At 46.8% G+C, this 56,528-nt stretch carries 64 protein-coding genes (2 of these 64 running past the window's edge); 25 read left to right on the top strand and 39 right to left on the bottom strand.

From position 1 onward, the window contains the following. The 8 genes from fliS to KIT90_RS03075 all read left to right on the top strand — a co-directional run. On the top strand, positions 1–205 hold the 3' portion of the coding sequence (gene fliS / locus KIT90_RS03110) for a flagellar export chaperone FliS (protein ID WP_009705005.1). 182 nt of this gene lie to the left of the window's left edge; the window shows 205 of its 387 coding nt (coding positions 183–387); its start codon lies off the left edge, out of view; it ends in the stop codon at positions 203–205. Then, positions 189–509, top strand: coding sequence for a hypothetical protein (locus tag KIT90_RS03105; protein WP_009705006.1), 321 nt, complete (start codon positions 189–191; stop codon positions 507–509). Before fliS ends, KIT90_RS03105 begins: the two co-directional genes overlap by 17 nt. Beyond that, positions 506–1,567 carry a flagellar hook-length control protein FliK gene (locus KIT90_RS03100; RefSeq protein WP_285375176.1) on the top strand — a complete coding sequence of 354 codons (1,062 nt, stop codon included), beginning with the start codon at positions 506–508 and terminating at the stop codon, positions 1,565–1,567. The genes KIT90_RS03105 and KIT90_RS03100 overlap by 4 nt, the downstream gene beginning before the upstream one ends. Positions 1,568–1,589: 22 nt before the next feature. Continuing rightward, a complete protein-coding gene (gene fliL / locus KIT90_RS03095) occupies positions 1,590–2,099 on the top strand; it encodes a flagellar basal body-associated protein FliL (protein ID WP_005435954.1) in 510 nt (169 codons plus the stop codon). Positions 2,100–2,111: 12 nt separating this feature from the next. Beyond that, positions 2,112–2,840 carry a FliA/WhiG family RNA polymerase sigma factor gene (locus tag KIT90_RS03090; protein WP_054824263.1) on the top strand — a complete coding sequence of 243 codons (729 nt, stop codon included), beginning with the start codon at positions 2,112–2,114 and terminating at the stop codon, positions 2,838–2,840. 10 nt (positions 2,841–2,850) lie between these two features. Beyond that, on the top strand, positions 2,851–3,708 hold the full coding sequence (gene motA / locus KIT90_RS03085) for a flagellar motor stator protein MotA (RefSeq protein ID WP_005435952.1): 858 nt from the start codon (positions 2,851–2,853) through the stop codon (positions 3,706–3,708). Then, positions 3,708–4,700: a flagellar motor protein MotB gene (locus KIT90_RS03080; RefSeq protein WP_005435951.1), complete on the top strand. Its 993-nt coding sequence runs from the start codon at positions 3,708–3,710 to the stop codon at positions 4,698–4,700. Before motA ends, KIT90_RS03080 begins: the two co-directional genes overlap by 1 nt. 88 nt (positions 4,701–4,788) lie before the next feature. After that, a complete protein-coding gene (locus KIT90_RS03075; protein WP_005435947.1) occupies positions 4,789–5,076 on the top strand; it encodes a hypothetical protein in 288 nt (95 codons plus the stop codon). A 10-nt stretch (positions 5,077–5,086) separates the two neighbouring features. On the opposite strand, the gene KIT90_RS03070 is transcribed toward KIT90_RS03075, so the two are convergent. The 3 genes from KIT90_RS03070 to KIT90_RS03060 form a co-directional block, all read right to left on the bottom strand. Continuing rightward, the gene (locus KIT90_RS03070; RefSeq protein WP_078610217.1) at positions 5,087–5,365 is read right to left on the bottom strand and encodes a hypothetical protein; all 279 of its coding nucleotides are present in this window, start codon (positions 5,363–5,365) and stop codon (positions 5,087–5,089) included. 265 nt (positions 5,366–5,630) lie between these two features. Then, a complete protein-coding gene (locus tag KIT90_RS03065; RefSeq protein ID WP_285375160.1) occupies positions 5,631–6,008 on the bottom strand; it encodes a PH domain-containing protein in 378 nt (125 codons plus the stop codon). A gap of 119 nt (positions 6,009–6,127) precedes the next feature. Next, complete coding sequence (locus KIT90_RS03060; RefSeq protein WP_005435943.1) at positions 6,128–6,343, bottom strand: TIGR02450 family Trp-rich protein; 216 nt, start codon at positions 6,341–6,343, stop codon at positions 6,128–6,130. 183 nt (positions 6,344–6,526) lie between these two features. Between KIT90_RS03060 and KIT90_RS03055 the strand changes: the two genes are divergently transcribed. Then, positions 6,527–7,291, top strand: coding sequence for a transporter substrate-binding domain-containing protein (locus tag KIT90_RS03055; RefSeq protein WP_009705012.1), 765 nt, complete (start codon positions 6,527–6,529; stop codon positions 7,289–7,291). A gap of 149 nt (positions 7,292–7,440) precedes the next feature. Continuing rightward, a complete protein-coding gene (locus KIT90_RS03050) occupies positions 7,441–8,238 on the top strand; it encodes an aminoglycoside 6-adenylyltransferase (RefSeq protein WP_285375155.1) in 798 nt (265 codons plus the stop codon). Between the two features lie 106 nt (positions 8,239–8,344). On the opposite strand, the gene KIT90_RS03045 is transcribed toward KIT90_RS03050, so the two are convergent. The 6 genes from KIT90_RS03045 to KIT90_RS03020 all read right to left on the bottom strand — a co-directional run bounded on the left by KIT90_RS03045 (position 8,345) and on the right by KIT90_RS03020 (position 12,014). Continuing rightward, positions 8,345–8,767, bottom strand: coding sequence for a hypothetical protein (locus KIT90_RS03045; protein ID WP_285375153.1), 423 nt, complete (start codon positions 8,765–8,767; stop codon positions 8,345–8,347). A 187-nt stretch (positions 8,768–8,954) separates the two neighbouring features. Next, positions 8,955–9,407: a hypothetical protein gene (locus tag KIT90_RS03040; protein ID WP_009705016.1), complete on the bottom strand. Its 453-nt coding sequence runs from the start codon at positions 9,405–9,407 to the stop codon at positions 8,955–8,957. Between the two features lie 140 nt (positions 9,408–9,547). Continuing rightward, positions 9,548–9,793, bottom strand: coding sequence for a hypothetical protein (locus KIT90_RS03035; RefSeq protein WP_005435933.1), 246 nt, complete (start codon positions 9,791–9,793; stop codon positions 9,548–9,550). A gap of 302 nt (positions 9,794–10,095) precedes the next feature. Beyond that, complete coding sequence (locus KIT90_RS03030) at positions 10,096–10,809, bottom strand: class I SAM-dependent methyltransferase (protein ID WP_285375149.1); 714 nt, start codon at positions 10,807–10,809, stop codon at positions 10,096–10,098. A gap of 156 nt (positions 10,810–10,965) precedes the next feature. Further along, entirely contained in the window at positions 10,966–11,367 is a 402-nt protein-coding gene (locus KIT90_RS03025) for a GFA family protein (RefSeq protein ID WP_005435931.1), read from the bottom strand. 167 nt (positions 11,368–11,534) lie between these two features. Beyond that, positions 11,535–12,014, bottom strand: a complete 480-nt coding sequence (locus tag KIT90_RS03020; RefSeq protein WP_009705020.1) for a porin — start codon at positions 12,012–12,014, stop codon at positions 11,535–11,537. Between the two features lie 499 nt (positions 12,015–12,513). On the opposite strand from KIT90_RS03020, the gene KIT90_RS03015 reads away from it, so the two are divergent. Further along, positions 12,514–13,998, top strand: a complete 1,485-nt coding sequence (locus KIT90_RS03015) for a winged helix-turn-helix domain-containing protein (protein WP_264407192.1) — start codon at positions 12,514–12,516, stop codon at positions 13,996–13,998. 21 nt (positions 13,999–14,019) lie between these two features. On the opposite strand, the gene KIT90_RS03010 is transcribed toward KIT90_RS03015, so the two are convergent. Continuing rightward, positions 14,020–14,742, bottom strand: coding sequence for a TerC family protein (locus KIT90_RS03010; RefSeq protein ID WP_009705022.1), 723 nt, complete (start codon positions 14,740–14,742; stop codon positions 14,020–14,022). A 511-nt stretch (positions 14,743–15,253) separates the two neighbouring features. Between KIT90_RS03010 and KIT90_RS03005 the strand changes: the two genes are divergently transcribed. Beyond that, entirely contained in the window at positions 15,254–15,868 is a 615-nt protein-coding gene (locus tag KIT90_RS03005; RefSeq protein ID WP_009705023.1) for a mechanosensitive ion channel family protein, read from the top strand. 31 nt (positions 15,869–15,899) lie between these two features. Here the strand turns inward: KIT90_RS03005 and KIT90_RS03000 are convergent, their stop codons facing one another. Together KIT90_RS03000 and KIT90_RS02995 are read right to left on the bottom strand one after the other, a co-directional pair. After that, the gene (locus KIT90_RS03000; protein WP_005435930.1) at positions 15,900–16,163 is read right to left on the bottom strand and encodes a DUF3012 domain-containing protein; all 264 of its coding nucleotides are present in this window, start codon (positions 16,161–16,163) and stop codon (positions 15,900–15,902) included. 117 nt (positions 16,164–16,280) lie between these two features. Continuing rightward, the gene (locus KIT90_RS02995; protein ID WP_005435929.1) at positions 16,281–16,718 is read right to left on the bottom strand and encodes a PACE efflux transporter; all 438 of its coding nucleotides are present in this window, start codon (positions 16,716–16,718) and stop codon (positions 16,281–16,283) included. 151 nt (positions 16,719–16,869) lie between these two features. Between KIT90_RS02995 and KIT90_RS02990 the strand changes: the two genes are divergently transcribed. Next, positions 16,870–17,757, top strand: coding sequence for a LysR family transcriptional regulator (locus KIT90_RS02990; protein WP_285375140.1), 888 nt, complete (start codon positions 16,870–16,872; stop codon positions 17,755–17,757). A gap of 72 nt (positions 17,758–17,829) precedes the next feature. Here KIT90_RS02990 and fni read toward each other — a convergent pair whose 3' ends face one another. Then, on the bottom strand, positions 17,830–18,849 hold the full coding sequence (gene fni / locus KIT90_RS02985; RefSeq protein WP_285375137.1) for a type 2 isopentenyl-diphosphate Delta-isomerase: 1,020 nt from the start codon (positions 18,847–18,849) through the stop codon (positions 17,830–17,832). 249 nt (positions 18,850–19,098) lie between these two features. Further along, on the bottom strand, positions 19,099–20,892 hold the full coding sequence (locus KIT90_RS02980) for a sodium:proton antiporter (RefSeq protein ID WP_009705027.1): 1,794 nt from the start codon (positions 20,890–20,892) through the stop codon (positions 19,099–19,101). Between the two features lie 224 nt (positions 20,893–21,116). Between KIT90_RS02980 and KIT90_RS02975 the strand changes: the two genes are divergently transcribed. After that, entirely contained in the window at positions 21,117–23,843 is a 2,727-nt protein-coding gene (locus tag KIT90_RS02975) for a DUF2339 domain-containing protein (protein WP_285375133.1), read from the top strand. Positions 23,844–23,967: 124 nt separating this feature from the next. Here the strand turns inward: KIT90_RS02975 and KIT90_RS02970 are convergent, their stop codons facing one another. From KIT90_RS02970 to flgB, 12 genes are read right to left on the bottom strand one after another with little or no spacing between them, the layout of a single operon-like run. Continuing rightward, positions 23,968–25,008 (bottom strand): flagellin, encoded by a 1,041-nt coding sequence (locus KIT90_RS02970; protein WP_038895884.1) that lies wholly within the window; start codon positions 25,006–25,008, stop codon positions 23,968–23,970. An 11-nt stretch (positions 25,009–25,019) separates the two neighbouring features. Next, complete coding sequence (flgL, locus tag KIT90_RS02965; protein ID WP_020195736.1) at positions 25,020–25,919, bottom strand: flagellar hook-associated protein FlgL; 900 nt, start codon at positions 25,917–25,919, stop codon at positions 25,020–25,022. A 12-nt stretch (positions 25,920–25,931) separates the two neighbouring features. Beyond that, positions 25,932–27,305 carry a flagellar hook-associated protein FlgK gene (gene flgK / locus KIT90_RS02960; RefSeq protein ID WP_285375132.1) on the bottom strand — a complete coding sequence of 458 codons (1,374 nt, stop codon included), beginning with the start codon at positions 27,303–27,305 and terminating at the stop codon, positions 25,932–25,934. Continuing rightward, a complete protein-coding gene (locus KIT90_RS02955) occupies positions 27,306–27,854 on the bottom strand; it encodes a rod-binding protein (protein ID WP_285375130.1) in 549 nt (182 codons plus the stop codon). A 10-nt stretch (positions 27,855–27,864) separates the two neighbouring features. Further along, entirely contained in the window at positions 27,865–28,986 is a 1,122-nt protein-coding gene (locus tag KIT90_RS02950; protein WP_038895878.1) for a flagellar basal body P-ring protein FlgI, read from the bottom strand. Continuing rightward, entirely contained in the window at positions 28,986–29,657 is a 672-nt protein-coding gene (flgH, locus tag KIT90_RS02945; protein ID WP_005435900.1) for a flagellar basal body L-ring protein FlgH, read from the bottom strand. Before flgH ends, KIT90_RS02950 begins: the two co-directional genes overlap by 1 nt. 32 nt (positions 29,658–29,689) lie before the next feature. Beyond that, on the bottom strand, positions 29,690–30,475 hold the full coding sequence (gene flgG, locus KIT90_RS02940) for a flagellar basal-body rod protein FlgG (RefSeq protein WP_005432423.1): 786 nt from the start codon (positions 30,473–30,475) through the stop codon (positions 29,690–29,692). Positions 30,476–30,514: 39 nt separating this feature from the next. Next, entirely contained in the window at positions 30,515–31,246 is a 732-nt protein-coding gene (gene flgF, locus KIT90_RS02935; RefSeq protein ID WP_005435899.1) for a flagellar basal-body rod protein FlgF, read from the bottom strand. Between the two features lie 12 nt (positions 31,247–31,258). Then, on the bottom strand, positions 31,259–32,458 hold the full coding sequence (gene flgE / locus KIT90_RS02930; RefSeq protein WP_005535960.1) for a flagellar hook protein FlgE: 1,200 nt from the start codon (positions 32,456–32,458) through the stop codon (positions 31,259–31,261). 26 nt (positions 32,459–32,484) lie between these two features. Further along, positions 32,485–33,171, bottom strand: a complete 687-nt coding sequence (flgD, locus tag KIT90_RS02925) for a flagellar hook assembly protein FlgD (protein ID WP_005535962.1) — start codon at positions 33,169–33,171, stop codon at positions 32,485–32,487. Beyond that, the gene (gene flgC, locus KIT90_RS02920; protein ID WP_005432431.1) at positions 33,171–33,605 is read right to left on the bottom strand and encodes a flagellar basal body rod protein FlgC; all 435 of its coding nucleotides are present in this window, start codon (positions 33,603–33,605) and stop codon (positions 33,171–33,173) included. The genes flgD and flgC overlap by 1 nt, the downstream gene beginning before the upstream one ends. A gap of 2 nt (positions 33,606–33,607) precedes the next feature. Next, positions 33,608–33,970 (bottom strand): flagellar basal body rod protein FlgB, encoded by a 363-nt coding sequence (gene flgB / locus KIT90_RS02915; protein ID WP_285375127.1) that lies wholly within the window; start codon positions 33,968–33,970, stop codon positions 33,608–33,610. Between the two features lie 78 nt (positions 33,971–34,048). Here flgB and flgA point away from each other — a divergent pair, with 78 nt between their 5' ends. From flgA to KIT90_RS02895, 4 genes are all read left to right on the top strand, one after another. Continuing rightward, a complete protein-coding gene (gene flgA, locus KIT90_RS02910; protein ID WP_122069414.1) occupies positions 34,049–34,846 on the top strand; it encodes a flagellar basal body P-ring formation chaperone FlgA in 798 nt (265 codons plus the stop codon). A gap of 138 nt (positions 34,847–34,984) precedes the next feature. Next, complete coding sequence (gene flgM, locus KIT90_RS02905; RefSeq protein WP_270051233.1) at positions 34,985–35,266, top strand: flagellar biosynthesis anti-sigma factor FlgM; 282 nt, start codon at positions 34,985–34,987, stop codon at positions 35,264–35,266. A gap of 22 nt (positions 35,267–35,288) precedes the next feature. Next, complete coding sequence (flgN, locus tag KIT90_RS02900; protein ID WP_009705036.1) at positions 35,289–35,726, top strand: flagellar export chaperone FlgN; 438 nt, start codon at positions 35,289–35,291, stop codon at positions 35,724–35,726. Positions 35,727–35,772: 46 nt separating this feature from the next. Beyond that, positions 35,773–36,450, top strand: a complete 678-nt coding sequence (locus tag KIT90_RS02895; protein WP_285375335.1) for a lytic transglycosylase domain-containing protein — start codon at positions 35,773–35,775, stop codon at positions 36,448–36,450. A gap of 404 nt (positions 36,451–36,854) precedes the next feature. Here the strand turns inward: KIT90_RS02895 and KIT90_RS02890 are convergent, their stop codons facing one another. Then, positions 36,855–37,373 (bottom strand): NUDIX hydrolase, encoded by a 519-nt coding sequence (locus tag KIT90_RS02890; protein ID WP_005443683.1) that lies wholly within the window; start codon positions 37,371–37,373, stop codon positions 36,855–36,857. Positions 37,374–37,601: 228 nt separating this feature from the next. Here KIT90_RS02890 and KIT90_RS02885 point away from each other — a divergent pair, with 228 nt between their 5' ends. Both KIT90_RS02885 and KIT90_RS02880 read left to right on the top strand, forming a co-directional pair. Next, on the top strand, positions 37,602–37,862 hold the full coding sequence (locus KIT90_RS02885) for a DUF333 domain-containing protein (protein ID WP_005443680.1): 261 nt from the start codon (positions 37,602–37,604) through the stop codon (positions 37,860–37,862). Between the two features lie 263 nt (positions 37,863–38,125). Further along, positions 38,126–38,785 carry a hypothetical protein gene (locus tag KIT90_RS02880; protein WP_039987106.1) on the top strand — a complete coding sequence of 220 codons (660 nt, stop codon included), beginning with the start codon at positions 38,126–38,128 and terminating at the stop codon, positions 38,783–38,785. 15 nt (positions 38,786–38,800) lie between these two features. On the opposite strand, the gene KIT90_RS02875 is transcribed toward KIT90_RS02880, so the two are convergent. Further along, the gene (locus tag KIT90_RS02875; RefSeq protein ID WP_285375119.1) at positions 38,801–39,637 is read right to left on the bottom strand and encodes a YdcF family protein; all 837 of its coding nucleotides are present in this window, start codon (positions 39,635–39,637) and stop codon (positions 38,801–38,803) included. 144 nt (positions 39,638–39,781) lie between these two features. Between KIT90_RS02875 and KIT90_RS02870 the strand changes: the two genes are divergently transcribed. Both KIT90_RS02870 and KIT90_RS02865 read left to right on the top strand, forming a co-directional pair. Continuing rightward, the gene (locus KIT90_RS02870; RefSeq protein ID WP_005443674.1) at positions 39,782–41,152 is read left to right on the top strand and encodes an L-serine ammonia-lyase; all 1,371 of its coding nucleotides are present in this window, start codon (positions 39,782–39,784) and stop codon (positions 41,150–41,152) included. Between the two features lie 374 nt (positions 41,153–41,526). Continuing rightward, on the top strand, positions 41,527–43,002 hold the full coding sequence (locus tag KIT90_RS02865; RefSeq protein WP_005443672.1) for a peptide MFS transporter: 1,476 nt from the start codon (positions 41,527–41,529) through the stop codon (positions 43,000–43,002). An 80-nt stretch (positions 43,003–43,082) separates the two neighbouring features. Here KIT90_RS02865 and KIT90_RS02860 read toward each other — a convergent pair whose 3' ends face one another. Further along, positions 43,083–44,354 (bottom strand): Nramp family divalent metal transporter, encoded by a 1,272-nt coding sequence (locus KIT90_RS02860; protein WP_005443670.1) that lies wholly within the window; start codon positions 44,352–44,354, stop codon positions 43,083–43,085. Between the two features lie 223 nt (positions 44,355–44,577). Further along, positions 44,578–44,817 (bottom strand): hypothetical protein, encoded by a 240-nt coding sequence (locus KIT90_RS02855; RefSeq protein WP_009705043.1) that lies wholly within the window; start codon positions 44,815–44,817, stop codon positions 44,578–44,580. A gap of 209 nt (positions 44,818–45,026) precedes the next feature. On the opposite strand from KIT90_RS02855, the gene KIT90_RS02850 reads away from it, so the two are divergent. Further along, the gene (locus KIT90_RS02850; RefSeq protein WP_285375117.1) at positions 45,027–45,917 is read left to right on the top strand and encodes a LysR family transcriptional regulator; all 891 of its coding nucleotides are present in this window, start codon (positions 45,027–45,029) and stop codon (positions 45,915–45,917) included. Here KIT90_RS02850 and KIT90_RS02845 read toward each other — a convergent pair. The 6 genes from KIT90_RS02845 to KIT90_RS02820 form a co-directional block, all read right to left on the bottom strand. Beyond that, a complete protein-coding gene (locus tag KIT90_RS02845; RefSeq protein ID WP_373417656.1) occupies positions 45,914–46,699 on the bottom strand; it encodes a phosphotransferase enzyme family protein in 786 nt (261 codons plus the stop codon). The two genes, KIT90_RS02850 and KIT90_RS02845, sit on opposite strands and share 4 nt — an antisense overlap. A 159-nt stretch (positions 46,700–46,858) precedes the next feature. Beyond that, complete coding sequence (locus KIT90_RS02840; protein WP_285375112.1) at positions 46,859–47,734, bottom strand: LysR substrate-binding domain-containing protein; 876 nt, start codon at positions 47,732–47,734, stop codon at positions 46,859–46,861. A 120-nt stretch (positions 47,735–47,854) separates the two neighbouring features. Then, on the bottom strand, positions 47,855–48,820 hold the full coding sequence (locus tag KIT90_RS02835) for an OmpA family protein (protein ID WP_045413387.1): 966 nt from the start codon (positions 48,818–48,820) through the stop codon (positions 47,855–47,857). 615 nt (positions 48,821–49,435) lie between these two features. Beyond that, positions 49,436–50,560, bottom strand: coding sequence for a M14-type cytosolic carboxypeptidase (locus KIT90_RS02830; RefSeq protein ID WP_009705048.1), 1,125 nt, complete (start codon positions 50,558–50,560; stop codon positions 49,436–49,438). 113 nt (positions 50,561–50,673) lie between these two features. Next, on the bottom strand, positions 50,674–52,074 hold the full coding sequence (locus tag KIT90_RS02825) for an FAD-dependent oxidoreductase (RefSeq protein WP_285375109.1): 1,401 nt from the start codon (positions 52,072–52,074) through the stop codon (positions 50,674–50,676). Positions 52,075–52,333: 259 nt separating this feature from the next. After that, the gene (locus KIT90_RS02820; RefSeq protein ID WP_005442378.1) at positions 52,334–52,693 is read right to left on the bottom strand and encodes a DUF3316 domain-containing protein; all 360 of its coding nucleotides are present in this window, start codon (positions 52,691–52,693) and stop codon (positions 52,334–52,336) included. Positions 52,694–53,218: 525 nt separating this feature from the next. Here KIT90_RS02820 and KIT90_RS02815 point away from each other — a divergent pair. Then, positions 53,219–54,124: a VirK/YbjX family protein gene (locus tag KIT90_RS02815; protein ID WP_285375108.1), complete on the top strand. Its 906-nt coding sequence runs from the start codon at positions 53,219–53,221 to the stop codon at positions 54,122–54,124. Between the two features lie 28 nt (positions 54,125–54,152). Next, positions 54,153–54,704 (top strand): outer membrane beta-barrel protein, encoded by a 552-nt coding sequence (locus KIT90_RS02810; RefSeq protein WP_285375107.1) that lies wholly within the window; start codon positions 54,153–54,155, stop codon positions 54,702–54,704. A gap of 92 nt (positions 54,705–54,796) precedes the next feature. Here KIT90_RS02810 and KIT90_RS02805 read toward each other — a convergent pair whose 3' ends face one another. The 3 genes from KIT90_RS02805 to KIT90_RS02795 form a co-directional block, all read right to left on the bottom strand. Beyond that, positions 54,797–55,702, bottom strand: coding sequence for an EamA family transporter (locus tag KIT90_RS02805; RefSeq protein ID WP_061009714.1), 906 nt, complete (start codon positions 55,700–55,702; stop codon positions 54,797–54,799). Positions 55,703–55,768: 66 nt separating this feature from the next. Next, on the bottom strand, positions 55,769–56,473 hold the full coding sequence (gene phnR, locus KIT90_RS02800) for a phosphonate utilization transcriptional regulator PhnR (protein WP_005442366.1): 705 nt from the start codon (positions 56,471–56,473) through the stop codon (positions 55,769–55,771). Between the two features lie 9 nt (positions 56,474–56,482). Further along, positions 56,483–56,528: the 3' end of a putative 2-aminoethylphosphonate ABC transporter permease subunit gene (locus KIT90_RS02795; RefSeq protein WP_285375102.1), read on the bottom strand. It continues 1,679 nt past the right edge of the window; only the last 46 of its 1,725 coding nucleotides appear in the window; its start codon lies off the right edge, out of view; the stop codon is at positions 56,483–56,485.

Genomic DNA, 56,528 nt, shown 5'->3' with positions numbered 1-56,528 from the left:
CATGAACATCCTTATCGGCTTAAGCAGTGCGTTAGATGACGAAAACGGCGGCGAAATCGCGGAAAACTTACGTCAGCTCTATGACTTCTGCCAAATCGAGTTGTATTACGCCAGCACACAGAACGACGCAGCACGTTTAGACAACGTAGAGCGCGTGATGGGTAACGTACGAGAAGGATGGATGAATTTTGGACAGCAAGCATAAAGTGTCGCCAGAGCGATTTCGCCACTTGTCAAAACTGATCCAAATCGCGACTAAAACGGCCGATTGGCAAGCGCTTAAACGCTACGACTTGCAGTTACGTGAACTGCTGATCAGCCATAAGCCATTTTTGAAAGATCCGAAACTCGCACCGGAAATTCAGCGAGCAAAAGCCGTGCATGCGTGCGCGTTCACGGCATTGGAAAAAGCCACCAGCGAGCTAAAACAAGAGATGAATATGGTGAACGATCAACAAGAACGTGCCATGGCTTATCAGCTCGCGATGACGATGGAGCTAACGCAATGATGGTAACCAATTCTGTGCCTGCAAATGCGCCTTCTCAGTCGTCATCAGCAGGCAAAATCTCACAAGCGCGTTCAGAGCAAGGCTTTTCGCAAACCGATGCTGCCTCGGCAAATCAACAGGGCCAAACCAACGCACCTCTTGTGGTGGCGGGGTTTCGTTTCAATGCGCAAGCCTTACCGACGCAAGCTAACCCACCAGAAGCTGACACACAGGAACTCAACTCTGAAGTCAGCTCAGATGAGGTATTACTGAGTGCGGTTCCTGCCACCACGGATCTCGCCACTCAAGCGCAAGCCCTCATCCAAGGAATGAGCAAAATTGCGCTTAAGCAAGGCGAAACCAACCAGCTTGCGCAAGTATCGGCAGGTCAGGCTTCTCAAAGTACAAATGTCGGAAACCAAGCAAACCCAATGCTTAACGCCACAGTGCAAGAGAGCCCAAACGCCCCTCAAGCCAGCACAACAAGCGCACTGAAAGTATCGGCTTCGGACTTGCAAACTCTGCTTAATCAACCCGCTCAAGGGCAAGTGCTAGCGGCCAGCTCACAAGCGCAAACAACAACAGGGACAGCGCCGCATTCGAACCCAACCTCACCACTAGCAGCGACTCAAGCTCAAGGTGCGGAATGGGCGGCCGTTCGCGTGGATACCAGTTCTGGTAGATGGGGCGAGCAGATGATGCAAGTACTGCAAGACCGCGTGACTTTGCAGGCTCAGCAAAACCTACAAGAAGCCAAAATCCGTCTCGACCCACCAGAACTGGGCAAGTTGGATTTGCTGGTACGCGTGGAAGGTGACCGCTTGAGCGTGCAAATCAACGCCAATACCGCCGCAACTCGTGAAGCCTTGATGCAAGTGTCTGAGCGCCTTCGCACCGAACTTCAAGAGCAAAACTTTGTGCATGTAGATGTCAACGTAGGTTCGGACCAAGGTCAGGAAAGACAAGCACATGATGGTGCTCCAGAAGAAGCGAACATCTTCGCTGCGCGCGAAACCAACGCATTTCAAACACATACAACAACAAACTATTCAGAGCATTGGCTGAACACTCAAGCCTAATTAATCATCGAGGAAAAAGGTTATGACCAAACAACAAATGATCGCCCTGTTTATCGCCATGATCATCACCAGTGCCCTCGTTTCCGCTACCACAGTGGTAGGCGGTATTTGGTACCTCAACAAAAGTTCGGAGTCTTCTTCATCAGAGTCGAGCGTGAGCACTTTCTTAGAAGATTCTCCGTTGGCTTTCCTGACTGCTGAGCAACCGACGACGAAAGGCCCAAGCTTTCATCCATTAGACAAAGTAGTTCTGACCATCAAAGGTAAAAAACAGACGCACTTTGTGATGCTTGAGCTTGCCGTGGAAACACGCCGTCCTGAACGCATGAAGAACATCGATGCCTACATGCCAATGGTACAAAACTCGCTGTTAAAACTGTTCAGTGACAAAACCTTTGATGAGCTACAACAAACGGGCGCTATCGATATTCTGCAAAGCGAAGTGAAGGAAACCCTACTGCTGGCCTTTGCAAAAACCGACATCGTTCGCGATATCGATGATGTTCTGCTGACCAAATACGTTGTGCAATAACGGAGCACAGCTATGTTGGAGATGAACTTACAGGAAAGTTATACCGCGACGGAGGAAGTGAATGATCCGTCTCGCCCGATTGATGAAAACGCCTTGCTACAACGTCATCAAGTCATGGTTAAACGCGTGGTCAACCAACTGCGCGTTCACGCGACCTCTCATTGCAGTATTGAAGACATGCAGCAAATTGGTTTGATAGCGCTTGTCGAAGCTGGACGTCGTTATGGGGATGTGGATGATCCACACTTCCCCGCTTTTGCTGTTTGTCGTGTTCGTGGCGCGATTTTGGACGAGCTTCGCCGTCTAGATTGGCGTTCTCGTAAAACCCGCCAACAAGCGCATGAGTTGAACGACGTAACCCGAGATCTCACTCGTGCACTGGGCAGAATGCCGACCGATGCTGAAATTATTAAAGCGCTTGGTACTGACGAGCAAGACTTCTACAACCGCCAAAATGCAGCGCTGGCAGGCGAAATGCAAAGCCTCGACCAACTGATGGAAACAGGTGGAGACAGCCACTTCGGCGGCCAATACGATGGTATGGAGCATGAACATATTCGCCGTAGCTTAGACACCGCACTTGGCAAAATGTCGAAGCGCGATCAGCTGTTGCTCACCTTGTTCTATCAACACGAACTCAACCTCCATGAAATCGCGCTCGTGCTCGACCTGACACCACCTCGCATCTGTCAGTTGCACAAACAAGCGCTTAAACAACTCAACCAATTAATGTCCTCTTAGGAGTCACAAGATGCAAAAGTTTTTTGGAGCCATTACCGTCCTGATGTGTGTCTTCGGCGGATACATGTGGGCAGGCGGTAACCTCGGTGCAATTTGGCAGCCAGCCGAGTTTTTGATCATCATCGGTGCGGCAGCAGGCTCACTGATCATCGGCAACCCGCCACAAGTGCTAAAAGAAATGCGCCAACAAGTGCGTGCGACCATCTCTGGCCCACGTGAAGAGTACGAGTACTACATGGAGCTGATGGCGTTGCTGAACAACTTGCTTGAAACCGCACGCAGCCGTGGCTTTAAGTTTCTCGATTCTCACATTGAATCACCAGAGCAGAGCTCTATTTTCCTTGCTTACCCACAAGTCAGTAACGATCACCGCCTTATTTCTTTCATTACCGACAATTTACGTTTAATGGCAATGGGACAAATGTCGCCTCATGAATTAGAGGGACTGTTAGAACAAGAAATCGAAGCGATTCAAACCGAGATGCTTTTACCTTCACGCTCTATGCAGCGCACGGCAGAGGCACTTCCAGGGTTCGGTATTCTTGCGGCAGTCGGTGGCATCATCATCACCATGCAAGCCATTGATGGCTCAATTGCGTTGATTGGTTACCACGTTGCTGCCGCCCTTGTTGGTACATTCATTGGTATTTTCGGTTGTTACTGTTGTTTAGATCCACTCAGTAACGCCATGGCTCAACGAGTTAGACGAAACATGACGGCTTTCGAATGTGTACGCGCCACTCTGGTTGCTTACGTTGCGAAGAAGCCAACCTTGCTCGCTATCGACGCTGGCCGTAAACACATTCAGTTAGACATCAAACCAACTTTCAACCAAATGGAGAAGTGGCTAGCTGAACAGGAGGGATAATGCAAAAACAAGAGCATGTGGTGTTCAAACGCGCGAAAGCACATAACCATGACGAGTTTCATGGTGGCGCGTGGAAGGTCGCGTTTGCCGACTTCATGATCGCGTTGATGGCGCTGTTTCTTGTCCTTTGGGTCATGCAAGTGGTCGACAAGGAAGAGCGCAAAGCCATTGTGGCGCACCTTCATAGTTCGAGCGTTTTTGATAAGAGTTACGGCAACCCTTTCGATACCTCACAAAGTATCTCTCCTATCGACTTGGCACAGGACTCTTCTGTGCCAAGTAAACACAACTCCAACCATGTCGTCAGCTCTTTCTTTCAAGGTGACGGCGATGGCCCAGAGATAGACTCACTTATCCCGGGCAATTTCGACACCCAAGAGCAACTTGCTCTGCTGGCTAAAGTGATTGATGAAGTCGTCGGGCAAATCAGCGCGCAAGGTAACGTTAATGTCACCATCACACCGCAAGGTCTGCGCATTGTTTTGCAAGATGACTACAAGCAGCACATGTTCAGCCGTGGCGGCGCTGAGTTGACCCCTTTCTTTGAAGACTTATTACTTGCGCTTGCTCCCGTGTTTGAACGCATCAGCAATCCGTTGATCATCAGTGGCCATACTGACTCGACACCGTTCAAGAAGCGTTTTGGTCGACAATCAAACTGGGCGTTATCTGCCTCTCGTGCTGATGTGGCAAGAAATACCTTGGTGGAAGGCGGCATGCCAGATGATCGCGTCATGCAAGTGACGGGCATGTCGGATCGGGCGCTACTGAACCCTGAAGAGCCTGACTCTAGCGAAAACCGTCGAATCGAGTTGTTTATTCTGACAACGCCAGCGGCGCAAGTTTTGGAAACCTTCTTTGGCAATCAAGAAGGCAGTGAGTTACAAAAAGCCAAGCAACAAGCGGAATTTAATCAGCCCGTCATTAGGCAAGAAGTGATTCGTTACTCGGTCGAACCGAGCGACCAAAAAGCTCAGATTCAAGACCTCTAACCCCCTAAAAGGTCACCAGTTTCTACCCTCTGCGTGACCTTTTATTCCCAACGATAATATTGCTGAAATTTGTTTAGTTGAGTTCGATATGCCCGTACCCGCGCCCAATAAATCAAAAAATGACTCGCTTAAAAAAGCCTTTCTCTGGCTGATCATTTTCGACTACCTATTGCTGGCGTTTTTTCTCACTCAGTTATCAAGCCTCAATCTCAACAGCGGCACCATGATTAGCTTGTTGCTCGTGCTCTATAACATCTTGCTGGTCTCTTTTTGCTACCAGCGCACCAGCAACCACGATTCTTACATCATCTACCCAGTACTTTCAGCAACGCTACTAGCGTTCGTCTGCTTTCTGTATTTCTTCTTTTTGGTGTGATTGTTACGCATCATTCGGTACCGACGTCTCGGGCAAAAATGACGCCAAACAGCACATGACAAATCAACAGAGGAAACAGCGCCTCAGAAAATGTCAGCCATGCCTTCCAAGAACAGTAAATGATGATCGGGTGTGCAATCAAAAGCACGTACCACAAGACCTTATTCAAGTAGACAAGAAAACGGGTATCAGCATGTTTCTTTTGAAAGTTTAGAGCGCCAAATGTCCAACATAGCATCGTCCATCCCATCATGGCTCCAACGAGAATCGTAATAGTAGTGTTGACCATCAAATACTTAGCAAACGTCCCTCTGATAACCATATGAAAGAAATGAAAAAAGGAAGCAATAATAGCTTCCTTTGAAAGTGATAGATGGGCTTTGAAGTGTTCTGTATCAGACTACCGAATCATCAAATAAAAGAGCACACCCGCCGTGAACCCTAATATTGCCAAAAATGTTGAGCTCGGTTTGCTGTGCTTCTCTTTCGATACCATTTGTTTGGCCACGTTGACTCCTTGTCTTTGGCGTTCCTTTTCGTTTCTGGGCTGATGTTTAAGCCAGTACGCGTTCGCTGATCATTTTGTTGAAAGAAACCAAGTCGAATGAGCCTCTGATCTCAAAGCGCACTCGCCCTACTTCACTGAGGAACAATTCAATCTCACAGTCCAGATCTAGCGTGCCTGAGGTTTCAATCGAGAATGCATTAATCTTGCTGTATGGCAGAGAAGTGTAGTCCACTTTTGACCCTGTAATCCCTTGCACGTTGGCTGCGATAACGCGCTTATTGGTGAACACCACTTGGTCACGCACCGTTTTGAAGCCAGCGAAAATACTCTCTCCGTCAATTAAGAATTTGTGGAAATCATCACGCACCTTTGAAGTTTCAATTGGCTTGAGTTTGAATATCGATGAGTTTTCGAAATCGATCATGGCGTTACCTTAGAATGTAAATAAAATCACTCATCAATTAATAGCAAAGTCTCTAACACGAGCCTATTGATTTTGGTGACTTTTCTAACTCCATCTCGTTTTTGGTCATCACACCATGGTTATTTCCATCCTTGTCGCCATTGTTGTGTGTCTTTCAAATCATGCCAATCTAGCTCGCGCTCTCGCTTGGTCATAACCGCTTCAATCACGCATCTCACGACATTGCCTTCTTCATCAAACTCCATTTCTGAAATGATGAAGTGCTTCTCTTTGTTTACCGGCTCTGTCGCAGTCCATTTGCTGCGAAGTAACTTTTTAGGGTGAACTCGATTCATAACGCTCTGCCATTCATAAGAAAAAGTTTGCTTTTCATACGTATAAATTAGCAAATGCAATCACATTCAATGTCGCTATTTTTTTCTTCAATATCGTGTTTTTTCTTATTGGTTTGATCTCTTTTTCTGATACTTCCTGTTACTTTGAGTGTTCAAACAAACACAACACATCAAACAACGACAATGAAAAAAACAACACTTTTACTTGCTTCCGTAGCAATGGCGCTTTCCGGTGTCGCCCAAGCCGATAAGCTGGAAGATATCCAAAAATCAGGCACATTACGTGTCGGAACCACGGGCGATTACAAACCGTTTTCTTACTATGATGGCAAGACCTACTCTGGTTACGATATTGATGTCGCGAAGCACGTCGCGAAACAGCTCGGCGTAGAGTTAGAAATCGTTCGCACAAGTTGGAAAGATCTTCTGACTGACCTCAACCAAGATAAGTACGACATCGCCATGGGCGGTATTACCCGCAAAATGCAACGCCAACTGAATGCAGAACAAACCCAAGGTTACATGACGTTTGGTAAGTGCTTCTTGGTCGCTAAAGGGAAAGCCGAGCAATACAACACAATAGACAAAGTAAATCAGGCTTCAGTGCGTGTGGGCGTGAATATTGGCGGTACAAACGAAGCCTTCGCCGATGCTAATTTACAAAAGGCCAGCTTTACTCGTTTCGAAAATAACTTAGACGTACCGAAAGCTGTCGCAACAGGTAAAGTCGACGTGATGGTAACCGAAACGCCAGAAGGCCTGTTCTATCAAGTCACGGACGAGCGTTTGGAAGCAGCTCGCTGTGAAGACCCGTTCACCAAAGGTCAGTTTGGTTACCTTATCCCGAAAGGCGAACAGCGTTTGTTGAACACAGTGAACTTCATCATGGATGAAATGAAACTAAAAGGCATCGACGAGCAGTTTATGCACCATAACTCGCTCAAATAATTCACAGCCCATATCAAAAACCGTTCAATTTTGAGCGGTTTTTGTTGCTTCTTAAGATGCTTCACGCCATATTGTAATGCTGCGCTAATTTTACCGCACTAACCATCCTACTGATGGTTCTAATATCAACCATGATTAATAGGTAAAATATGAAATTCTCAAGCACGCTTCCTCAAACTCATGAACAGCTTCTAAGTAAAATTCTTGCGGTATTTACTGCGGACCCACGCATTCTTGGCATTGGTGCAAGTGGCTCTTACGCCTCTGACTCCATGGACAAATACAGTGATTTGGATTTGGTTATCGCCATCAATCCTGAAGATTTTGATTCGGTAATGGCAGAGCGCTTTGCGCTTATCGACCAAGTAGAAGGTCAAGTCGCGGCTTTCACTGGTGAACACGTGGGAGAGCCAAGATTGGTGATCGCAATCTATGCGCCAGATGCGATTCATGTCGATTTCAAATTTGTCTCTTTGCCCGATGCTGCGACTCGTGTTGATGACACCAAAGTGCTTTGGGAACGCGACGGGCAGCTATCGCAAGTCTCCGAGACTGCAAAGCCTCACTACCCACAACCAGATCCACAGTGGATTGAAGACCGTTTTTGGATTTGGGTTCATTACGGCGCAACCAAGATTGCTCGTGGGGAATACTTTGAGGCCGCGGAATTCTTGTCATTCCTGCGCTCTGTTGCGATATCGCCATTAGCCCTGAAACAACAAGGATTGACTCCCTCTGGCGTGAGAAAGATTGAATCACGCATGCCTGCGTTTGCGGCAGAGCTAAAACAAACCGTCGCCATGCCGGAGCGAGAAGCGCTGATTCCTGCATTTGAAAAGATCGTAGAACTGTATTTATCGCTGCGAGAGAACGAGCAAGTCAGTATTAAACCGGAAGCTCAGCAGCTTTGTATGGATTACTTCCAGCAAGAGCTGAAAAGCGAGTAGAGCTGGCGCAGCGTAGAAACAACGACACGCAAAAACAACGACAGATAGAAACAACAAAGGGGATATCACTATCCCCTTTTTCATCGGTTTGATTCGCTGAGAGCGATTACATCACGCACTCTTTTGCTGCTTGTGCTTTCTCGATGCCTTCTTCAATTAGAGATTTGGTTTCTTCGCTGCCGATAGATGACATCACTTTGTCCATCACCTTATCCACTGTCGATTCAGAAGACGCTTCCACCAAACAAGCGTACGCATTGGCAATGTGTTCTTTCGCTTCAATAAGCGCTTCAGGGTCACTGAAATCCACATTCATTGCTTCTTCAACCGATACCGCAAGTTCTTCTGCAGATTCCGCAGCATCACCAAATTGGTCTAGGTTAAACGCCTCTTCTACTGAATCCATCTGCTCTTGAACCGTATCAATCGCTTTGTTTGCGGCTTCTTGCGCTTGGTCAATGGCTTTGCTTGCGTCATCACAGCCGACAAGTGCCATTGCTAAAACCATTGTTGAGATTGTCTTTTTCATATTTGTTCTTCTAACAAGTAAATCGCTCATCATCACAATACGTGATTAGCCGATAGATTTTAATTCAAGAGTTGTAAGAAGAGGAAACAGAAACGTTTGAAAGCCCCAAAAACAAAGCCGCTACGAATGAGCGGCTTTTGTATTTGCTTTAACGTTTACTCAGGTGTTTAAGTAAACATTAAACCTGTCAGGCAATTCTTCCGTGGCTGATTGCCATCATTTCATCGTAGGTACGTTGTAATGCATCAAACGTCCATTCGAAGTAGACGCGGCGTTCCATCAGCGGAGCAATTTGGTCTGCATCAAATGATTCGATCGTCAGATCAGAATACTCGACTTGCAGGCTGTTGCCGTCCGTACCCCAATCTTCGTACTCACGATTACCAATGAGATCGTAAAGGTTATTACTTAAGAAGCTGTATACCACTAAGAATGATTTTACTGCGTCTTCCGAAAAGTTAAGCATGCTCGCGACTTGCGCGACGTCATACGACTTTTCTTTATCACCTTGGTCAATATCAAGCCTCACCAATTGAGTTTCCCACGCTGCCAATTCACCGTAGGAATCCAAGACGTATTGGTTCAGTGCTTCGAACACATGAAAAAAGTCTTGGATCATTGAGATGTATTTATCAGACATAACGTCCCTTATTGTATTTGGTGAACGGACGATCTTCGCCGCCGTGTTATTGCTCACCCTAGCCAGTGGTTGTTAAAAGTTAGACTACAAGTTGCAACACCGCATACTGTACTTGTAATTTTGTTGTCATTTTTGAGTGATCAGTCAATTAATAGCGTTGGCTCGTCGATGCCCATGTAGTCACACAGTTCACGCTTAATTCGGTGAAAGTCTTGTACCGAGACAAAGCAATCGGCGTATTCTGTTTTACCATCAATGCCGATATAAACATGAGCAAAAGACTCGACCGTCGACGTAATTTTGATGGAATCATGGCTGAGTTCGAACGTAACTACTTGGTCCATATTCAGGTAACGACCAGATTCGATTTTTAGTGCTTTCGCCATAATGGGGTCCTAAGGTAACAGTGCAGATCTGGAAATAGGCAGCATCCCGGTGCTCAAATAGAAAGGCTTGCTAATTTGATGGTGATTCTGCCCCATAATTGAAGTGAGCCTATCACAAGCCCCTGCCTCCAAAATTAGAGTTTGACCGCACTTTCCTTTGGATTTACTTACAGATGAAACAGTTACTCAAAATCTGACCGCAAATTCACATACAAAAGGAAAACGGAGCGTATTTCACAGTTTCACGGAACAAAAAGGCCACTGTGATAGCGGCCTTGGTGAGTCATTAATTGGCGTGAGCTTCACGCATTTATCTGGTACATCGCGAAATAGGTATCGGCTTGAATGACGTGTTTTTGGCTAAGCTGCTTCAAAGCCTCAACCGCGTTTGCGAATGGGTCGTCTCCTGCGAATGCCTCAACCAACTTGTTGTAACGCTTTGAAGAAGAAAACAGCACATGCGCCAGCTCTTCAGCGCTGACTTCTAACTCTACGGTCTCTTTGTAAACCTTCATCGCTTTAAAAGCGTCACAATCACTGAAGTTGATAGCATGGTCATAGTTGGACTCCGTCAGTTCCATCTCTATGCCTAATAGCTTGAGGGGCTTTTCGAGCAACACTTCAAAATCGTACACCACAACGTGCGCTGCAGATTGGCAAACGCGTTGAAGTTCAGTCACCAAAGCCGCAGACTTTGCGTAAGAAAGTGAGCCTGCAAACGTCACGACATCCACACTGTTGTCTGGTAATGGCACATGCTCACCATCGCCGACATGATACTCAATTCCTGCTGATGGTTTGGTTTGCTCAATCATTGACGTGCTCGGATCCACACCATGCAGTTGCTGACAGTATCTAGCCAATGCCAGTGTTGATACGCCCGTACCGCAGCCAATATCTAATCCCAACTGGAACTGGGGTAACGCACCTAAATTGGCTTGTAGGATGACTTGATGCAGCGGCGGACGATAAGCCGCGTAATGCTTAGAGATGGCTTGGTTGTATTCTTCGCTCACTGATGTTCTCCCAAAATCTCTCGATGTTATTTAACCGTATCCGTATAGTGTCGGATATTACTGCCACTCAAAAGCAAAAAGCCACTCATTTGAGTGGCTCTATCTCACAACTTTAAATGCTTTCTGATTTGGTACGATGCTCAGTCTCAAACCGGCTTATAGCTTGGGTTCGGCTTCGAATTGCTTGAGGTCATCAGTAATGTCATTCCAAGGCGCTTTGGATGCGACAAAAATATGGAAGCTTGGCTTATGGGAAGGCACATCATCAAGAATACCCAAGCGCACATTGACGATACCGTTGTTCTTTTTCGAATAAAGGCTAGAGCCGCAGTGACGGCAGAATGAGAGTTCGGTATTGGCGCTCTTCTGATAGGTTTGAATGTGTTCCGCGCCCTCAATCACAATCAGTTTATCCAGTGCAACGCCACCTGCAGAGGAATAATCGGATCCCGTAAATTTGCGGCATTCAGAGCAATGACAATTGCCCATGTATTTGAATTCATCCGCGACTTCGAGTTTCACCTTGCCACACAGACATGAGCCTTTGAGTACTTCCATTGTTAAGTCCTTCTCTTTATTGGAATGTCAGTTACCGAATCACCATGCCAGTCCAACACGACGAAATAAAGACAAGTAAGTCAGGTTTGCAAAAATGGAACGAAGAAAACCACCGCACTCTTCCATAAGCGCAGTGGAAAACAACTAGGACAAGTCGTTGCTTTTTTTTAGAAGCGGAATTCTGCACTTAGCGCGTAGCTGTTCTCAACAACTTTTGCTTCGTACATGGTGTACTCAAGTGCAACGCGAGCTGGGCCCAATGTCACACCTGCACCTACGCCGTAGTAGATGTCGTTCGTGTCACCAAGGTTAGTTTGGAAGTGACCCATACCGACACGACCGTAAACGTCGAAAATAGTGATTGGTAGTGTTAGTTTCGCACTTGCTAGCCAAGCATCAGAGTAGATGTGCTCGAAGTCTTTGTGCGTATCGATGAAATCTGCATATCCACCTTCAATCGATAGTAGGTCATTAAACTGGTAACCGATGTAAAGGTTGTAACCACTGTTTTGATCACTAAAGTCTGTGTTCTCGTTCTTTACTTGGTATTCAGAATATAGGTAGCTAGCACCAATGTATGGGTTAGCAGCAGCTTGTGTAGCAAAGAAGATAGCAGCGATTGGAAGAATAAATTTGTTCAGTTTCATTTCTTAATAACTCTCAATATAAAAGGTTGACTAACATTCCCTAATCCTTCAGTACGTGATGCTCATGCATCGATTATTTATTTCCTTATTGCAAGTGACTTCAGGGAACGTTGCGCCTTTTCTCTTTTAAGAAGCTCGCCCCTCACTTGCGGTATGGGATGCATCATCCTGTGTTTTCGCCGCTGTGACATAACGTAAAACTCAGCAGTTAATAAAACTTCATCACTGGCATATAAACAAAATATAAAACCAATAAATACATAAACTTAAACATCAAAGCAGAAGGTAAAACAACCAATTTAATTGGAACTTTTCTTCCATTCAGTGTTGATTACCTAGGTAAAATGGAAAGCATTAGAGGTAGGGAGCGGAAATCGGCGTTCCGATAACGAAATGTGTAGAAAATCACGTTACTCGCGCTTTAAATTGTCAGCAAAATCATTCAATTGAGACTACATTTACTCAATGAGATGAATAAAAAATAGAAGAGCGAGCGTGAATGCCAGACAAAAACATCAGTTTTATCGTAGATGAGTGGCGTTTTGTGCCCAATGAGGGGCAAATACAGTTTGCTGACTCATGCATTACGATTGATAACCGTCTCTCAAAGTTGCTTGAGTTCTTGTGTCTGAACCCAGGACTGACTCACACGCGTGATGAACTTATCGAGCAAGTGTGGGGCGGCAGTGTATTGACCGATCAAGTGGTCACCCAAGCGGTATTTGAACTCAGAAAAGTACTGAAAAAGCACAGCCAACAGGAATGCAGCTACATCGTCACCGTACCAAAGCGTGGGTATCGATTTGATGGCGAAGTAAAACTGGAAAAAATCGCGATACAGAAGCCTGAAGATCAGGTAATTGAAGAGGAAGAGTCGCCAACTGAAGCCTCGAAACCTGCGGTAGAGGCCGTTGAACCCCACCCTAAAAAGAGCAAACAACCCATCTTAATTGGTGCACTTTCTTTGATTGTTCTTATTCAGGCGGCATTTTTACTGTTTAGCGCAAACGACTCAAAACCGAACCCTGATTCTCACACCGGGCACTTAAGCCATTACGAATTTCGTTATGCAGTATTGAATGTCAGTGAGGATGTGAAAGCACAACCAGAACTGTACGGTATCGTCATTAAGTTCATGGAACACATTGGGTTTTACAGCAATATTCGTGTGGTCAAATCTAAAGAACACAGAAAACTCGCCGCCATAGAGTTCAACATCTCCACCAGCAAGAGCAGCGATGGCAAAAAGTTGCGTTTGTTGTTCCAGTATCACAATCGCGTATCGGGGCAGACTCATTTAAATCGTCGTTACTCGACCAACTTTGAACGTTTTCATCAAACTTTCCCATCCATGATCGATGACATGCTACGCGCGATGTACATTGAGGTCCCGGAAGAAGAGTTGGAACACAATGTGTCGATCTTCCCTAAAGATCCAGAAGCAGTGAAAGCGTTGATGTCTGGGACGGGCGCTTTGTATAACAACGCTGGCTATGAAAATGCGATGGAATATTTTCGTCAAGCAAAAGCCCTCGCACCAGATAATGCCTACACCATTTCGGTAAGCTACATTGGTGAAGTCATGAGAGTATTTGCAAAAGATGAGGCGAATAAGAAGCAAGTAATTGACACACTTAACAAAGAGTACTCTTCTTCTTTGTCCGAGGTGTTGAAGCGAGGGAATAACCCAAGAGTGTGTGAAGCCAACGCAATCTTGGCGCTGTCGGAAGATAACCCAGATAAGGCATCGCAAATACTGTTGTCGATTCCGTACAATCAGCAAACGTCCTTAACTTATCTATTACTAGCGAAAGCGGAAGAAGCTCGCGGTCATACAAGTGGGGCAAAAGAACTGTATTTGCAAGCGACACAAAACACGTCGTCGCCAATTGCACTGAAACTTGCGGGTCCATTGTTCTTTGACAGCAACTTGGACACCATGATTAAAGAATTGCAAAGCGTAAAAAACGAAGCTAACCCATAGTGGTTAGCTTCGCATTAAAGTTTAAAAATATTGTCCTGCCACACGTCGAGAAGAAGGTTGTCGACTGATCAAGATATGGCATAGCTCAAGCAGCAAACCAAACGCAAGCGCACTGTAAACGTAGTGCTTATCGATATTCAGCCCTAACCCTTCAACAATCAGCAGCGCACCTAATACAATCAGGAATAGCAGCGCAAGCACTTTCAATCCAGGATGGCGAGTAATCACAGCCTGAACTTTATTCGCCATCAACATCAGAATCACGCTTGAAGAGATGATCACACCAGCAAGAATGGTGATGTCCTGCGTTAGGCTCGCCGCGATAATCAATGAATCGAGAGAAAACACCGCGTCCACCGCAATAATCTGCAATATGACCGTGCCAACTTGCCCAGCAAAAAATTGATGCGGTGGCGTTTCAATAGGCACGACCCACGCCCAAAGCTCTTTGATGCCTTTAAACAACAAGAACGCACCACCAACAATAAAGATAAGATCATTACAAGAGAGTGATACCCCTTGGTATTCGACAAACGGTTCTTTCCAAGACAGCAACCAAGATACCGAAAATACCAGTGCAATGCGGTTTAACACTGCTAAACCGATACCGAGATTACGTACGCGTTGACGCAAATGAGCAGGAAGACGCTCAGTCATGATGGTAATAAAGACGATGTTATCGACACCCAGAATGAGTTCTAACATGAGTAACGTGCCGAAGGCGATAAAGTAGTCGAGATTCATTATTTAAGTTCTCTGTGCAAAGTACGAAAGAATAGTTATTCAATATCCACTCTCTCCTAAGCAGGCACTACCTTGCGCTCAAATCCCCTCTCTAACATGGGGAAGTCTGTATTCCGTTCTTAGGTGCTTTGGGTGAGTTGTTCCCTAATGACGCGATTATGAGTAGCGTCTTTTCATTGCTTTGTAGAACACGTAAAGCAATTTGATCGCGATAAGTGTCATCACTTTCTCCAAGGTTGTGGTTAATCAGAGGAAGGCTATTGTATTCACCAGTTTCATAACCACATCACAAAGCACTTAGAAAAAGATAAAGAAAATATAAAACAAATAAAAACTTAATTTCATAGATTTAAATAAACTCAAAACCACCAAAGGTGAAAAATTCGTACCAAAAGAAACGGTTTCTTTGGCTTATAAAATGACATGAGAGAGATATGATTTTTTGCTGAGAGAGACTTGACGCTTTTTACGAGGGTTGACCGTACACTCGCCCTATAAAGAGGAGAACGTAATGCTGTCATCGATTGAACAATTTCTACAAATCCTGAGTGACTACGACATACTACTCGGTCTGATTTTCATTTTGGCTTATCAAATCTTCAGTAAGATCGCGACGAAAGCACTCACTACGTTAGCGCGGAATAAAAAAGTCAAACCACCAAGAATTTTATTCATTACCAGAACGGTGAACATTTTGTTATTCGTCTTCTTATTTGCTACGTTTTTGCTCGTGAGTGGTATTGGCTACGGGAATTTTTCGATCTTCCTTTCTTCTGTGTTTACCGTTCTAGGTGTGAGCTTTATTGCTCAGTGGTCAATTCTGAGCAACATCACCGCTAGCTTTCTTATCTTCTTCGTTTTCCCTTACCGTGTAGGCGATAACATTCGTATTGATGATGGCGCAGGAATTGAAGGGATGATCATAGACATTCGTTTGTTTCACACCTTGATAAAACATGAAGACGGCGACTTTTCGACTTACCCAAATAACCTCTTGCTACAAAAGAACGTCACCAAGAGAACCCATAAGAATGCCGTTGAACCCACTCTACAAAAGGTCACCGACGTAGATATCGATGTTGGTGTCGGTGTTGATGACCTTCAGATACAAGAAAGCCGAGCATAGTGCTCGGCTTTCTCATTTTTGTTCGGTCAATTTAGAACACACAGTGCTTAGCAAAGTCTGTCGCTTCGTTTGCCGTCCACTCACCTTTCGGCTTGTCTTTTAGGTTCTTACACCACTGCTCGCTACCGATGCCATCTTGCAGAACACAATGCTTCGCGAAATCAACCGCGTTGTCTGTTGTCCATTCTGTCTTTGGCTTTTCGCGCATGTCTTTACACCAAGCTTCTGTACCCACTTCGTCAGAACATGCCGTTAGCGCTGTTGCCGCTAGCAGTAGCATTACCAGTTTTTTCATAAATTTAGGTTCCACTTTCAATTGATGAATGAACTATACCCAAAATATCAGCGCTCGTGTTAAGCCAACGACAATTTATCGACTCACGCTCCGTAAAAGAGACGAAATTCCTTTAAATCAGCCTAACTGCACCGAAGTTGCCATTCGACGTTTCATCATAAACGCTCGAACATGATCATAGATGTAATTGAAGACAAACGCATACAGGGTAATGAAAATCGTCACGCCCACGTCCATGATAAACGCTTCCCACATGCTGACTTCTAGCATCCACGCCATCGCCGGAATGGTGGCAAACAACAAACCCGCTTCAAACAACACCACGTGTACGATTCGAAGTCGGATTGTGCGTTTCTCTTTTGCTCCTGTCGCAAAGCGATCAAATATCCAATTGAAGATGAAATTCCAAATCATCGCGATGGTAGCAACGACTATCATGGTTCCTGATAATGCACTGACTTCATGATCCGTAAACAATGCCAAACCAATAATGGATAAGCTGATTGCCAATACTTCAAATAATACGGCGTGAAACACACGCTCTAACGCTCCCATAAAAACCTCACAACTTTGCATGGAACAAGTTAAGTGGCGGCGATTATGACAGCGTGATAACGAAGGGAAAGTTAACAACCATCACGAATAGTGATAGCTTACAACTAGGCTTTCTGGATGAGTCTCATCCAAATTCTCTTTAGGTATTGAAATGTACAGCTTTGAACAACTCAAAATCTTTGTCACCGTGTGCGAAACAGGTTCTTTCTCCGCAGCCGCAAGAAAACTAAAGCGCGCGCAATCAGGTGTAAGCCAGTCTGTAGCTAACCTTGAGATCGCAATTAACCAAGAGTTGTTCAATCGAGAGAAAAACACACCGACACTCACAGATAGCGGTAAAGCCTTATTGCCTATCGCTCAGTCCATTCTGCATCAACAGAAATTCTTCGACCAAAAAGTCGAGTCCTTAGAGCAAGCCTACGAACACGAGCTAGTGATTGCGATGGATGAATCTCTTATCAACCAATCGCTACTGGCGCAATTTGCTAGCTTGGCGGACCAATTCCCTATTACGCAGTTCGATATCATTACCGCACCGACATTTGATGTAGAAGAGTTGATTCGAAAAGGTAAAGCGCAAGTCGGTATCGTGTTGGCTGATGGTGAGCTAAAAATGGACATGGATTTCTTTACCCTTGGGCACACTCGTTTTCTCACCGTGGCTTCGCCTTCTCACCCATTGGCACAGCTATCGGTGGTTCATGATGCGGAGCTCAAAGCCCATCGCCAACTGGTACTGCGCAGCGCACAAAGGAAAGAACTTTGGTTCAGTTACGCTATCAGCACTCAGTTATGGTTTGCTAATTCGCACCAGACGCTGACCGACTTAGCGTGCCAAAACGTTGGCTGGGGATTATTGCCAGAAAGAGTGGTCAGCAATGAGATTAAGAGCGGTAAGCTAGTTGCCCTACCCGTTGCGCACGAATTTGATGGCTGGCTCACGACAGTTGGATGCTTGGTCTCTCGAACCCGAGGTATGGGCCCGGTTTTGCAAGCACTGGTAAAAACCTTGCAGAGCTATCGCTATCAGGACGAGTAGCCCAAAACTGTTTTGTAGGTTCAAGCTTTAGAATTTGTCCGAGACCTAGAAGATCTCTAGGTCTGATTGAAGCTAAAGACGACGAGCTTTGGTCAATGCTTGGAGATTCGCAGAGCCAGTTCCAAAGCACGCTAAACGCAGCTCTAATGCCATTTGTTCAAAGTGATCGACAACAGACTGTGTGCTGATTGTTGCTGCTTTTAATACTGCACCAGCTTGCCCAACAAGGCTAGCACCAAGGTGTATCGCTTTTGCTGCTTCTAAGCCGTTATGTACGCCACCTGAGGCAATTAAAGGTAAGTTAGGGTATTGAGCGTGGATTTGTTCTAGACACTTGCCCGTCGGGATGCCCCAGTCACGAAACAGCTCCGCAGCACGCTGCATCTTGTTATCTGTCTGACAATAACCTTCAACCGCAGACCAACTCGTGCCACCAGCGCCCGCAACATCAATCGCATCCACACCTGCTTCTACAAGTTGTTTGGCTACCGCGCCACTGATGCCAAAGCCAACCTCTTTGATGATCATTGGAACATCGACGCGCTGTTTTAACTGTTCAATCGATTTGAGCACGCCAATCCAATCATGGTCACCATTCTGCTGAAAGGCTTCTTGCATAGGGTTGAGATGCACAAATAAAGCGTCCGCTTGGATAAAGTCGACTGCACGTTGAGCGTTTTCGAGGCGTTGCTTGTCTCTCAGTTGAGCGGCCCCTAAGTTGGAATACAAAGGCACGCCTTTAGCAAGATCACGAATGGTTTTGCCCAAACCTGAGTGTAGGCTGTCTTCTAGGCTCACTCGTTGCGAGCCAACTCCCATCGCAATGCCCATTTCACTGGCCGCTTCTGCCAAACGACAGTTGATGATCTCTGCATCTTTTGCGCCACCCGTCATGGAACTGATCAAAAACGGCAGCGTCAATGAGTGACCAAGAAACTCGCTCGAAAGATCGATAGCGTTAAAGTCACATTCAGGCAATGCGCAATGCTCAAATTCCACAGACTCAAAGCCCGCCGTTTTGCTTTTCATGTTCATGTCATGATGTAAAACAGCGTCTAGATGTAAGTCTTTTCGATTAGATTGCGGAGCCATAATGTCACCCTAAAGTAAAACAGTCGCGCAGTATTGCGATCCTTGTCATTGCCGTCAATGCGAAAATTCGGAAATTGAACAATTTATTTACCGAATCGAGCCTTGTGGGCTCTGGCCTTATGACTAAGGAATCATATTAAGGGGCAGCGTTTAAAACACTGCACCTCACTGCTCTATTAAGCTTGGGTAACAATTAACAATGTTGCCACTCCGATGTGCCAAGAGTGGCAGTTCTAGATGTCATTTAGGCTATTGAGTCTCGACGGATTGAATAAGCGCCACCACCGTGCTGGTTGTAGGTGGTGTGAACTGGTCCGGATCATCACAGAATTGAATTTTGCCTTTCTCTTCAACATGAAAAAGCGGAATCACCAAATTGTCTTTGTGGTGCTCAAGGTAATCTTGATAGGTGAAGCTCTCACTCAACTTAGTGTGTTTGATTTCTGCACCTTGGCTCAGCAAACTCGCCATTTGGGTATAACTGACGTTGCCGCCCATCAATAATTTGCCGTGATACTCTTCTGCAACCGAGTGTTTTTCATTGCCGTTAGATTTGGTTTTCTGTAGGCAATGTACTTTATCTTCGCCAAACTCGCCGACAAATTGCATACAAGCCATGATATTGAAGTGTTGGTCTGGCGTCAGTGCCACCACTTGCCCAATACCAATCAGATTCAGGTTGTCATCAGCATGGCTAGAGATCGGGTTACCGTAGTAATGGTCTAGGCCCAGCATGCGAACTTGACTAATGTAGTCCCAGTTTGAATCGGTGAGCAGAACTTTACGATCGTATCTCGCCAGCGCTTTACCTATCTCTTGCGCCACTCGGTTTGCACCAATCAGTAGGAAACCTCTTGGTGCTGGCTCAGCCACACCCAATGCTTTAGCCATAGGACGCGCCGTCGCACTTTGCAGCACCACCGTGCCGATGATCACCATAAAGGTCATTGGCACCAACAGCATGGCTTCTGAAATGCCATATTCCGTCAGCTTGATAGCAAACAGGGATGAGATGGACGCCGCCACAATACCGCGCGGCGCAACCCACGAGAGGAACAGCTTATCCTTGAAGGTTAAGTTACTGCGAATGGTTGAAGCGAAAATCGAAAGTGGACGCGACACCAACTGCATGAAAACAAACAGCAACACCGCACCGCTACCAAGCGCCGCAAAATCATCAAGACTGATGCGTGCCGCTAGGAAGATGAACAAACCGGTGATCAACAAGATGGTTAAGTGCTCTTTAAAGTGCAGGATTTGCTGAATGTTGATGCCCTTTGCATTTGCTAACCACATGCCCATCACGGTAACCGTCAGTAGCCCTGCTTCCGATTCCATTTGGTTAGAAATCGAGAACACACCGAGCACCACCATCAATACCGCAAATGGCTGAAGGTATTCCGGCAACCAAGCTCTGCGCAAAACGGTAGACACCGCAGCACCAGAAGCGACACCGAGGATCAAGCCCACCGCAATGATGGTGCCGAACACTTCGACGCTGTTAACGGCATTGTGCGAGACGATGAACTCGTACACCATCACCACAAACAACGCGCCTAATGGGTCGATCAAGATACCTTCCCAGCGCAGAATATTGGCGAGTTTGGAACTTGGGCGCACGGTTCTCAGCAACGGCACAATCACCGTAGGACCCGTAACGACGGTTAAACTGGCGAACAAAATCGCAAGCTCCCAAGTAAAATCAAGGAAATAGTGCGTCGCCACACTGGTGGCTACCCAAGAGATGATCGCGCCAACAGAAACAATGCTCCACACCGAACCGCTCACGCCACGAATCTCTTTAAAGTTAAGGGTTAAACTGCCCTCAAACAGAATCACCGCCACGGCGAGAGAGACTAAGGGAAAGAGTAAATCCCCAAGAATGTCGTCTGGATTGAGCCATTGCAGGATCGGCCCAACAATGATCCCCGCCAACAGTAAGAACAGAATGGCTGGTAAGCGCATTCGCCACGCTAACCACTGACAACCTAAACCTATTACCCCAACCGCCGACAGCACCAGCGCTTCGTTGCCCACTTGCATTTATCATCACCTAATTTGTTATTGTTCTGGTGAGCTTTCGCCCAAAACCGATTAACTCTATAAAAAAGATTAGTTTAGAGTGAACGCTCCGCCAGTTTTCGTTCAAATATGCGACTCTCTCTCAAAATTATCGGTCTGTGTTGTATATCCCGTTAGCTTGGCACACAGTGAACTAAGCTTAGCTAAGTTGCTCAAAGTTAAGGATTCTGAAACAAGGACAGGGAGTGCAGCAGTTGTTTATCTCATTGGCGGTTATCTTGGCGGTTTGCGCCTTACTCATCACATTGAAAGCAGTCGGTCGAATATCGAGGCTCGAAGACGAAGTGTCTCAGCTTCATAAGGAACTGGCAGAACTGCGCGCGCGTTGGTTTGAGACACACACACCGCCGACTCCAGACTCCGAGCAACACGCTTCTCAACCACACCAAGCGCCGCCGGAGCAGCCCCCACAACCTACTGCTCCGACGTTTAAATCAGGTCCAGAGCCAACATTGGTTTCAGAGCCTACCTCTGCGCCTCTAGCTGCCAAAGAAGTACCACCAATTGTCGAGCCGAGCCTCCCGTCACTCGATGAAGTGCACATCGGTGGTCTGGCACAAAGCAGTGAATCCGTATTTGAGAAACAAGCCAATAAACTGCTGACCAACATCCAAGAAAACTGGTTGGTTTGGGTTGGCGCGCTCGCTATGTTGATTGGTGGTGGTTACCTTGTACAAGTGATTGGCAGTCACATTGAGTTCTCACCAATCATGCGCGTGACCATCGCATTCTCTATTTCTCTTGCTACCGTGATAGCAGGTGAATGGTTCCATCTCCGCGAGCAGAAATCCCCAGACCGAGCAGGACGAGCGAAAGGCTTTACTTACGTTCCTGCCGCCATTACCGGAACAGGGTTAACTGGCATCTACTGCACGGTGATCTTTGCGTTTGTCTTCTATCAGCTCTTATCGCCAGGTGCATCGCTGGTGATTTTGGCGGTCGCGGCATTTTCGAGCTTAGCGCTTTCTCTACGCCAAGGGCCTTTGATGGCTGTGCTTGGCTTAATCGGTGGTTATTCAGCACCACTTTGGATTGGCGGTGAAGAGCCTAACTATTACTTACTCGCTGGCTACATCACTGCGATTTCAGTTGCCGCAACGCTACTGATGCAAAAGATCCGACACGCTTGGATTTCACCATCGATTACCGTGCCGCATATTTTGTGGATGTTGTTGCTGATTGAGAGCATGCCGATAGAGCAACTTTTCTCATGGCTTGCGATCTTCCTTTCTCTGAGTTTGTACCTGCTGTTTGCGGTGCCAAGAATGGGTTGGATACTCAAACCGCGTTACCGTCATTGCCAAGGCAGATGGACGCATCCACCGACAGGTATTGCTCTCGCGCTGACATTATTAGTGCTGTCGGCACTAGCTCGCATGTCTAGCATTAATACCGCTGAGATGATTTACTTCTATACCTTCTTTACTGCCATGATTTGGCTACCCGCCATTCGTAAAACTTGGTCATTAAGAGTCTATTTACCATCGATATTGGTGCCTTCTACCGCGATCATGCTGCTTTCTATTGCGCTTGAATCTATCTACATGGCTGAAGGACAAACGCCAGTACTGGTCGCGATCGGCATTAGTATTACGTTGATTGCACTGCGAACATTATTCCAGACACTGGCAGGTGACCGCTCTCAACTAACGGGTATTCTCTTCCTTGTACTTGCCCCTGCGATGACCTTGATTACCCTGCTCTACACCTACGAGTTCATGAGCAGTCATGTTTTAGGTTGGACGCTCTTCACCGCTGCAATTGCGGTTTACTACGCCTTACTCGGACAAAGGTTCAAAGCGCTGGCACTGGAATGCTCCGCCATCATGCATGCCATCATTGCCGGAACGGCTTTCGTTTGGCTGAATGACACATGGCTCACGACAGCTATTTCGATTCAAGTGGCGGTTATGGCGTTGCAGACTCAAGCCAATCTATTCCGCCCAGCGAATTGGGCAGTCAAAGTCGCCATGGGCATCTTAGTCGTACGTCTGACGCTGTTACCGTTTATTCCAGAGTGGCAACCCGTCAATGCGGGACACTGGGCTTGGGTGCTGATAAGTTACCTGCCTTCTTTGGCGATTCTTGCTTACGCTCGCACTGTGTTACATCGCTCAAATACAGAGCTCGCCAATTGGTTTGAAGGGGCGTTCTTACACGTTTTCTTGATGGCGGTGTTCACCCAAACCAACTACTGGCTGACGGGACAATACGGCTACCTTGGCTACGTCGATTTCACTTCGGCGATTGTGTTTGCTAACCAAGCATTAGTGATGGGGTTGGTTTACAGCTATCGCAGCCAGTTTGCACAGCAACTAGAACGCGTCTATCAAGCATACAGCTATCTACTTTGGGGCGCTTTTGTTGTGCTGATGATGTTGCTCAATAGCCTCGAATCGCCGCTGATGGTCAATAATGTTTCTGCTGAATCCATGCCTGTGTTCAACATGCTGTCTCTTGGCTGGTTGTTGCCTGCGATTGTTTTGCTAGTAACCACTTACAAACGTTGGAACACATTGCAGATCCCTCGCCCTGTGGTCGCCAGCTTTGGTCTTATCATGGCAGCCATTTGGCTAGGTATGTCGATTCGCCAGTTCTGGCAACCTATCTCGATGACGCTAGCGCAACCGACTGGCATGGCAGAGCTGTTTACTTACTCGATTGCTGGTTTGATTGTCGGCGGCATACTGACTTGGGTTGGCGCAACCCGCAAAGCGATGACGATTCAACGCATTGGCTTAGCCGTACTGGCGTGCGTCGCACTTAAGGTATTCCTGTGGGATGTCCGCTCATTGGATGGCTTCTGGCGTGCGATCAGCTTCTTGGGTCTAGGCGCATCACTGATTGGATTAGGATGGTTATTCCAAAAACTGCACCGCTCGGTCGCAGAGCCTGTCGAGCAAGTGGAATAGAGTTCAAGATATGAAAGGTGATTCCCAACTCTTTTCTGGGTTACGCAACCACTAGTGAATTGAGAAGGGAATCTTGGAGTGTTCTTACAGCGCTATTTCAACTGGGTCTATTTCAAATAAAGAGTTATTTCAGCAGCGCCACAACAGTATGACGACGAACATTCGCTTGCGCATTCAGTGCTTGGAATGTCGAGCTAAACTGACCGGAAGTGGCCATAAAGCCATCGAGTTTCGCATTCACATCAGCAGCACTTAACTGCTTGGATTGGCTCTGCACAGTGCGCATTTGGGAGTTCAACTCACCGTGAAACGCTTTGGCTTCTTCTAAGCTAGTTTGCACTTGTCTTATGTGCTGATTCACTTTGGCGATGGTTTGCTTGATTCCATCACGAGAGCCTAAATCAAAGCTCAACTCAGCGATGCCATCCGGTTCTGATTTTAGGTTCAGAACATTCGCTTGCCCTGCAGGAAAACGATGACCTTCGCCCGTCACTAGCACCTTTTGCTGCATTTGTTGATATGCCGTATCGCGCGCTTCAAACAAAATGGTGCCGTCTTCTGCCAGTGACGCTCGCATGCCCATCGCAATCAAACTGCGGTCGAGCATTTTCACAGTGCGCGCACCATCGGCTTGACCATCAAATTGGATCATCACCGACTGGCCTTGCGGAAAGTCTAGACGGATTTGCTCGGCTTTCTCACTCAAACGATGCACGTTCAAACCGGGAATGGAGAAACGGCGAATATCCGCTTTATCCAGTTTGAGGTGCAGTTCGTTATCAATCACTTTCTGTCCGTCAAAGCGTGCCTGTTCAACCACTTGTTGAATCGACGCTTTAGAACGTACTAGCCCTTCTTGCAAACCGGGAACATTCTGCACGCCTTGGTTGACAGCTTGGGTCAAACCTCGCTTGATTTGAGTGAGCTCTTTACCAATCACTTGCAACGACTTAGAGGCGATTTGCACCGCAGTTGCTTGTTGCTGACCTTGAGTAAGCTGAATACCGGAAACGGAATAGGCTGACGCGGTGTCAGCCTGAACTTGCGTAGGACGCGGCTTAATCGCACTGCTCGAATCCGCTGAGCGGGTTGGCATGATAGAGGCTTGTTCTTGCCCACCTAAGCGTATGCTATGGGGTCTTACCTCTACTGTGCTCATCACCATACAAAACTTCCTTAAATACGATCAAACAGGTTGAGATCGTTGATCTTCACGTAGCTAGCTTGCGTTGCTTGTAACGCCGCCATGTAGTTGCTCAAACGTACTGACGCCTCACCGTAATCCAATGCAGATAAGTCACTGGTCACCTTATCAACGAACAACTTGTTTTCACCGTGCGCGCTGTCCATTAGGTCAAGGTTGTTATGGCGACCACCAATTTCTGTCATCGCTCCCAGTACGTTCGCCAAGGTATCATCAATGGCCGATAAGCTAGCGTCTACTTCCGCTTGAAAATTCGGACTCGGGTTCTCAAATTCTGCAATCAAAGCGTCGATTTGGTTCAAAACATTATCGCCGCCACCAAGCTCCAGAATCTCTTTTGCCGTCATGTTGGAATCCATAGTCACGCCTTTCGCGACGGTTACCACACGCTTATCGCTGTTGCCATCAACTTGGTACGTACCGCCTGCATTACTCACCGCCGGCGTGTCCGTCTGAGTACCTGAAAACAAGTAATGACCTTCTTCGTCTTGGGCGTTGAATGAGGATTCAATCGAATCACGGTAGCTTTTAAGCTCGATGATCATGCCACTACGATCTTCATCGGTTAATGTGCCGTTCGCGCCCCAAAGCACCAAATCACGCACACTCTTCAAGCTCTCGTTGACCGAATCCAAATGGGTTTCTTGAGCAGAAAGTGTGGTTTTCAGATTGGCGATATTACTCTGGTACTGGCCGATCGCGCTGTTTTCACGTTCAAGGTTCAGTAGCTTTATCGACGCCATAGGATCGTCAGAAAGCTTGGTTAGTCGGTCACCCGTGGCCATTTGTTGAAGAACATGCCCCAAACCTGCGTTGTTGGTTTGCAGGCTTTGCAGCATCATTTGGCTAAATTGACTGTCACTGATTCGCATCTCGGGTTCCTTTTAGAATAACTGCAATACAGAGTCGAAAAGCTGGTTAGCGGTGCTAATGACTTTCATGTTGGCGTTGTGTGCATTAGCGAATGTCATCAGATTCGCCGCTTCTTCATCGCTGTTCACCGCACTGACGTTGTCGCGCGCGGCATGCGCTTGTTTGTTCATTGCCGCTTTAGCTTCATAATCCGCTTCTGCTTGGCGTGCTTTGATCGCCGTTTCACCAACCATTGCGGTGAACGCATCGTTTAAGCTCAGAGAGCCATAGCCAGTGACTGAAACTGGCTTATTGCTCAGTTGAATTAGGTCACTCAACACATCTGCATTACCCGGAGTGCCATCGCTGGAGAACGCTAATTCTTCCGCACTGATATCAGTAATGGTGAGGCTCGCTGCTGGGTTAGCCGGATCGTAGCTAAACAATGGTTTGCCCGGATTGCCGTTGAGATCTTGCCCTGTCGCCAGCACAGCGTTGTATTCATCCGCCAATGCTTTTGCCATGTCATCCAAAGCGACTTGGTTTGGCTTAAGCACTTCGGTTTGATAATCGTTAATCGCACCCAACTTACCGCCTACAGAGTGGTCAATGACAAAGCTTTGCGAGGCGAAATCGACACTCAAATCCGCAAGATATGGGTCGCTTGGATCTGGCTTCGCTGTCAGCTGACCATAATCCGAACCCATTACCAAAGGCTGACCAGAAGCGAGTGTCACCTGCATGCTTCCGTCTGGTTGGTCGGTAGTTTTGATTTCAACGATTTGAGAAAGCTCACCAATCAGCACATCGCGAGTGTCCATCAATTGAGCCGGATTGCCGCCCGTGCCTTGCATCTCTACGATCTGCTTGTTCACATCCGCAATGTTCGCCATCAAGCTATTGGCATGGTTCAACGCCGCAGTGCGCTGGTCACTCATGTCTTTATGCTGATTATGAAGGGACTCAGTTAACGTATTGAAACGACGCGCCAGCGCTTCTGATTCATTAATGATCTGCTGACGGTATGGGATCGATTCTGGTTTTACTGTGGCATCATTAAGCGCAGCATTGAGGGAATCTAACCCCGCAGAAACACTAAACCCATCCGCGCCAAGCGTGTTCTCAAGCTGGCTCATAGCGGTGGTATAACCTGCCGAATACGCCGCTAAACTGTTGGTGGACCACGTTTGCTTCACCAAGAACTGGTCAGTGACACGACGAATGCTCGTCACTTCAACACCCATGCCTGGGCTTAGCTTGTTGTACTTACCGTCACCGACAGACGCGGTTAGCGCTTGTTGGCGGCTGTATCCGGGCGTATTGATGTTTGCCACGTTTTGCGCAGTCACATCCAACGCCACACGGTTCGCGTTTAAGCCTGAAAGGGCGATATTAACAAGGTTCATTTACAGCTCCATTTTCCTGATCAGCGGCTGAGTAAATGCGGTCGTCATTCCGGCTTCACCGAGCACTTGTTTAACAGAGGCGACCGCTTGCAGCGTGGGATTAACTGCATCGCTCTTTATCGCGATTTCATCGTTTTCAAGTTGTGATGCGCGTTCAAGACTGACCACTTTTCCATCGTTCGCCGGAGAAACATTACGTGATTGGTCGAAAGCTACTTCACGCATTGAAGGGCTCAGTTGCTGGATCAGCATATTGGCGATGCCGGAGTTCTGTTTTTTTGCCAACTCCATCGCCAATTGCCCATCGTACATATCGCGAAACACGCCTTGTTGTTGGCTAGCAAACGGGCTGTCTTTGTCGGCCAATACATCACTGCTGCTGCGCATTTGGCGTAGCACCATTTGTAGGAACATCGCCTCGAATTGACCCGCAACCACTTCAAGAGCGCCCTCTTGATCGCGGCTTTTCTTGATGCTAGCTAGGGCGCTGTTGTCGTGATACAGCATGGTATTGAGTTGTGCTTGATCACCGCTCGTATCTAACTTCATCGCTAACTCCTTAAATCACCACAAGCTCAGCATTCAGTGCGCCCGCTTCGTTCAATGCTTGCAGAATCGACATCAGATCCGTTGGCGTTGCGCCCAAGCTGTTTACTGCGTTGACGATGGTGTTCAGTTCCGTACCCGGAGGCCAAATCACCATTTGCGCTTGCTCTTCGTTTACTTCGATTTGGGTTTGATCCACGACTTTGGTTTCACCATCAGCAAACGCGTTCGGTTGGCTGACTTGTTGAGATTCGGAGATCCGAACAGTCAAGTTGCCGTGGCTTACTGCCGCTTCACCAACCTTAACGTTCTTACCAATTACCACCGTACCCGTACGTGAGTTGAAGACGATTCGAGCTGGTTTGCGACCTTCTTCCACGCTCATTTCTTCCAACATCGACATCATGGTGACACGCTGTTGAGTGTCCATCGGCGCACGCATTTCGACGCGCGCTTTGTTGATGGCTTTCGCTACGTTTGGACCAAAAGTATTGTTGATTTCACGGGCGATATTCTTCGCTGTCGTAAAGCTAGGCTTGCGCAAGTTCAGAGTAATTTCGTCACGCTGGTTGAAGTCGGTTTCGATTTCTCGCTCTAGCGTAGCTCCGTTTGGAATGCGACCCGCGGTTGGCGTATTCACTTCTACCTTGGAGCCGCTTCTGCCTTCGGCTGACAAACCGCCAACAACCACGCTACCTTGAGCAATGGCATACACTTCGCCATCGATACCGCGTAGTGGCGTTAGCAGTAACGTGCCGCCACGTAAGCTTTTCGCATCGCCGATAGAAGAAACTACTACGTCCAGTGTTTGACCCGGTCCCGCCATTGGGTCAACGGATGCGGTAACACTTACGGACGCCACGTTACGTAATTTCGGGTTCATGCTGTCATCAATCTGAACACCAAATTGGCGCAGCATGTTAGTAATCGATTGAGCGGTGAATTTCACTTGGTTACGGTCGCCTTGACCGGCCAAGCCCACCACTAAACCGTAACCGACCAATTGGTTTTCTCGGATGCCCTGCACATCCACCAAGTCCATGATCGGAATTTCTACTTCGGCTTGTGAAGTGGCAGGAAGTCCCAAGGTCAGAGCCAATAGGAAAGAAGTAAAGAATGCGTTGATTGGCTTCATTAGAATGGTACCCATGGGCTGTTGAAGAACTGAGTCAGCCACCCGGCTGCGTTGCTGTCGGCTAATGCGCCACGACCAGCGTAGGTAATGCGAGCATCCGCAATACGTTGAGAAGACACTTGGTTGCTGCGGTTGATATCATCAACACGCACAATACCTGTTAGGCGAATAAACTCGTCGCCTTGGTTGAGTCGGAGCCACTTTTCACCGCTAATGCGAAGCACACCATTTGGCAGTACCTCATGCACAGTCACGGTGATCGCCCCTTGTAACTTGTTGCCTTGCGAGCTAGATGCGCTGCCATCGAAGTTACGGCTGCCATCAATACTCACGCCTAACTCATCAATGGTTTTGGTGCCAATAGTTGGCGTAGCAAAGTCAACGGTAGAGCTTTTACCAAACTGGGTGCCCGCTTTCTTACTGGACTCGGTCTCTTCAGAAAGCTGCACAGTCAAGACATCGCCCACGCGGTAAGCGCGGCGGTCTTGGAATAACGTCATGGTGTATTGGTGACGATAAAGGCTGCCGGATTTGGCTTCTGGCAAGGTGTAATCCAGCACTGGCGGCGCGTATTCCTCTGTGTTTGGCTCAGGTGGAATAAACTCCTGACGCCCTGCACATCCCACCAGCAACACGACGGCAACTGCCCAACTCTTCGAAAGCCATTTCATTGCTTTTTCCTTCATCATCACCAATTTCTTACTTACATCGATTGCGCGACAAACTTCAGCATGTCGTCTGCGGCAGAAACTACTTTGGCGTTCATCTCGTACGCGCGTTGAGTGGTGATCATGTCGACCATCTCTTCCACTACCTGCACGTTTGAGCCTTCTAAAGCGCCCTGTTTGATGCTGCCTGCTCCGTCTTCGCCTGCAATCAATTCATCCGCAGGACCACTTGCTTCTGTCTCACGGAACAAGTTACCGCCAACGGCTTCTAAACCGGCTGGGTTGATGAACTTCGCCAGCGTGATTTGACCCAACTGCTGCGGCGTTGGATCGTCAGCCGATGTGGTTGTTACCGTGCCATCCACACCTACAGAGAAAGAAATCGCGTTGTCTGGGATTTGAATTTGTGGCTCTAGTGGCAAACCTTGGCTGTTGACCATCAAACCCTCTGAGTTGATGTGGAACTGACCATTACGCGTGTACATGATCTGACCGTCAGAGTTTTCGATTTGGAAAAAGCCTTGCCCCATCACCGCTAAATCCAACTCTTGAGTGGTATTTTGTGTATTGCCTTGAGTGAAGACTTTCTGCGTACCGACTACGCGAACACCGGAACCAAGCTGAACACCGCTTGGCAGTTCATTCACTTGATCGACTTGCGCGCCCGGCTGACGCTGAATGCTGTAAAACAAGTCTTCAAACACCACGCGGTCACGCTTAAAGCCGACCGTGTTAACGTTCGCTAGGTTGTTAGAGATGGCAGTCATTTTGGTATCTTGAGCTGCCATGCCCGTTTTACTTACCCATAATGCTGAATGCATTGGTTATCTCCTTTGGACGAGAACCCCTTGCTGAGAGGGTTATCTCGCCGCCATCAATTTGTTTCCGGCTTGCGCCAAGGTTTCTGCGGTTTTCATCATGCGGACCTGCATTTCAAAGTTACGTGTCAGCGACATCACGCTCAGCAGTTCATCAATGGCAGACACGTTACTGCCCTCAATGTGCTCTGGTGAAAGCTGCACGGTTTCATCCGCAGGGAAAGGCACGCCATCTACGCTGTGTAGCAAGCTGTCGCTCTCTTTTTGCAGTTGGTTGATTGGTGGTTTCACCATCTTCAAGGTGCCCACTTCCACTTCTGCACCACCACCCGGAGGAATCACAGAAACACGGCCACGTTCACTGATTTCAATCTTCTGAAAATCAGGCACAACGATTGGTCCGTTTTCACCGACAACCGGGAAGCCATTGATGCTCATTGCGCCAAAGGTATCGACTTTGATGTTGCCCGCTCGGGTGTATGCTTCATTGCCAATTGGCGTTTCGACGGTGAGGTAGCCCTCTCCCATGATCGCCACATCGAGAGGACGACCAGTTTTCATGATGTCGCCAGAATCAAAACGCGTTGCGGCTGAATTGGTCACCACCATGGTGCGGCCATCAAAGCCCGCACCTTGTAGCTCAACGCTGCGAACGCGTTCCATATCGGCACGGAAACCTGCGGTGTCGGCATTCGATAAGTTGTTCGAACGTACGTGCTGAGCCTTAAGAACTCGACTTGCACCCGACGTGGCAGTAAATAACAAGCTATCCATGCGACTCTCCCGTTACACCGCGTTGAACAGAGCTTGAGTCAGCTTGTCATTGGTCGAAATGGTTTTCGCGTTCGCTTGGTAGTTACGCTGCGCCGTCATGAGCGCAACCAGCTCGCTGGTTAAGTCAACGTTAGAGCCTTCTAGCGCACCCGGTGTTAAGTCACCCAATGTGCCCGTACCCGGAACACCCATGATTGGCGCGCCTGAACTAAAGCTTTGTGTCCAAGCCGTGCCGCTCACTTTCGATAGACCTTGTGTGTTAGCGAAATCCGCAAGCACAACCTGACCTTGCAGCTGAGACTGACCATTGGTGTAAGTCGCGTAAACCATGCCGTTGTCTTCCACTCGAACGCCCGCAAGCTCACCTGAGGTGTAACCGTTAGGGTTGTTGGTGCTCACGCCAAACGCAGCGCCAAACTGAGTGCTGCCGTTCAAGCTGATATCAATGCTCATTGCGTTTGCGCCCGCTGCTGGGAATGCAACGTTGAAAGAACCTGTTGGAGAAGCTAGCGTGCCGTCAGTATTGAATTGAACCGTTTGAGCCGTTGCTGGCGTCGTTGGTGCACCGTCGACTTCCACGTTCACTTGCCATTCGTTATCTGATGTCTTCGTGAAGTACTGCGTTACCGTGTGCGAATTACCAAGTGAGTCGTACACCTTAGTAGTGTAAGAAGAGTTGAATGAGTTTGGATCGGAAGAATCGAATGGGTAAATCGCTTGATCGACTGCCGTTGCGCTTGCATCGAAGTTCGCCACAAAGTCCAGATTGTCGGTCGCTTTTGCGTTAAGTGAAGAGGTAGAAACTTTGATGTCGCCAACAGAACCAGTTTGAAGGTTCGCGTTGTTGTCTACGCTGTAACCTTGCAACTTGGCACCGTTATTTGCGGTCACAAAGTTGTTCTTATCAGTGCCAAACACACCTGCGCGAGTGTAAAGCATCTGCCCCATGTGATCTTTCGTCACGAAGAAGCCGCTGCCGTTGATTGCCAAGTCCATTGCACGGCCTGTGCCTGTCACCGAACCATTCTTATCGAAGTTCTGAGAAATCGACGCCACTTCTACGCCGCCCGGTTGCATACCGTTGTAAACCGCTGCAAATTCTGTTCGGCCACCTTTAAAGCCGTACGTTGATGCGTTGGCAATGTTGTGGCTGATGGTGTTTAACTCTGTGTTGGTCGCGTCCAGACCACTAAGTGCGATGTTAAAACTCATAAATAACCTCTGATTTCCTTATTTGGTTAAGCACCAAACTGAGTGATTTGATAGAAAGGAACGTTGCCAACGCCTTGAACATTGACCAGTGCTGCGCCACCTGAGCTAGGAATTCGTACCTGCTCAACCGTGCCTGCCAGCAAAACATTTGGGCTCTTTTGCCCTTCTTGAACTTCCACCGCGACGGTGTATTTACCCGGCTTTAAACCGAGCTCTTCGGGATTGATCGAGAACTCGACGTCACCCGCACCGTGTGCACCTAAAGGCACTTTGGTTGATTGGCCGAACTCATCTTTGACGACTAATGTCACTTGGTTCGAACCGTGTTCTAGCTCGACCTTGCCACTTTGCACGCCTTCACCAAGTTCAAATTCATTCGAAGAGACGTACACGGTTTGACCAACCAAGCCTGCCGTTGAAAGCACCTGCATGTTGTCGAGCAATACCATGCTGTTTTGCATCAGCATCGACATGTTTTCAGTACTTTGAACTTGCGAAAATTGCGCTAGCTGGCTGACATACTCAGTGCCATCAAGCGGGTTAAGTGGATCTTGGTTTTGAATTTGCGCCACCATGAGCGAGATAAACTCGTTTTGCAGTGACGTTGCGCTGTTCATATCCGATGGGTTCGCTGAAATGCCGCCCGTATCACCACTAGCGGTAGTTGCGACTGGTGCATCAGAAGAGAGCGCAGTGTATTGTGCGAGACTCATTAATTACCCTGCCCTAGTCGAAGCAGACCTTGCTGCATGCTTTTCACATTCGTCAGCACTTCCACGTTAGTTTCAAAGCTGCGCGTTGCGGACATCATGTCGGCCATCTCTGACACCACATCAATGTCTGGGTAGTACACGTAGCCTTCGTCGTTCGCTAACGGGTTGTTAGGTTCGAAGCGTTTTTCTGCCTGACCCGCGTTCTGCACCACATCTACAATGCGCACTTCCGCATTCGGATAGACACCGTTTTCCGTCGCCATCTGCGTTTTTTGATACACAGTGGCGAACACAGGTTTGAGTGCTTTGTAGGCATCATCCGGATTGGCAGACACCGCGTCGGCGTTGGCAAGGTTACTGGCTACCGTGTTCAGGCGAACGGTTTGCGCCGTCATCGCCGAGCCAGTGATCGAATAGATATCAGTAAATGACATGTTTAACGTCCCTCAATCACTTTCGCCAAGCCACTGAATTTCATGTTGAGAAACGTCAGGCTGGTTTGAAAGTCCATGTTGTTTTGCGTGAACTTGGCTTGTTCAACGCCCAGTTCCACAGTGTTGCCGTCTTTGCTGTTTTGGTAAGGCACCGAATATTGCGCCTCAACCTGAAACTTCGGCACCGGTTTGTTCACACTGCCCGCTGACATTTGGTTCATCACGGTGGTGAAACTTAGGTCCTTTGCCAAGTACCCTGGGGTATCAACATTTGCTAGGTTACTGACGAGGACTTTGGTACGCTGAACGCGAAAATTGAGTGCCTCTGGATGTACACCTAACGCATTTTCGAATGTGATCGCCATGCATCTTTCCTTAAAGTCGGCTCGAATACGCCAAGATCAAAACAAGATGCATGCCATAAAATTTAGTTATATATATCAATGAATTACAAACAAGGAAGGAAGCCTCGCTTCCGGTTTACGGAAACCATTCAAACCAAGGGGAAAGGTCGATTTTCCTCAATCATGCTGCTTTGCGGTTTGGCTTTGAGTGCAAGCTCAGTCAGTGCTTTAGCTAATGAAAAAAACCTAACCGCAGACGAGTTAAAAGCCATTGTCGGCGAGCAGTTTGAGCAAGAAGTGACGCAAGTAGCACACTCACGCCAATGGGGAAACTACCAACTCGATTATCAAATATGGGTGCCAGGTTCTGCCAATCATCTACCGGTTTGTGACGCACCTTTGGCAATCACAGGACGCGATAATCGCCCGTTGCCTGTTGGGAATTTAAAACGTGCTGTCAGTTGTGAAGCGATGAGCTCTCCATGGCGCATCAATGTCACAATCAAATCAGCGGTGACGCTTTCTGTTCTTGTCGCCACCAACACAATCGACCGCAACGAAACCCTCTCAGCCTCAAACTTAAAATCAGAAACACGCACGATTTCACGCCAAGACGATTTCTACACGAAAACAAACCAAGCCATTGGGCTTGAAACCACCCGCCGCATTCGAGCAGGTCAAATCATTGACCCAACCAACTTAAGCTCGCCGCCACTGATCGAGAAAGGCAACGAAGTGATCATCATCGCTAGCAAAGATGGATTTAGTGCCAGCACCAAGGGGGTCGCTTTAGAACAAGGTAAAAAAGGTCAGCAAATTGAGGTAGAAAACACCAGTTCTGGCAAGGTGATACGCGCTGTCGTAACGGGGCTCAATCAGGTGCATACCCAATTTTGATTTTGGACTCAGGTTATCATTTTTCGATTTAGGCACTCGTCAGCGCAGGTGAACTTCGAGTACAAAAAATAAATATTTAATGTTCATCACACCCTAGTCGCCTATTCGATTTAGAACATGATGATTGAGGACAACAGCATGAAAATCGACAAAGTCGCGGGCGGTCATGTCCCACAAACTAAATTCCAGCAGGCGAGTAAAAAGCCAGTCGACACCATCGCACAGAGCAAAATTAACGAGCCAGCATTCCAAGCGAACACAGCTGCGATCGATCGCGCTCAAGCAGAAATGAAATTCCTGCCAGACGTAGACATGGCAAAGGTTGAGCAAATTCGCAATGCGTTGGCACGTGGTGAACTGAATCTAGATACCAAAGCATTATCCAAAGCAGTAATGCAATTTCACACCGGTCACGAGTAACGCAGCGCATTAGGAGTCATGCATGGCAACGGCGGCATCACAGCATATTCAGCAGTTTGTTCGTTCTATTTCCGAAGACATCAAACTCTACCAGCAATTGTTGGGGCTGATTCAACAGCAAAAAGCACTGTATTTGAAGTTCGATGGTGAGGCGCTAAGCGAGAACATTCAAAAACAAATGCCGATTTTGAATCAGCTTGGTCGCTCTGCAAGCGAAAGAAGCCAGTTAATGCGTAAGCTCGGATTGCCTTGTAATGAGACCAGTGTGAATCGTATTTTCAATGCCTTGCCAGCCAAGATTGGTACGCAAGCGAGAAAACAATGGACGCTGTTGGAATCCTTGGTGAAACAATGCCAACAGGACAATCAGAGCAATGGCCAAAGCTCTGCAGCGTTCCAAGAGTTAGTCAGTCAACTCAAACAACCTGTGCAACACACTTATGAAGAGCGCTCGTTCTAAACAACGATTCTCGCCTTGCCTGCAGAGTCTACCGCCATCCCGGTCGATTGCTGTGGGCTTTTTTGTTTTGTGCGTGATGTGCTTGTCTCCAATGACGATGGCCAAGCCGCATAAAGCCAGTATCGACCAGCAATATCAAGTGCTCGCGCCATATCAAACGCAAATTAGCCAACGTCTCGATTCCGTTAGCCCGCTTCTCGATCATATTTTCAAACAGCTTAAGCAAAAGTCTTTGCCCGCCAACTTGGTGTTAGTGCCCATGCTGGAATCATCCTACAACCCTAAAGCAGTCTCACACACCAATGCCGCCGGTTTATGGCAACTGATTCCTGCTACAGCGACGCGCTTTGGCTTGCAAGTCAACGATAAGCAAGACGAGCGCTTTGATACCAAAGCCAGCACTCAGGCAGCCATAAGATACTTGGAATTTCTGTATAACAAGTTTGATCAAGATATTGCGCTCACTCTGGCCGCTTACAACGCAGGAGAAGGTCGAGTTGCACGTGCCATCAAAAAAGCAGACAGTCGAGATTTCACGGCACTTACTTTGCCGAAAGAGACTCAGCAATACGTCAATCGCTTTTACGCGTTGGAACGTTTGGTGAACATACAGCAATTGCGTACCGATTCTTTCCAACCATTACTTTTGTTTGCAAACCATTCCACCATCTACGCCGAACCGCTTATAGACCTTAGTCGATTGCCTCCACTAGTGGAATTGTGAACACTCTCACTAAATTCCACCAATGTCAGAAGCACGTAAAATTACAAGATCCTGTTCTGCCAATTTGCAAACTCGTGATCTCGATGCAAACGCGTGCATAAAAGTTACGGTAATGTATCTCAAAGATAAGAAAGAGCAGTGGTTTGCTGATAATTTACCAACTTGCGCTTGTGTATTGGCTAGATATCCATCACATTACGTGTGCAAATAAAGTGAAAACCAATAGTTAGACCTATTAATTATTTACACAACAAATATAAAGCCGCTATTGTTTTCACAGATTGATACAAAAAACAGAATATCGAGATGACGCTTCGCTTGCGCGTCTGGAATAAGTCCGGGTTCCGGGGGGGAGCTCGGACTTTTTTTATTGCTTGGAAGTTACAATTTTGATCTGAGGAGGGTTACAGCAACTCTTTTGCGATAAGTTGTAGCAAGAAAGTTTCGCGTTCAATGCTCATGCCTTTCTTCGGGCTTTCCGCCATCGTCTTTTCATTGTGCGCGATCGCGTCGTGAACATTCATCCAAACTGGACGCATGCCGTTCTTCACTTCGTAATCTTCATAAGCCGTTTCACCTAGCTCACGGTCAATTTTGCACGTGTAGCAGTAAGACGTCATGTGCATCACATCGGCATCGTCTTTGTACCAAGGACGAAATTCTTCGAAGATGCCGTAAGGCTTGATGTTGTGAATGTTCTTCGCACCGGTTTCTTCTTCCAGCTCACGAACTAAACCTGCAATCACATCCTCACCGTCATCGATGCCACCGCCAGGCAGTGTGTAATCGTGGTAACGCTCTGTGTAAAGAAGCAGGACATCTTCACCGTCTAATACAATGGCGCGCGCCGCATTGCGTTGGAAGATGATTTTGTCATCCAGATGTTCGATGTCTGGGTGCGTGGTGGTTTTCAAATGTCTCATCGCAGAATCCGCTGTGAATGTTTTGCGCGCATACTACCGAAATTCATGCGCATTCCCAAGTTTCAATTTGAGCACGTCTGAAACAAATATAGGCGAACAGTGAGCAAATTCTAAAATTGCATAGAATTCCCCTACAAGCGTCGTGCTTTTAACAAACATAAGACAATATTTTTCTGAAACTCTCCTATAATCAACACACTACTCGTTAATCCCATGCGGAGATCAAGAATGAAAAAGACAACTTTAGTAACGGCAGTGGCAGCAGCGATGGTGTTGGCAGGTTGCTCAACTTATGACGGTGCAACTCGCTCAAATGAATACACATCAGCAGCAAACCCAGCAGCGGTATACTGCGTACAGCAAGGCGGCGAGCTAGATACAGTAACGGAAAATGGTGAACGCGTAACTTACTGCCAACTGTCTGAAAACGAGCGCTTTGAGCAGTGGGAATACTACCGCAACAACCACAAAGAAGATGGCGAGTCGTAAACAACATTAACATTTACGCAATCTAAGATTACAATTTTATCAACAAAGGAGCGTTAAGCTCCTTTTTGTTTACCGTAAATTTCCCTACTTTCTGATACTTACCCCTTTATCCATCTGCCTTACCGCATAGCGACACGATATCGAACGGCGTTTTATTCCTGACATTCCCCTGACATTACTTTCCACTTGGTCAATAAAATTTCTCGCGCACATCACGAAATTTCACGTTTTTTCCACATTTTTTACGGGAGCGGGTGGTCAGGATGAAAACAGATACAGTCAAACAAGCCGAATCGGCACAAACCAATGTGATTACTGAAGAGTCAAAGCGCATCATCTACAAATCGATGTTAAGTGCATTGACCATCATTGCGCTTAGTATTTTGGTCAACCTAAGTATCCGCGTGGACTACGTTTTACTCGGTTCAAGCTTGGGAGAAACCTCTGTTACGGAAACCTTACAGCTGATCATGTTGGCTGTTGCGTCTTGGTCTTTCTTCCGCATTTCTAAACAAGAAAGCCATGTATCACACGCGGCAATCTTGATCTCTGGGTTCTTTGCGGTATTGATGATCCGTGAAATGGACTACTGGTTCGACATGATTCACCACGGTTCTTGGGTCTTCCCTGCTCTTGCGTTAACTGCTCTAGCTTGTGCGAAAGCGTACCAAGGCGGTAAAGGCACGGTGAACGAAATGGCAACCATTCTACAATCACCTTACATGAAGCTACTTATTGGCTCGGTGATCTTGTTATTGGTGTTCTCTCGCCTGTACGGCATGGGTAGCTTCTGGCAACACGTAATGGGCGAGCATTACGTACGTGATGTGAAAAACATCTCAGAAGAAGGCATGGAGCTGTTGTGTTACAGCCTAATCGCGCTAAGTGCCGTACGCACACGTCGCGAACTTAAGCGTCAGTAAGTTGAAGTGGCTTACCTAGCCATTCGCTTCGGGGTCAAGTTGCAGGTTCAACGCCGTTAATATCGGATGAAACACTGCTAACGCTTGCTCTGCTGCAACCACTGAATCATCAAAGGCCGTCATTTCGATGGCCTTTTTCATATCTGCAATTTGCCCTCGTACTTCAGGCTCTAAATCGAGCGCATGAAGCTTTTCTATCGCTCCAAGAGCAATGGCTAAGGGCTTTGCTCGTACCTCAGCGAGATCACGTTCAAAGGCACCACGCTTGACTCCCTCTAGATACACGCGGTAAGTCGTGAGTTCATCAAACAATAGAAATGCGTCCGCTAAAACACCTGTATTGGGGTAAGGCACACTCACATGATGCGAAAGATCGAGTGGAATATTGAGCTTTACCCCCATGTCCGCACAACGCGACTTCAGCACGCGCAATAAGCCTTGTTCATCCATTAAGGTTTGAATCTCGATGATGCGCTCTAGGTGATAGTCATTGGAGAGTAAAGTGACTTCAATGGTTTGCCCGGCCTCGCAAAGACCACTTCTCAATAATTCCGCAGCGGCATTTTGCATGTTCTGCACCGTATTGAGTGAGCGATTCTCGATGATGACCTGCTGCTCAGGAAAATCGATTTCCCTAGCCTTGGCTAGCTGGCAAAAATAGCGGTACATCGCATCCGCTTCTGAAACGGTTTGTCCTTGAGTCACACCACCACAAAAAACCAAGGCAGTCGTCTCAAAGCAAAATTCGTTTAAAACATTCAACAGCGCTTCCACGCGTGAGCGACCTTCAGCACTCAACTGATCGTGCACCAACCGCTTACCTAGAATGATCACTACCTTGTTTAACTTCATTACCCAGATCTCAATTACTCATACTTTAGCGAACAATTTGTATACAAAAATTTGCTTTGCCAATACTCTTTCAGGCATTAACATCTAATTAACAATGTCGTTCTAGAGACCTGAACAAAGGTCCGCAGAGAAAGGAAGTCAATTATGCTGTCGATTTTCGATATTTTTAAGGTCGGTGTCGGTCCATCCAGTTCCCACACCAATGGCCCAATGCTCGCAGGTTACCATTTCACTCAATTACTTAGCGACTCTATGGCGAAAGTGCACAAGGTGCAAGTTGACCTTTACGGTTCTTTATCGCTGACTGGCAAAGGCCACCATACAGACCGTGCCACCGTCCTTGGTTTGATGGGCAATAAGCCCGATACCATTAAAATGACCAGCGCCAAGAGTGCACTGCAACATACCATTGAACATGGCACACTCTCGGTCGCAGGTGTTCATGAAATCGTGTTTAGCTATGAGCACGATATTGTCTTTCACAGTGATAACCTCCCTCTTCATGAAAATGGCATGACCATCACGGCTTATGATGCTGCTGGTGATCAGGTGGCGTTTGAAACTTACTACTCTATCGGTGGCGGCTTTATTGCAACCGCAGCCGAGTTGGAAAATGGCAGTTCCGAAGCGGAAGTACAGGTACCTTACCCATTCAAATCCGCCGATGAAATGCTAGAAAAAGCGGAGCAAAACGGATTCAGCCTAGGTGGAATGATTCTGCAAAACGAGCGTGCCTTCCGTGAACAGGAAGAGATCGATCAAAAAGCCGAACAGATCTGGAAAGTGATGTCGCTGTGCATGCAAAGAGGCTTTGATACCGAAGGTATTCTCGAAGGCGGGTTGAACGTAACGCGCCGAGCGCCAAACCTACTCAAAAAACTCGAAGCCAATGCGGCAGTAGAGAACGACCCAATGGAGATCATGGATTGGATTAACCTGTTTGCCTTTGCTGTAAGTGAAGAGAACGCTGCAGGTGGTCAGGTAGTGACGTCGCCAACCAACGGCGCTGCTGGTGTTATTCCTGCCGTGCTTATGTACTACCATCGCTTCATTAAGGAGCTAGATAACAAACAGTTGAAAGACTTCTTAGCCGTGGCGGGGGCTATTGGCATCTTGTACAAAACCAACGCTTCCATCTCTGGGGCAGAAGTCGGATGCCAAGGCGAAGTCGGCGTATCTTCTTCAATGGCGGCCGCAGGCTTAACAGCACTGCGTGGAGGCAGCAATGAGCAGATATGTATTGCCGCAGAGATCGCCATGGAGCATTCGCTTGGCATGACTTGTGACCCGATTGGCGGTTTGGTTCAGGTGCCGTGTATTGAGCGAAACGCGATGGGCGCGATGAAGGCCATTAACGCATCACGCATGGCACTGAAACGCACCAGCAAATGCCTTATTTCATTAGATAAAGTTATCGAAACCATGTACCAGACGGGCAAAGACATGAATAAGAAATATCGTGAGACCTCACTTGGTGGACTCGCGGTGATTCATATGGCCCCACCATGCGAATAGCATACTTTATATCAGTTTTTGCTAATTAATATTTTTCATTGTTGGCGGACAAAATTCCGCCAACGCCTTTGTTCGTGTATAAAAATCAGCCTGCCTCTTGCTTCTCTTCATTCTGCTTATTAATTCAGCGACTTTTCAAAACCTTAAAAAACACAAAAGAATAATAGTCTTACAAATTGTTATTTTTTAGTCATTTATTCACATAATTTTCAGTTGATCTAGAACAACACATTAGCGAGGCAAACGTTTCGCATTAGAAATTTTAGTGCATTAATTTCGTTTTATGCGACAATTGTTTCAATATGTAACATAGCGTTTAAGTAACATTTAACAGAAATAATAACTACCTTTCTCGCAATAGTGAGTATTTAATTATGTGGAATAAACTAAATAAATCTATGATGTTCTGCCAAATGATGTTTGGCTTATCATTTTACGGCGTGTTAGTCAGTCTGACGCGCTTCTTCTTAGAGGATCTGAATTACAACGAAGCTGATACCATGATGATCGTCGGTGCATTTTCGGCGATTGGCCCTCTATTTGCGATTGCTGGCGGCTTTATCGCTGACAAATTTTTAGGTGCTTACCGCTCTCTATCGATTGCCTTCTTAGCATTCGCATCTGGCTACGTACTGCTTGTTCTTGGTGCTTCGGCAACCAACGTACCACTTTCAATGTGTGGTATCGCGCTAGCAAGTTACGGCCGTGGTTTGATGTCTCCTTCTTACCCTAGCTTGTACAAACGTACCTTTAAGTCACAAGAAGACTTCGAGAAAGGTTACCCAATCAACTACTCAGTGAACAACGTGGGCGCTTTCCTAGGCCAATACTTGTTCCCTATGATTGTGTTGATCATCGGCTTTAATGGTGGTTTCACTATTTCAGCAGTGATGGCTGGCGCCGCATTGGTAATGCTACTTGTGTTCCGCAAAGGCTTGGTTGGCGTTGCTTCTGATCTGGATCGTCAAAGCGTAAGCATGAAGAACTGGATTTTCTTCGCGATCATCTCAGCAGCGATGATTGCACTGGTATTCTTCATGTTCTCTAACATGGATATCGGTCAAAACATCGTTTACGCCATCGGCGGTGCAGCGATTCTTTACTTTGTTTCTTTGATGTTGAAAGCAAGCAAAGCGGAATCATTGAAGATGGGTACTATCCTAATCGTTACCTTCCTAACCACCTGTTTCTTCGTTTACTACGGTCAAATGATGACTTCTATGAACATGGTAGCGATCAACACTCTGAAAGGTTCTCTGTTTGGCTTCATCCCACTAGAGCCTGAAGCAGCAATGGCAATGAACCCACTATGGTGTATGGTTGGTGGCCCTATCGTTGCAGGCTTCTTTGGTATGCTAGAAAAACGCGATATTCACCTATCAACAGCGACTAAGATTGCATTGGCATTCGTGCTAACCGCTATCGCATTCGGCATCCTAACGTTCGCAGTAACGACTGTTGGTGAAGACGTTATCATCATGCCTGAAATCTTCCTAGCGATTCACTTCTTCCAAGCAATTGCGGAAGTTATCGTAGGTTCAATGGTTGTTGCGTTCATTCTATCTGTGGCACCTAAGCACATCGAAAACTTCTCAGTAAGCTTGTTCTCTGTAGCAATCGCGCTAAGTGGTATCGTTGGTGCTGCATTCTCTACGTCTATCGCACTAGAGAAAGGCCAAGAGATCACACAAGAAATCGTACAACACGTTTACGGTGATTACTTCCAACTGCTGACTATCCTAGCGGTGGTAATGGTGGCTATCGCACTAGGTGCATCGTTCATCATTCGTAAGATGCTTGAAGCAGCAAAACAAAGTGAAGCTGAATTGGAAGTGGTTGAGCAAAACTAATTCTCTCTCAGCATCAAACAAAAAACGGAAGCCAAGTGGCTTCCGTTTTTTTATCGACAGAGAAAAGGAGGGAGAAATCATTAAGCAGTTAAGGTAACCATCAGATAGCCGTTGAGTGCCAGTACCAAAGTAACAATAACCATACCTGCGTAAGAGACCCATTTGTTGTTTTTGAACTCACCCATCAAGCGTTCGCTGTTGGTAAAGATAAGCAATGGGATAATCGCCAACGCAATACCAAAGCTCAATACCACTTGGCTCATCACCAAGATATCGGTGGTGTTCATACCCAAACCAATCACCACAAACGAAGGTGCCATAGTAATAAAACGTCGTACCCACATTGGGATAGAGAAGCGAACAAAGCCTTGCATCACCACCTGACCTGCCATTGTGCCAACGACGGTAGAAGACAAGCCTGAAGCAATCAACGAGACACCAAACAACACAGATGCGGCTTTACCTACCAATGGCGTTAGCGTCATGTACGCTGTTTCAATTTCCGCCACATGTTGGTTGCCCGAGTAATGGAATACGGCTGCTGCCATCGCCACAATTGCGATATTCACAAAGCCTGCAATCACCATTGCAATCAACACATCAAAGCGAGTGGTACGAAGGCGAGTTTTGGTGCTTTCGCCATAGCTGTTTTTGAACAGTGCAGAATGAAGATAAATCACGTGAGGCATTACAGTCGCGCCTAAAATACCCGCAGCAAGGTAGATCTGGTGCGAATCAGTAAAGGTTGGGGTTAGCAAACCTTTCACCATTTCACCGCCCGCAGGGTGCGCAAAAAACAGTTCAGCAATGTAGATAACCGCGACCAGCATCAAAAGCGAACCAATCACGACTTCTAGCGGTTTTTGACCTTTCTGGTTAAGCATCAAAATCATCACGGTTGCTACCGCAGTGATCATCGCACCTTCCATTAAGCTAATTCCAAACACCAACTGAAAGCCGACTGCGGCACCGATAAACTCGGCAAGGTCTGTTGCTATCGCGATGATTTCAGCTTGGATCCAGTAGAAGCCCACCGCCCATTTATTTGGTAGGTGATCACGTAGATGCTCTGCTAGGTTTTTGCCTGTAACGATACCTAGCTTGGCGGATAAATACTGAATCAACATCGCCATTAGGTTTGCCCATAGCACTACCCAAAGTAGCTGGTAACCAAATGAAGATCCTGATTCAATATTTGTCGCAAAGTTGCCTGGGTCGATGTAACCAATCGCGGCAATAAACGCCGGGCCTAACATCAGCATTTTACGTTTGATTTTATTGAATGCCGAAACTTTTGATGTTGTGGCGGCATCTAAATGTATGGATGCATTATTTATCGATACATTACTCATGGCGATATTCCTCTCTAGTCGATGAGAGAATCATACGCCCACCCAAATGAGAATCAATATCATTTAGGTGCGCAAAAACGGTAATTAAGATTTCAACAATTAATTTTTAATTATCGATAAACAAAAGCTATCAAAGATTTCTGTTGAATTTGGGTTGCTATTACCTAAAGACAACAATGCCGCGTTAGACGCGGCATTGAAAGCGGGGGATGGTTTCGATTACTTAGTCGCGACGGCCGCGCAATTGAATCGGTTGGTTAGAAGCGTCTGTTTGAATCATCACGCCACCGTAAGTAGCGTCATTACGACCTTTAAGAGTCAGGTTAGAATCCGCGCGCTCCACATTAACTTGGTTTGTTTGGCTAGTAGCCATATCAATGGTACCCGTGTATGAGCCATCGCCAGCGAATGCTACATTCATTGAACAAGCCATTAAGCCTACTAGTGCGATTAGTTTTTTCATACGTCACCTCGATTATTTGTGGTACATCGTTTCGATGAAGAAACTGTAGCAACAGTTCCAAAGTAGCACGAGGAAAACCCGAATTTACCAAATGGAAATCCTCGGTCAAAAAATGCTTTTCTGCCATAAACTTAGAATTGACCATCCCCTGTCTTTTTTTATGGGAGGCGGAGTTATGATGCCGTGGCAACGTTGGCTGGAGTAAAAGAATGACAATGAATCTAGATATGCAAAACGTCTTGGTATTAAAGCGCATGTATGAGCTGCGTAACGTTCGTTTAGTGGCAGAATCAATGGGGAAAACCTCAGGTGCCATCAGTAAGAACTTAACCAAGATGAAAGCGCAACTGGACGATCCTTTGTTCATTCAAACCAAAAATGGCTTTGAGCCGACCTCGTTTATTGAAGCCAACATGCCTCACTTTGAACAGATCCTCGCCAGCGCAGACGCCATTAAGCCACAGCAGTTTTCACCAGATTTATTTACGGGCGAGGTTGCCATCTATGCCAATACACTGTTTTGGGATCGTTTTGGTGACAAGCTTTATCTCGAACTACTCAAGCAAGCACCAAACGCCAGTTATGCCTTTTTAAGATGGGGGGCAGATGCGCGCAATCGCATCATTGAAGGTGAGAATGCCATTGCGATTCACTACTTTGATGAAGACCTGCCTCAATCCATCGCTCAAAAAGAACTTGGTCGAGGGAAAGCCGTCTTCTTTGTGAAAGAAGATCATCCTGCGCAAGACTTTCAATCTTTGAGCGATTACACCTTTGTTCTGTTCAAAACACCGGGGTGGAACGATCACAAATACCCGCTTTTGGATCGATTAAGAAACATCGGTTTTCACGTTGAGCCCAAAGTTGAGATTGAGCACCCTGCGATGATTCACAGCATTATCATGAACACCGACCATTTCGGTATTACCATGAGTGGTAACGTTCCTGAATCATGTCGCAGTATCGAGCTACCAAACGGGCTGGAACTTGGCGTGAGCTTTGTGATGAGCTGCCGACGTTCTCAGCAGCATGACCCACAAAACCAATGGTTGTTTGACGTGATTCAATCCATCATTAAGCAGCATTCAAAGCCAGATTAAAATTTGATTTCGCCGAGTACTCCGAGCGTAATGGCTTGGTGGTGCTTATTAATGTATTCAATATCTTGCAAGTAAGCGGTATGGTGACAGTCCTCCATATTAGCTTGGAACTGAGCATCGCCCTTCGCAGCCATTGACCGCATGTGGTCTACCAACGCCGTCAAACGCAATGTCATTACCTCAACCAACTCTTCACGTTCTAATCGAGTACAGCCATAAGCATCACAGAAGATCTTGGCTCTGCGAATTTGCTCCTCAAGCGTACCCATTTTGTCGTCTTGATCAGTTTTGAACGGTGCCCAGCCATACACAGAAAAGGCGATGTCCCAAATTCTAGGTGCTGGGTGCGCGGTATCAAAATCGAATACTCCCACCACAACATCGCCCTCTAACGCAACGTTATAAGGCATAAAATCGCCATGGCAAATCACCTCTTTTGGAGAGCGTGAAGGCAGCATCCAGTGATGGACATCTTGTGTATTGAGCTTGAGAAAACTTTCAGAGGCATCGTGAAAACGACGTAGTAGTTTAGCGGCGGATTTCAGCGCCATGAGCGAGCTAATTGGCCCTTCTAGCGGGTAATTGTAAGTCTCGCCTTCAACGAAAGTCAGCAGCTCTTTTCCTCCCTCGATGGAGACGGCTTTTGGGCAAGCAGTAAAGCCGTGGCTATGGAGATGTTGGAGTAATTGATGAACCGTCATCGTCCAATGACTGGCAGGCCGGCTAACGAGCTCTCCCTTACGATAAATGGCATTCTCTCTGCCACCTTCTAACGCTTCCATTACAGCTCCTTGATGCTCAGAGCGTGCGCTCTGTGAGTGATGACGACATGAAACGTACTTCGTCATCTTAGCACTCGAACTTTACTCATGGAGGCTGATAATGTTTCAGATTGTTAGATAAATCGCAGTTCGTTTCCGTCTTGTGATTGAGCCCTAAAATTACGCTTCTAGACTTTGCCTTAACCACTCGATAAATGCTTTCACGTGCGGCCTTTCTTCACCGCGAACAATCATGTGATGCGCACCTCGACTTGGCATCGACCAACCTCCGATTTGCACCAACGACCCTTGCTGAAGATGGTCCTCGACCAATAAATCTCTTACAAGCAAAATTCCCAATTGATTCACCGCAGCTTCAATCGCTAACAGAGAGTGCTCAAACTCTCCTGTGAGCTTCACTCCTTTGCATTCGACGCCTTGATACGCTAACCAACACTGCCACGTTTCTTGGTAGCCTCCCGTAGCTAACTTAGGCAAACGAGCAAGATCAGATAAGTGAGAAATGGGATTCAGATGCAAAAAGCCAGGGCTTGCCACCACAATCCAATTTTCTTGTGTCAGTTGAACGGCTTGCTGTGACTGCCAATCGCCATAACCGTTAATGATCTCCACATCAGCGATATCACTGTTGCTCGGCATTGCGTTGGCGGTGGTAGAGACTTTAAAGCTCACTTTAGGATGTTGGCGATGGAAATCCGCCAGTCGTGGCATTAGCCATTGAGAGCAAAAGCTGTGTGCCACGTGTAACGTTAACTGCGCTTGCTTTTGTCGGGAGAAAAGATGTTGAGTCGCAGCAGATAAACTCTGAAAGACATGACTTACCACAGGTAAATAATCATGAGCAGCTTGAGTGAGATTGAGCTGAGCACCATTGCGTTCAAACAAGGTGGCGTCTAAGTAAACTTCGAGGGATTTAACCTGCTGACTGACCGCCGCACGGGTGACATTGAGCTCTTCTGCCGCCTTGGTAAAGCTTTGCAATCGAGCGGTTGCTTCAAACGCTTTGAGAGAATTGAGTGGCGGTAGGTTTTGCATATCAGGCTCCAGACGAACAAGTAAGAAAATACTATGACGGAGCTGTGACAGATAAATGAAGGGGAAACAAAAAAGCCAGCGTCAGACGCTGGCTTTTAAAGTTACTGATTCAATAATGAATTATTGAGCAGCTTCTTCAGTTTGGTATTGGAACGCAGGAACAACAACTTCTACACGACGGTTCTCTTCACGACCTTCGCGAGTTTCGTTGCTAGCTACTGGGTTAGCTTCTCCCATACCTTTAACAGTCATACGGTCTGCAGCGATACCTTCAGCTTGGAAGTGATCAGCAACTGCTTGTGCACGCTTCTCAGTTAGCTGTTGGTTGTAAGCTTCAGAACCAGTTGTGTCACTGTAGCCGTTGATTTCAACTTGAGCTTGTGGGTAAGTGTTCATTAGCTCTACAGTACCGTTGAACGCAGAAGCGTCTTGTAGTTCAGCGCTTTCTAGGCCGAATTGTACTGTTGCTGTTTGAGCTGGGTATTCGTTCTCAACGATGCGAGTCGCTGGACGAGTCTCAACTACTTCTTCTTGAACTACTGGCTCAGAACCGAACTTGTAGTTGAAGCCGATACCGAAGAAGTCAGCATCCATGTCGTCGATGATGTCATCAGACATGTCTTGGTAACGTTGGTACTCAGCGCGTAGGCTCCAGTTGTAGTTGATTTGGTATTCAGCACCTAGAGAGCCAGTTGGTACGAAATCTTTCTCGTCACCAGCCATCATGTATGCAGCACCTACTTTAGCAAATAGGTTCCAAGAATCAGTTAGAGGAAGGTTGAACTTAGGAGCTAGAGTTAGCGCCCATAGGTCACCGTCAACTGTGTTTAGGCCAGCTTTGTTGAAGTTAGCTGTGAAGTTACCTAGGTAATCAACACCGTATTCAGCTGCAACGTATTCGTTGAAGTTGTAACCAATGTGCATACCAGCTGCGAAGCTGTCGTCATCACATGGAGCGTCTAGGTGACATGCGTCGTTTAGAGCGTTGTAACCAAGTTTGCCGCCGATGTATGTATCAGCAAGAGCAACATTCGACATTACGCCACCAGCTAGAACGGTAGCCACTGCAAGAGCGATCTTTTTCATTATTTTTCCTTTATGCGAGGCGACCCGATTACTTTCCCCAGAAAAATCTGTTTTTAGGAAACTCAGAACCTACACTGTTTTCAAGTGATTAAAAACTACGCCAACAATCTCTATTAACGCATCATCATGCGACGCCTTAATCGGGACTCATCCATTAAGAGCGTTGGTTGGAATTTTGATGCACCTATCTGCCACGATATCACTGACGCCTTTAACCAGCACATCAGGAGTGAGAGATAACGATGAGCAAACCTCTGTAGGTACAAGATTCCGGGACGAAAATTATCCGGATTCTATCTTGTAATCACATAGCAACTAAAAAGTAATTTAATCGGCTGTGCCTACTTCAACCGCAAACTCTGGATCGGTAACCCTATGAGATGATATGAGTTTTGTGACAAGAATCTCGAAACGGACTTTAACAGAATAACCATCTCTAAAATAAATCATTATTTTTGTCGTCACGACAAAAAATTCTTATCGATACTCAGATAACCATCAGATATTGCAGATTTTTTGTTTAAAGCGCTTAGAAAGTAGTTCGTCAATAGAGAACGTGGAAAGAATAGTGGCAGAAAAGACAGCCCGTAAAGTACGGGCTGTGAACGAATTGCGTTAAATTTTGTCAGAGACCGCCAATGTTGCAGCCAAAACATCCTGTCCAAACAAGACACTACGCTCAGGAGACCAACCGTACAGAGGGTCTGGATGGTTGTTATTGTCTTTGAATGGCATTTCAATGGTGTAAGACAAACACTTAAATTGCTCTGCCACCCAGTTAGAGCCAACGGTTAGGTTCGCTTTACCCGGTTCATCTTTGTCGTAACCGATCTCGTCTTGGAACTCTGGTGTAATCGTCAGAAGTGCTTGTTTAAACGCGTTTTCCAACTCAGCCATGCCTTCGTCATAAGAAGGAATACCTTCAGAGCCCGCCACGAAGTTGTACGGGATAGCTTCATCACCATGAATATCTAGGAACATATCCACGCCAGTTTCTAGCATGCGCTCACGAACCAAGAAGACTTCAGGACTCTTTTCCATTGATGGCGTTTGCCACTCACGGTTTAGGTTTACGCCAACCGCGTTAGTACGTAGGTGACCACGCACACCGCCGTCTGGGTTCATGTTTGGTACAACGTAAAGTACTGCTTTTTCAAGCAATGCACGTGCAACCGTGTCGTTCTCATCAAGCAGACGTTGGATCATGCCTTCCATGAACCATTCTGCCATCGTCTCACCTGGGTGCTGACGTGCAATCATCCAGATTTTCTTTTTGCCTTCTTCTGGCTCACCGAAAGTAAGCAAGCTCATGTCATTGCCATCTAGCGTATGACCAAGCGTCTCTAGTTGGCAGTGGTGCGCGCTTTGTGCCATGTGTAACAGGTCTAGATGACGGTCGTACGTGTAAGGTGCAAAGTATGCGAAGTAAATTGAGCTGCGCTCAGGGATAACAGTGAAAGTCAGCGTGTCGCCATCGAACTCTGCCGGTACTCGGAACCACTCTTCACGATCGTAAGACGCAACCACGTCGTAACCTTGCCAACCTTCTGGGTAAGCCGATTTCGCAAGATCAAGAAGTTTGATGGTGTGTGATTGCTCGGCTTCTGTCTCTAGACGGAAGTGGAACCACTGGTAGAATTCCGACATGTTGTCGTTAGGAATTTTGAGTTGGATGTCGTTTTTGTCGTCCGCTTTCACTACGTGAATGCTGCCGCTGTCAAAGTTGCTGAATACTTTCATTTTATTACTCACCTTTTGCATCTGAGCTTGAAAGACTGAGGCTAACACAAAGGGAAGAGGTGCCTCTAACACTTTCACTTCTTCCCTATCCGTTTGCGATCAAAATATTCAGTTTAGTCGAGCTTATCCGCTTTGCCTGCTGGTCCTGCGAGTTTTGCTAGCCACTTATCCCAGATGAATGGCGTCTGCTCGTTATCTTCTGCTTCCTCTTTTCGGCGTACCGCGTTGCGTACCATCATCGCTCCTGTCCATCGGAATGGCTCTGGCGGGAAATGCCCCAACGGCCCTTTGGCTAAACCGCTTTTCGTCCATTCATTCTCGATTCCCAATACCAACGAAGATAAGATCTTTCCGCCCATTCGAGTCTGAGCCACCCCGTTACCCGAATAACCAAAGCCATAAAAGATATTGCTTTGGTTATCTAACTCACCGAAGAATGGAAAACCAGTTGCGGAGCGATCTGAACCGCCCGTCCATGAATAAGCGAACTCTGCTCCTTTCAAGCGCGGAAACAACTTATCGAACGACTTACGCAGTAGCTCTTGATAGCGTGTTGGCTTGTTGAACATTGCATTGACTTGGTTGTTGAAAGAGAACTGATTGCCGCCTTTCCCCAACATCAAACGGCCATCTGGCGTATCTCGGTAGTAGTGGACGAAAATACGTGAATCCAACACGCTAGAACCTGCCTGCCAACCAGATTGAGATAGCGCATCACCAAGCGGTTTGGTGATCACCATGTCGGAAGAGACCACCACGATACTGCTTTTGAATTGCTTAAACTGCTCCACCATCCACGCGTTTAGTGCCAACACCACCTGCTGCGCTTGAACATTTCCTTTAGGTGTACAGACAGTGGCAGGTTTTCCATAATCTAAACGCGTCATCGGCGTGTTCTCATAGATTTCAACACCCAACTCAATTGCGACGCATCTTAATCCTCTCGCCAATAAAGCAGGTTGAACGCTGGCAGCAACTGGAGAGTGAAAGCCCTCTATATTGCGCGGCGATCCCGCATTGGCACGCAACTCCTCAGTTTGGCAATGGCGCCAACTGTTCACTTCCAAACGCTTTAACTCGTCCACAACTGGCTGCATTCCGCCAGTTTGAGCGTGGTTGGTTGCTGTGTAATAAACGCCTTTCAATGATAATTGCGCATCGATGTTGTGCTGCTGACAAAAGTCGTCAATCTCTAGCACGGCTTGTTCCGACTCTTTTACCAACCAAGCGGCGTGTTCTTCACCGAATAAGCGTTTCAAGGTCGGAAACTTTGTCGACCAAGTCAGCATACAACCGCCGTTTGCGCCTGATGCACCACTGCCACACAAGCCTTTTTCAATCACAACCACCTGTTTTTCCGGCGATTGCTGCTTGATCATGATCGCAGTCCAAAGACCGGTGTAACCACCGCCGACAATAGCGACATCTGCTTGGATATTTTGTTGAAGTGGTTTAGCGGTTTCTGGCTGCTCAATTTCAAGCGCTTGCTTAAACCAATATGAAGGGTGAGTCATTCGATATCCTTTGTAAAAGTGACGCACACAACCGTGCTTTGTCACCACTTTACAAACCTACCGAATATTCAACGAGCTAGAAAAACTTACGCTGAGCGTTAGAAAATATTTATGAGATATTATATTTAAGAAACACATTCATCAGGAGTATATATTTAATAATAAAAAAGGGGAGCAAATGCTCCCCAAAAATAATAGAACGAATATACAACAAGGATTAAACAGGCAATAGAGTTATAAATGCTAGCGAATAAATTAATTAACGATTACCAGGTTCACGCATGCGGTATTCGTATTTCACATTCAATATTGGTTGGTATGCGATTTGACCGTTATCTTGCAGGAATTCATCTACTGTTACTTTCGCATTAGTAATAGAGAAAGACTGGCGGTCTACGATATCAAATGAGCTTTTGAATTCGTCTCTTAGTTGTGCTGACGACTTGCTTTGATAGTTCTTAATCATTTCAAAGCCCATGTCGTAAGCGGCTTGTTTACTGTCGACAACATTACCGTGAATGGTTCTACTGTTATTAGTCCATTGGTAACCACCAGCAATAGCAGCGATTGGAGTAGCGGTTAATGCGATAAGACTTGCTAGAGTGATTAAACGTTTCATAATGTGCTCCTTACTTACCTTTTAAATATCGAGTTCCAAATACTCGATTAATGTAGGGTACGTATAGAGACCTATAGCGAGTCAGATTAATTTCAGAAAAACTTTAATTAATTTCCATTTTATTTTTAATTGACTGTCAGGCTCGGCTTTTGCTTTTAATAAAAAACTAAGTAAATCCGTAGATTAGCTTTTCTCGATAGCTTAATCAGACCGTCTAATTTTTTTCTTATCGGATTGAATATATCTAATCGCTATAAATAAGTGCGTTTTGGATATGACACGATGCCTATCTCTTGTACGCGCTCTGACCGCGAATCCTGACACTCTCATACCAAGCCTTACAATACCTCGCCACGCTTTTCTCATAGAATCCTCAGCAAAAGAACACTGTTCAAAACTAGTTCCTGTCTAGCTGGAGTGAAGAACGGCTCACTTTGCTTTCTCCCTTTTTGCGTTCGATACCTAACGCTCACAGCCACATGACAGAACCGACACCACTGGAAATGAGTTTGGAGTGAAATAACCATGAATAAATCCATCCTTCACCACAGCAAAACCATTTACTCGGATGAGTATGCTGAGATTTATCATCCAATCTGGACATACCGCATCAAGTTCATTGCGCGTGCGTTGTTCTACCGAAAGTCATTTAAGTATCTGGCAGACAATATTGAGGCTTCACTGCTGGAGATGCTGTGTACGCGCACTCATCGATTCTTAGAAAAACCATTTCGTCCGTATATCGTAAAAAACAGCCCTGCGATTGATCGTTCAGCTCTTGTGGTTGATCACTACAACACAGTGTCGGAGCTCGTCTCACCTGCTCTAATGAAACAGATCTATACCGATGCCAAGGGACTCACTCTGATGACCTTTGAGATCGAGGATATTCTCTACACGGTCAGATTGGTTTATGAAGCTCGCTACCAAAAAGAAGGCGACATGAGCTTGGTATTACACAGCCAAGAAGATGGCAACTTCTATACTCTGTCGTTCACATTGGGACACGAGAACGGCGCTCGCTGCATCATGATTGGTGGCCTACAAGGTCCGCGCAGCAACGAGACTAGCAATGAAAAAATCAAAAAGTTGACTCGTAAACTGTACGGTCAGCGCCCAAAAAGTTTGATGGTCAGCCTTCTGGATCTTCTTGCTCAGATTTGGGGCGTTGAAACCATTCTTGCAGTGAAAACCCAATCTCACACTTATGCGGCAAAGCGCTACAGTAAAGGACGAATCAAAACGGATTACGATGCATTGTGGAAGGAACTTGGCGGTACTGAGTACGATCGCAACTTCTACTCACTCACAGTGAATGCTCCGCGCCGTGATCTCGATGGGATGTCGCGATCTAAACGTTCGATGTACCGTCGTCGTTATGAATGGCTAGACAACACCAAAGCAACATTCGAACAAGTACTAAAAAGCTAAAAAGCTAAAAAGCTGAGGAGAAACGTTCATGCGTTATTCATTCTTTGCTGCTCTGGTGTTGTCGACTCTTTCCCTATCGGCGAACGCAAGTACAAGCAAGCACATCATAGGCACGAACCTAGGTTATGGCGGTGTAAGCTATGACGCCCCCGCAAGTAAAGAATCCGGTGATATGTTTCTTGGTGAAATTTATTACCAATACATGCCGACCCAAAATTTCGGGATTGAAGCTGGCTTTAAAGGGGCGTTTGATGGTATTGGCTCAACGCTGTTAAGCCCAATTTCAGAGGTTACCGATACGAGCTTTTCCGGCCCACGATTAAGCGGCTATGCTAGCTATCCTCTTGGTGCTGGTTTCGAACTTTACGGTAAAGCAGGTATGACGCTCTACACCCTTGAGTACACTTACAAGGTGAATGGGCAGAGTCGAAACATTGAACACACTAGCGTTGGTGGTGAAGCGGCGGCAGGATTAGGATGGAGCTACAAGCACTTTGGTTTGAATGCTGAGTATGTGTACTCAAAGAACAGTGATTTTGATTCTGGTGGCGTGATGTTCGGCGCTCAATTGCGTTTCTGACGTCTCTTATACTCCTACCCCTTCCCCAACAACTAAAAAAGAAAAAGGCAGCGATGGCCTGAGTCGCTGCCTTTTTCTTTCATCAATACGAGTCAGTTCGTCAACGCAAGAATGATCCCCGCCACGATCGAAGTAACGCCAAGCCCTCGGGTGAGATACCATTTCTCAGACAAAAACCAAATCCCCATAAACAATCCAAACACAATGCTGATTTGCCTTAGTGCTACGACCAAGCTCACGTTGTCGGTCATGGTCATCGCAAACAGCACCAAGCCGTAGGTGGATGCCATCATTACCCCTGCCATGCTGGCTGTTTTGCGGATCTGCCACGCTGTCTTAATCTCATCTGGTTTGCCTGTAACCAAGCACCATACAAGGGCTGGAATACCAATCGCCCAAAACTGCACGCCCAAGTAGAAGATTGCACTGTACTGATCATTCAAGATCTCTGACGCTTGCCCTGTAAGTAAACTCAGCGCTTCTTTGTCGACCACCGAGTAACCCGTTGTGCCTATTGCGGCAATCAATGCCCAGAACACACCGACGTTCAAATAAGAGCCCAATGTCATTTGACGAAAGTTCGTCAGTGGTACCAGCATACAACCAAGGGTTATCAGCAAGAATCCAAGCCACTGCTGACTAGATAATTCATGTCCCAATGCAACACTGATTGCGCCGACCATCATCACAGGCAGTGCCCGAGCAATCGGATAAACCACCCCCACATCAGCGTGCTTATAAGCGACAATCAAACCAACCAGATAAACCATTTGTGAAATGCCGCTAATGAACAGCAATCCCCAAAACTCACTCGGCAATGATGTCCAGCCAATGGTTGCCAAATACCAAATCAAATAAGGGGTAAGAATGAAACATGCAGAAAAGCTGGCGGCCATGGTAAACGCGAGCCCTGACCCAGAGTTGCTTTTTCCAAGGATATTCCAGCCCGCATGAAGAACAGCAGAAAAAACGACGAGACCAATCGCCAACAAATCCATTTCAATGTTCCTGTCTGAATAAAATAAAGGCCCCGAGATGGAGCCTTATACAATGAGAAAATCCACTTAACGATTGAGTTCCGCAAGAGATTCAATGCTGATGGCATCGTGTCGCCAATACTCGATATCGCAATCAATCAACTCACCGTGCTGGTTGTAGTTGATGCGCTCCACCACCATCGCTGGCGTGCCGGCTGTCGCGCGCAATGCTTGAGCCATTTCACCCAACAAAGTACTGGTTGAAATGCGGTAGCGAATCTTTTGATATGTAACGCCATAATGATCGCGATAAATGTCCGTCAGCGAATTTGATAAATCGTAGTCCAACAGGTTCGGAAATAACTCTGGGCGAATGTAGTTTGTTACGAATACCACAGGTCTGTCTTCAAGGTATCGCACACGGTCGACTCGATACACGTCCGAGAAAGGCTGCAAGTCCAGCAAGCGCGCGGCTTGTTTGTTTGCCAGCGTCCCTTTTGCTGCAACCAACTCCGTTTTTGGCACACGATTTTGCGCTTTCGCCATGTTCGGGAAGTTCAGCGTTTGGGTTGGGTCGTAACGCAATGGCTCAGGTGAGATAAACCAACCTCGGCGATCTTCGCGATAGATTCGACCTTCCGCTTCTAGCAGTGATAAAGCTTCACGCAGAGTGACGCGTGTAGTATCGAACGACTCCGCCAACTTACGCTCTGCTGGCAGTTTTTGACGCGGCGATAGCATGCCCGCTTCAATCTGTTCAACAATCGAATCTTTAATTTTTACGTATTGCACGAAGTGTCCTTATCTTTTGCGCCAAGCTTGTGTGCGATTCTCTAACAATTTACCC

Source organism: Vibrio sp. B172a, assembly GCF_030248355.1.
Lineage (GTDB): Bacteria > Pseudomonadota > Gammaproteobacteria > Enterobacterales > Vibrionaceae > Vibrio > Vibrio owensii.
This window is presented reverse-complemented; position numbering and strand designations above follow the sequence as displayed.

Coding starts and splice junctions, on each gene's coding strand:
- KIT90_RS03100 (WP_285375176.1), top strand. CDS start 506: ATGATGGTAACCAATTCTGTGCCTGCAAATGCGCCTTCTCAGTCGTCA.
- fliL (WP_005435954.1), top strand. CDS start 1,590: ATGACCAAACAACAAATGATCGCCCTGTTTATCGCCATGATCATCACC.
- KIT90_RS03090 (WP_054824263.1), top strand. CDS start 2,112: ATGTTGGAGATGAACTTACAGGAAAGTTATACCGCGACGGAGGAAGTG.
- motA (WP_005435952.1), top strand. CDS start 2,851: ATGCAAAAGTTTTTTGGAGCCATTACCGTCCTGATGTGTGTCTTCGGC.
- KIT90_RS03080 (WP_005435951.1), top strand. CDS start 3,708: ATGCAAAAACAAGAGCATGTGGTGTTCAAACGCGCGAAAGCACATAAC.
- KIT90_RS03075 (WP_005435947.1), top strand. CDS start 4,789: ATGCCCGTACCCGCGCCCAATAAATCAAAAAATGACTCGCTTAAAAAA.
- KIT90_RS03070 (WP_078610217.1), bottom strand. CDS start 5,365: ATGGTCAACACTACTATTACGATTCTCGTTGGAGCCATGATGGGATGG.
- KIT90_RS03065 (WP_285375160.1), bottom strand. CDS start 6,008: ATGATCGATTTCGAAAACTCATCGATATTCAAACTCAAGCCAATTGAA.
- KIT90_RS03060 (WP_005435943.1), bottom strand. CDS start 6,343: ATGAATCGAGTTCACCCTAAAAAGTTACTTCGCAGCAAATGGACTGCG.
- KIT90_RS03055 (WP_009705012.1), top strand. CDS start 6,527: ATGAAAAAAACAACACTTTTACTTGCTTCCGTAGCAATGGCGCTTTCC.
- KIT90_RS03050 (WP_285375155.1), top strand. CDS start 7,441: ATGAAATTCTCAAGCACGCTTCCTCAAACTCATGAACAGCTTCTAAGT.
- KIT90_RS03045 (WP_285375153.1), bottom strand. CDS start 8,767: ATGAAAAAGACAATCTCAACAATGGTTTTAGCAATGGCACTTGTCGGC.
- KIT90_RS03040 (WP_009705016.1), bottom strand. CDS start 9,407: ATGTCTGATAAATACATCTCAATGATCCAAGACTTTTTTCATGTGTTC.
- KIT90_RS03035 (WP_005435933.1), bottom strand. CDS start 9,793: ATGGCGAAAGCACTAAAAATCGAATCTGGTCGTTACCTGAATATGGAC.
- KIT90_RS03025 (WP_005435931.1), bottom strand. CDS start 11,367: ATGGAAGTACTCAAAGGCTCATGTCTGTGTGGCAAGGTGAAACTCGAA.
- KIT90_RS03020 (WP_009705020.1), bottom strand. CDS start 12,014: ATGAAACTGAACAAATTTATTCTTCCAATCGCTGCTATCTTCTTTGCT.
- KIT90_RS03015 (WP_264407192.1), top strand. CDS start 12,514: ATGCCAGACAAAAACATCAGTTTTATCGTAGATGAGTGGCGTTTTGTG.
- KIT90_RS03010 (WP_009705022.1), bottom strand. CDS start 14,742: ATGAATCTCGACTACTTTATCGCCTTCGGCACGTTACTCATGTTAGAA.
- KIT90_RS03005 (WP_009705023.1), top strand. CDS start 15,254: ATGCTGTCATCGATTGAACAATTTCTACAAATCCTGAGTGACTACGAC.
- KIT90_RS03000 (WP_005435930.1), bottom strand. CDS start 16,163: ATGAAAAAACTGGTAATGCTACTGCTAGCGGCAACAGCGCTAACGGCA.
- KIT90_RS02995 (WP_005435929.1), bottom strand. CDS start 16,718: ATGGGAGCGTTAGAGCGTGTGTTTCACGCCGTATTATTTGAAGTATTG.
- KIT90_RS02990 (WP_285375140.1), top strand. CDS start 16,870: ATGTACAGCTTTGAACAACTCAAAATCTTTGTCACCGTGTGCGAAACA.
- fni (WP_285375137.1), bottom strand. CDS start 18,849: ATGGCTCCGCAATCTAATCGAAAAGACTTACATCTAGACGCTGTTTTA.
- KIT90_RS02980 (WP_009705027.1), bottom strand. CDS start 20,892: ATGCAAGTGGGCAACGAAGCGCTGGTGCTGTCGGCGGTTGGGGTAATA.
- KIT90_RS02970 (WP_038895884.1), bottom strand. CDS start 25,008: ATGGTGATGAGCACAGTAGAGGTAAGACCCCATAGCATACGCTTAGGT.
- flgL (WP_020195736.1), bottom strand. CDS start 25,919: ATGCGAATCAGTGACAGTCAATTTAGCCAAATGATGCTGCAAAGCCTG.
- flgK (WP_285375132.1), bottom strand. CDS start 27,305: ATGAACCTTGTTAATATCGCCCTTTCAGGCTTAAACGCGAACCGTGTG.
- KIT90_RS02955 (WP_285375130.1), bottom strand. CDS start 27,854: ATGAAGTTAGATACGAGCGGTGATCAAGCACAACTCAATACCATGCTG.
- KIT90_RS02950 (WP_038895878.1), bottom strand. CDS start 28,986: ATGAAGCCAATCAACGCATTCTTTACTTCTTTCCTATTGGCTCTGACC.
- flgH (WP_005435900.1), bottom strand. CDS start 29,657: ATGAAATGGCTTTCGAAGAGTTGGGCAGTTGCCGTCGTGTTGCTGGTG.
- flgG (WP_005432423.1), bottom strand. CDS start 30,475: ATGCATTCAGCATTATGGGTAAGTAAAACGGGCATGGCAGCTCAAGAT.
- flgF (WP_005435899.1), bottom strand. CDS start 31,246: ATGGATAGCTTGTTATTTACTGCCACGTCGGGTGCAAGTCGAGTTCTT.
- flgE (WP_005535960.1), bottom strand. CDS start 32,458: ATGAGTTTTAACATCGCACTTAGTGGTCTGGACGCGACCAACACAGAG.
- flgD (WP_005535962.1), bottom strand. CDS start 33,171: ATGAGTCTCGCACAATACACTGCGCTCTCTTCTGATGCACCAGTCGCA.
- flgC (WP_005432431.1), bottom strand. CDS start 33,605: ATGTCATTTACTGATATCTATTCGATCACTGGCTCGGCGATGACGGCG.
- flgB (WP_285375127.1), bottom strand. CDS start 33,970: ATGGCGATCACATTCGAAAATGCGTTAGGTGTACATCCAGAGGCACTC.
- flgA (WP_122069414.1), top strand. CDS start 34,049: ATGAATTACAAACAAGGAAGGAAGCCTCGCTTCCGGTTTACGGAAACC.
- flgM (WP_270051233.1), top strand. CDS start 34,985: ATGAAAATCGACAAAGTCGCGGGCGGTCATGTCCCACAAACTAAATTC.
- flgN (WP_009705036.1), top strand. CDS start 35,289: ATGGCAACGGCGGCATCACAGCATATTCAGCAGTTTGTTCGTTCTATT.
- KIT90_RS02890 (WP_005443683.1), bottom strand. CDS start 37,373: ATGAGACATTTGAAAACCACCACGCACCCAGACATCGAACATCTGGAT.
- KIT90_RS02885 (WP_005443680.1), top strand. CDS start 37,602: ATGAAAAAGACAACTTTAGTAACGGCAGTGGCAGCAGCGATGGTGTTG.
- KIT90_RS02880 (WP_039987106.1), top strand. CDS start 38,126: ATGAAAACAGATACAGTCAAACAAGCCGAATCGGCACAAACCAATGTG.
- KIT90_RS02875 (WP_285375119.1), bottom strand. CDS start 39,637: ATGAAGTTAAACAAGGTAGTGATCATTCTAGGTAAGCGGTTGGTGCAC.
- KIT90_RS02870 (WP_005443674.1), top strand. CDS start 39,782: ATGCTGTCGATTTTCGATATTTTTAAGGTCGGTGTCGGTCCATCCAGT.
- KIT90_RS02865 (WP_005443672.1), top strand. CDS start 41,527: ATGTGGAATAAACTAAATAAATCTATGATGTTCTGCCAAATGATGTTT.
- KIT90_RS02860 (WP_005443670.1), bottom strand. CDS start 44,354: ATGAGTAATGTATCGATAAATAATGCATCCATACATTTAGATGCCGCC.
- KIT90_RS02855 (WP_009705043.1), bottom strand. CDS start 44,817: ATGAAAAAACTAATCGCACTAGTAGGCTTAATGGCTTGTTCAATGAAT.
- KIT90_RS02850 (WP_285375117.1), top strand. CDS start 45,027: ATGACAATGAATCTAGATATGCAAAACGTCTTGGTATTAAAGCGCATG.
- KIT90_RS02845 (WP_373417656.1), bottom strand. CDS start 46,699: ATGGAAGCGTTAGAAGGTGGCAGAGAGAATGCCATTTATCGTAAGGGA.
- KIT90_RS02840 (WP_285375112.1), bottom strand. CDS start 47,734: ATGCAAAACCTACCGCCACTCAATTCTCTCAAAGCGTTTGAAGCAACC.
- KIT90_RS02835 (WP_045413387.1), bottom strand. CDS start 48,820: ATGAAAAAGATCGCTCTTGCAGTGGCTACCGTTCTAGCTGGTGGCGTA.
- KIT90_RS02830 (WP_009705048.1), bottom strand. CDS start 50,560: ATGAAAGTATTCAGCAACTTTGACAGCGGCAGCATTCACGTAGTGAAA.
- KIT90_RS02825 (WP_285375109.1), bottom strand. CDS start 52,074: ATGACTCACCCTTCATATTGGTTTAAGCAAGCGCTTGAAATTGAGCAG.
- KIT90_RS02820 (WP_005442378.1), bottom strand. CDS start 52,693: ATGAAACGTTTAATCACTCTAGCAAGTCTTATCGCATTAACCGCTACT.
- KIT90_RS02815 (WP_285375108.1), top strand. CDS start 53,219: ATGAATAAATCCATCCTTCACCACAGCAAAACCATTTACTCGGATGAG.
- KIT90_RS02810 (WP_285375107.1), top strand. CDS start 54,153: ATGCGTTATTCATTCTTTGCTGCTCTGGTGTTGTCGACTCTTTCCCTA.
- KIT90_RS02805 (WP_061009714.1), bottom strand. CDS start 55,702: ATGGATTTGTTGGCGATTGGTCTCGTCGTTTTTTCTGCTGTTCTTCAT.